The sequence below is a fragment of the uncultured Flavobacterium sp. genome, assembly GCF_963922255.1.
Classification (GTDB): domain Bacteria; phylum Bacteroidota; class Bacteroidia; order Flavobacteriales; family Flavobacteriaceae; genus Flavobacterium.
Genome location: NZ_CAWUIC010000003.1, coordinates 115,343 through 173,013 on the forward strand (window position 1 = coordinate 115,343; position 57,671 = coordinate 173,013).

56 protein-coding genes and 1 tRNA gene (1 of these 57 cut by a window edge) are annotated in these 57,671 nt (G+C 30.3%); 26 read left to right on the forward strand and 31 right to left on the reverse strand.

Going from position 1 to position 57,671, the window contains the following annotated elements:
- Window positions 1-115: 115 nt before the first annotated feature.
- Window positions 116-568, forward strand: a complete 453-nt coding sequence (locus AABJ49_RS04240; protein WP_338376301.1) for a KTSC domain-containing protein — start codon at window positions 116-118, stop codon at window positions 566-568.
- A 131-nt stretch (window positions 569-699) separates the two neighbouring features.
- Complete coding sequence (locus AABJ49_RS04245) at window positions 700-1,176, forward strand: DUF1761 domain-containing protein (RefSeq protein ID WP_338376303.1); 477 nt, start codon at window positions 700-702, stop codon at window positions 1,174-1,176.
- 63 nt (window positions 1,177-1,239) lie between these two features.
- On the opposite strand, the gene AABJ49_RS04250 is transcribed toward AABJ49_RS04245, so the two are convergent.
- The gene (locus tag AABJ49_RS04250; RefSeq protein ID WP_338376305.1) at window positions 1,240-2,127 is read right to left on the reverse strand and encodes a Two component regulator three Y domain protein; all 888 of its coding nucleotides are present in this window, start codon (window positions 2,125-2,127) and stop codon (window positions 1,240-1,242) included.
- Window positions 2,128-2,432: 305 nt separating this feature from the next.
- Between AABJ49_RS04250 and AABJ49_RS04255 the strand changes: the two genes are divergently transcribed.
- Window positions 2,433-3,512 (forward strand): 8-amino-7-oxononanoate synthase, encoded by a 1,080-nt coding sequence (locus AABJ49_RS04255; RefSeq protein ID WP_338376451.1) that lies wholly within the window; start codon window positions 2,433-2,435, stop codon window positions 3,510-3,512.
- 2 nt (window positions 3,513-3,514) lie between these two features.
- Here the strand turns inward: AABJ49_RS04255 and AABJ49_RS04260 are convergent, their stop codons facing one another.
- Complete coding sequence (locus tag AABJ49_RS04260; RefSeq protein WP_338376307.1) at window positions 3,515-4,390, reverse strand: diacylglycerol kinase family protein; 876 nt, start codon at window positions 4,388-4,390, stop codon at window positions 3,515-3,517.
- Between the two features lie 59 nt (window positions 4,391-4,449).
- On the opposite strand from AABJ49_RS04260, the gene AABJ49_RS04265 reads away from it, so the two are divergent.
- Window positions 4,450-5,418, forward strand: a complete 969-nt coding sequence (locus tag AABJ49_RS04265; RefSeq protein WP_338376308.1) for an App1 family protein — start codon at window positions 4,450-4,452, stop codon at window positions 5,416-5,418.
- Here the strand turns inward: AABJ49_RS04265 and AABJ49_RS04270 are convergent.
- Window positions 5,415-7,325 carry an ATP-binding cassette domain-containing protein gene (locus AABJ49_RS04270; protein ID WP_338376310.1) on the reverse strand — a complete coding sequence of 637 codons (1,911 nt, stop codon included), beginning with the start codon at window positions 7,323-7,325 and terminating at the stop codon, window positions 5,415-5,417. The genes AABJ49_RS04265 and AABJ49_RS04270 overlap by 4 nt on opposite strands.
- A gap of 68 nt (window positions 7,326-7,393) precedes the next feature.
- Here AABJ49_RS04270 and AABJ49_RS04275 point away from each other — a divergent pair, with 68 nt between their 5' ends.
- A complete protein-coding gene (locus AABJ49_RS04275) occupies window positions 7,394-7,789 on the forward strand; it encodes a DUF983 domain-containing protein (RefSeq protein WP_338376312.1) in 396 nt (131 codons plus the stop codon).
- On the opposite strand, the gene AABJ49_RS04280 is transcribed toward AABJ49_RS04275, so the two are convergent.
- The 7 genes from AABJ49_RS04280 to topA form a co-directional block, all read right to left on the reverse strand.
- Window positions 7,782-8,837, reverse strand: coding sequence for an FAD-dependent oxidoreductase (locus AABJ49_RS04280; protein WP_338376314.1), 1,056 nt, complete (start codon window positions 8,835-8,837; stop codon window positions 7,782-7,784). The two genes, AABJ49_RS04275 and AABJ49_RS04280, sit on opposite strands and share 8 nt — an antisense overlap.
- 68 nt (window positions 8,838-8,905) lie before the next feature.
- Complete coding sequence (gene gldN, locus AABJ49_RS04285; protein ID WP_338376317.1) at window positions 8,906-9,814, reverse strand: gliding motility protein GldN; 909 nt, start codon at window positions 9,812-9,814, stop codon at window positions 8,906-8,908.
- Between the two features lie 43 nt (window positions 9,815-9,857).
- Complete coding sequence (gldM, locus tag AABJ49_RS04290) at window positions 9,858-11,387, reverse strand: gliding motility protein GldM (protein ID WP_338376319.1); 1,530 nt, start codon at window positions 11,385-11,387, stop codon at window positions 9,858-9,860.
- A 58-nt stretch (window positions 11,388-11,445) separates the two neighbouring features.
- Window positions 11,446-12,093 carry a gliding motility protein GldL gene (gldL, locus tag AABJ49_RS04295; RefSeq protein ID WP_338376321.1) on the reverse strand — a complete coding sequence of 216 codons (648 nt, stop codon included), beginning with the start codon at window positions 12,091-12,093 and terminating at the stop codon, window positions 11,446-11,448.
- A gap of 71 nt (window positions 12,094-12,164) precedes the next feature.
- Complete coding sequence (gene gldK, locus AABJ49_RS04300; protein WP_338376323.1) at window positions 12,165-13,526, reverse strand: gliding motility lipoprotein GldK; 1,362 nt, start codon at window positions 13,524-13,526, stop codon at window positions 12,165-12,167.
- Between the two features lie 151 nt (window positions 13,527-13,677).
- The gene (locus tag AABJ49_RS04305; protein WP_338376325.1) at window positions 13,678-14,823 is read right to left on the reverse strand and encodes a formimidoylglutamase; all 1,146 of its coding nucleotides are present in this window, start codon (window positions 14,821-14,823) and stop codon (window positions 13,678-13,680) included.
- A 3-nt stretch (window positions 14,824-14,826) separates the two neighbouring features.
- On the reverse strand, window positions 14,827-17,334 hold the full coding sequence (topA, locus tag AABJ49_RS04310; RefSeq protein ID WP_338376327.1) for a type I DNA topoisomerase: 2,508 nt from the start codon (window positions 17,332-17,334) through the stop codon (window positions 14,827-14,829).
- 200 nt (window positions 17,335-17,534) lie between these two features.
- Between topA and miaB the strand changes: the two genes are divergently transcribed.
- The 7 genes from miaB to groL all read left to right on the forward strand — a co-directional run bounded on the left by miaB (window position 17,535) and on the right by groL (window position 24,070).
- Entirely contained in the window at window positions 17,535-18,986 is a 1,452-nt protein-coding gene (gene miaB, locus AABJ49_RS04315; protein WP_338376329.1) for a tRNA (N6-isopentenyl adenosine(37)-C2)-methylthiotransferase MiaB, read from the forward strand.
- Between the two features lie 4 nt (window positions 18,987-18,990).
- Window positions 18,991-20,259: a sigma-54 dependent transcriptional regulator gene (locus AABJ49_RS04320; protein WP_338376330.1), complete on the forward strand. Its 1,269-nt coding sequence runs from the start codon at window positions 18,991-18,993 to the stop codon at window positions 20,257-20,259.
- A 12-nt stretch (window positions 20,260-20,271) separates the two neighbouring features.
- Complete coding sequence (locus AABJ49_RS04325) at window positions 20,272-20,775, forward strand: LptE family protein (protein WP_338376331.1); 504 nt, start codon at window positions 20,272-20,274, stop codon at window positions 20,773-20,775.
- 11 nt (window positions 20,776-20,786) lie between these two features.
- Entirely contained in the window at window positions 20,787-21,599 is an 813-nt protein-coding gene (locus tag AABJ49_RS04330) for a tetratricopeptide repeat protein (RefSeq protein ID WP_338376332.1), read from the forward strand.
- Window positions 21,599-21,961, forward strand: coding sequence for a preprotein translocase subunit SecG (secG, locus tag AABJ49_RS04335; RefSeq protein ID WP_338376453.1), 363 nt, complete (start codon window positions 21,599-21,601; stop codon window positions 21,959-21,961). The genes AABJ49_RS04330 and secG overlap by 1 nt, the downstream gene beginning before the upstream one ends.
- Before the next feature lie 137 nt (window positions 21,962-22,098).
- The gene (locus AABJ49_RS04340; protein WP_338376333.1) at window positions 22,099-22,374 is read left to right on the forward strand and encodes a co-chaperone GroES; all 276 of its coding nucleotides are present in this window, start codon (window positions 22,099-22,101) and stop codon (window positions 22,372-22,374) included.
- A 70-nt stretch (window positions 22,375-22,444) separates the two neighbouring features.
- Window positions 22,445-24,070, forward strand: coding sequence for a chaperonin GroEL (gene groL, locus AABJ49_RS04345; protein WP_338376334.1), 1,626 nt, complete (start codon window positions 22,445-22,447; stop codon window positions 24,068-24,070).
- A gap of 80 nt (window positions 24,071-24,150) precedes the next feature.
- Here groL and AABJ49_RS04350 read toward each other — a convergent pair whose 3' ends face one another.
- Genes AABJ49_RS04350 through xrtF form a run of 7 tightly spaced genes read right to left on the reverse strand, consistent with a single transcriptional unit; the run spans window position 24,151 to window position 30,509 of the window.
- Window positions 24,151-24,501: a metal transporter gene (locus AABJ49_RS04350; RefSeq protein WP_338376335.1), complete on the reverse strand. Its 351-nt coding sequence runs from the start codon at window positions 24,499-24,501 to the stop codon at window positions 24,151-24,153.
- A gap of 58 nt (window positions 24,502-24,559) precedes the next feature.
- Complete coding sequence (locus tag AABJ49_RS04355) at window positions 24,560-26,803, reverse strand: TonB-dependent receptor (protein ID WP_338376336.1); 2,244 nt, start codon at window positions 26,801-26,803, stop codon at window positions 24,560-24,562.
- A 54-nt stretch (window positions 26,804-26,857) separates the two neighbouring features.
- On the reverse strand, window positions 26,858-27,265 hold the full coding sequence (locus AABJ49_RS04360) for a hypothetical protein (protein WP_338376337.1): 408 nt from the start codon (window positions 27,263-27,265) through the stop codon (window positions 26,858-26,860).
- 45 nt (window positions 27,266-27,310) lie between these two features.
- Window positions 27,311-28,666, reverse strand: a complete 1,356-nt coding sequence (locus tag AABJ49_RS04365) for an MBL fold metallo-hydrolase (RefSeq protein WP_338376338.1) — start codon at window positions 28,664-28,666, stop codon at window positions 27,311-27,313.
- A 3-nt stretch (window positions 28,667-28,669) separates the two neighbouring features.
- Window positions 28,670-29,506 (reverse strand): restriction endonuclease, encoded by an 837-nt coding sequence (locus tag AABJ49_RS04370; protein ID WP_338376339.1) that lies wholly within the window; start codon window positions 29,504-29,506, stop codon window positions 28,670-28,672.
- A 39-nt stretch (window positions 29,507-29,545) separates the two neighbouring features.
- Window positions 29,546-29,977: an exosortase F system-associated protein gene (locus AABJ49_RS04375; protein WP_338376340.1), complete on the reverse strand. Its 432-nt coding sequence runs from the start codon at window positions 29,975-29,977 to the stop codon at window positions 29,546-29,548.
- Complete coding sequence (gene xrtF / locus AABJ49_RS04380; protein WP_338376342.1) at window positions 29,967-30,509, reverse strand: exosortase family protein XrtF; 543 nt, start codon at window positions 30,507-30,509, stop codon at window positions 29,967-29,969. Before xrtF ends, AABJ49_RS04375 begins: the two co-directional genes overlap by 11 nt.
- Window positions 30,510-30,652: 143 nt before the next feature.
- Between xrtF and AABJ49_RS04385 the strand changes: the two genes are divergently transcribed.
- The 4 genes from AABJ49_RS04385 to AABJ49_RS04400 all read left to right on the forward strand — a co-directional run bounded on the left by AABJ49_RS04385 (window position 30,653) and on the right by AABJ49_RS04400 (window position 36,119).
- Window positions 30,653-31,111: a GAF domain-containing protein gene (locus AABJ49_RS04385; RefSeq protein WP_338376344.1), complete on the forward strand. Its 459-nt coding sequence runs from the start codon at window positions 30,653-30,655 to the stop codon at window positions 31,109-31,111.
- Between the two features lie 89 nt (window positions 31,112-31,200).
- Window positions 31,201-31,470 carry a 30S ribosomal protein S15 gene (gene rpsO / locus AABJ49_RS04390; protein ID WP_338376346.1) on the forward strand — a complete coding sequence of 90 codons (270 nt, stop codon included), beginning with the start codon at window positions 31,201-31,203 and terminating at the stop codon, window positions 31,468-31,470.
- Window positions 31,471-31,605: 135 nt separating this feature from the next.
- A complete protein-coding gene (locus tag AABJ49_RS04395) occupies window positions 31,606-33,780 on the forward strand; it encodes a polyribonucleotide nucleotidyltransferase (protein ID WP_338376348.1) in 2,175 nt (724 codons plus the stop codon).
- A gap of 107 nt (window positions 33,781-33,887) precedes the next feature.
- A complete protein-coding gene (locus AABJ49_RS04400; RefSeq protein ID WP_338376350.1) occupies window positions 33,888-36,119 on the forward strand; it encodes a hypothetical protein in 2,232 nt (743 codons plus the stop codon).
- Between the two features lie 37 nt (window positions 36,120-36,156).
- Here AABJ49_RS04400 and AABJ49_RS04405 read toward each other — a convergent pair whose 3' ends face one another.
- Window positions 36,157-36,768 (reverse strand): hypothetical protein, encoded by a 612-nt coding sequence (locus AABJ49_RS04405; protein WP_338376352.1) that lies wholly within the window; start codon window positions 36,766-36,768, stop codon window positions 36,157-36,159.
- Between the two features lie 3 nt (window positions 36,769-36,771).
- The gene (locus AABJ49_RS04410; RefSeq protein WP_338376354.1) at window positions 36,772-37,626 is read right to left on the reverse strand and encodes a hypothetical protein; all 855 of its coding nucleotides are present in this window, start codon (window positions 37,624-37,626) and stop codon (window positions 36,772-36,774) included.
- A gap of 102 nt (window positions 37,627-37,728) precedes the next feature.
- Here AABJ49_RS04410 and AABJ49_RS04415 point away from each other — a divergent pair, with 102 nt between their 5' ends.
- The 3 genes from AABJ49_RS04415 (at window position 37,729) to rpe (ending at window position 40,552) form a co-directional block, all read left to right on the forward strand.
- Window positions 37,729-38,679 (forward strand): hypothetical protein, encoded by a 951-nt coding sequence (locus AABJ49_RS04415; RefSeq protein ID WP_338376356.1) that lies wholly within the window; start codon window positions 37,729-37,731, stop codon window positions 38,677-38,679.
- An 80-nt stretch (window positions 38,680-38,759) separates the two neighbouring features.
- Entirely contained in the window at window positions 38,760-39,623 is an 864-nt protein-coding gene (locus AABJ49_RS04420) for a sigma-70 family RNA polymerase sigma factor (protein WP_008256407.1), read from the forward strand.
- A 266-nt stretch (window positions 39,624-39,889) separates the two neighbouring features.
- Window positions 39,890-40,552 carry a ribulose-phosphate 3-epimerase gene (rpe, locus tag AABJ49_RS04425; RefSeq protein WP_338376361.1) on the forward strand — a complete coding sequence of 221 codons (663 nt, stop codon included), beginning with the start codon at window positions 39,890-39,892 and terminating at the stop codon, window positions 40,550-40,552.
- Between the two features lie 57 nt (window positions 40,553-40,609).
- Here the strand turns inward: rpe and AABJ49_RS04430 are convergent, their stop codons facing one another.
- The 4 genes from AABJ49_RS04430 to AABJ49_RS04445 all read right to left on the reverse strand — a co-directional run bounded on the left by AABJ49_RS04430 (window position 40,610) and on the right by AABJ49_RS04445 (window position 44,005).
- The gene (locus AABJ49_RS04430) at window positions 40,610-41,596 is read right to left on the reverse strand and encodes a T9SS type A sorting domain-containing protein (RefSeq protein ID WP_338376363.1); all 987 of its coding nucleotides are present in this window, start codon (window positions 41,594-41,596) and stop codon (window positions 40,610-40,612) included.
- An 82-nt stretch (window positions 41,597-41,678) separates the two neighbouring features.
- Complete coding sequence (locus AABJ49_RS04435; protein WP_338376365.1) at window positions 41,679-42,101, reverse strand: CBS domain-containing protein; 423 nt, start codon at window positions 42,099-42,101, stop codon at window positions 41,679-41,681.
- 82 nt (window positions 42,102-42,183) lie between these two features.
- Window positions 42,184-42,939 carry a zinc-dependent peptidase gene (locus AABJ49_RS04440; RefSeq protein WP_338376367.1) on the reverse strand — a complete coding sequence of 252 codons (756 nt, stop codon included), beginning with the start codon at window positions 42,937-42,939 and terminating at the stop codon, window positions 42,184-42,186.
- Window positions 42,940-43,171: 232 nt separating this feature from the next.
- Window positions 43,172-44,005, reverse strand: coding sequence for a hypothetical protein (locus AABJ49_RS04445; protein ID WP_338376369.1), 834 nt, complete (start codon window positions 44,003-44,005; stop codon window positions 43,172-43,174).
- Between the two features lie 331 nt (window positions 44,006-44,336).
- Here AABJ49_RS04445 and AABJ49_RS04450 point away from each other — a divergent pair, with 331 nt between their 5' ends.
- The 7 genes from AABJ49_RS04450 (at window position 44,337) to AABJ49_RS04480 (ending at window position 49,264) form a co-directional block, all read left to right on the forward strand.
- Window positions 44,337-44,501, forward strand: a complete 165-nt coding sequence (locus AABJ49_RS04450; RefSeq protein ID WP_338376371.1) for a hypothetical protein — start codon at window positions 44,337-44,339, stop codon at window positions 44,499-44,501.
- A gap of 43 nt (window positions 44,502-44,544) precedes the next feature.
- Window positions 44,545-46,194: a hypothetical protein gene (locus tag AABJ49_RS04455; protein WP_338376373.1), complete on the forward strand. Its 1,650-nt coding sequence runs from the start codon at window positions 44,545-44,547 to the stop codon at window positions 46,192-46,194.
- A 12-nt stretch (window positions 46,195-46,206) separates the two neighbouring features.
- Window positions 46,207-46,875 (forward strand): response regulator, encoded by a 669-nt coding sequence (locus tag AABJ49_RS04460; protein ID WP_338376374.1) that lies wholly within the window; start codon window positions 46,207-46,209, stop codon window positions 46,873-46,875.
- A gap of 110 nt (window positions 46,876-46,985) precedes the next feature.
- Window positions 46,986-47,204 carry a hypothetical protein gene (locus AABJ49_RS04465; RefSeq protein ID WP_338376376.1) on the forward strand — a complete coding sequence of 73 codons (219 nt, stop codon included), beginning with the start codon at window positions 46,986-46,988 and terminating at the stop codon, window positions 47,202-47,204.
- A 491-nt stretch (window positions 47,205-47,695) separates the two neighbouring features.
- Window positions 47,696-48,136, forward strand: a complete 441-nt coding sequence (locus tag AABJ49_RS04470) for a hypothetical protein (RefSeq protein WP_338376378.1) — start codon at window positions 47,696-47,698, stop codon at window positions 48,134-48,136.
- Window positions 48,137-48,232: 96 nt separating this feature from the next.
- The gene (locus AABJ49_RS04475) at window positions 48,233-48,445 is read left to right on the forward strand and encodes a hypothetical protein (protein ID WP_338376379.1); all 213 of its coding nucleotides are present in this window, start codon (window positions 48,233-48,235) and stop codon (window positions 48,443-48,445) included.
- Window positions 48,446-48,460: 15 nt separating this feature from the next.
- Window positions 48,461-49,264: an endonuclease/exonuclease/phosphatase family protein gene (locus AABJ49_RS04480; RefSeq protein WP_338376381.1), complete on the forward strand. Its 804-nt coding sequence runs from the start codon at window positions 48,461-48,463 to the stop codon at window positions 49,262-49,264.
- A 78-nt stretch (window positions 49,265-49,342) separates the two neighbouring features.
- Here the strand turns inward: AABJ49_RS04480 and AABJ49_RS04485 are convergent.
- The 8 genes from AABJ49_RS04485 to AABJ49_RS04520 form a co-directional block, all read right to left on the reverse strand.
- Window positions 49,343-49,416, reverse strand: a tRNA-Arg gene (locus AABJ49_RS04485).
- A gap of 78 nt (window positions 49,417-49,494) precedes the next feature.
- On the reverse strand, window positions 49,495-49,941 hold the full coding sequence (locus tag AABJ49_RS04490; protein ID WP_338376383.1) for a GatB/YqeY domain-containing protein: 447 nt from the start codon (window positions 49,939-49,941) through the stop codon (window positions 49,495-49,497).
- 131 nt (window positions 49,942-50,072) lie between these two features.
- A complete protein-coding gene (gene ftsZ, locus AABJ49_RS04495) occupies window positions 50,073-52,058 on the reverse strand; it encodes a cell division protein FtsZ (protein ID WP_338376386.1) in 1,986 nt (661 codons plus the stop codon).
- A gap of 16 nt (window positions 52,059-52,074) precedes the next feature.
- Window positions 52,075-53,436, reverse strand: a complete 1,362-nt coding sequence (gene ftsA, locus AABJ49_RS04500) for a cell division protein FtsA (protein WP_338376387.1) — start codon at window positions 53,434-53,436, stop codon at window positions 52,075-52,077.
- 7 nt (window positions 53,437-53,443) lie between these two features.
- On the reverse strand, window positions 53,444-54,166 hold the full coding sequence (locus AABJ49_RS04505; RefSeq protein WP_338376390.1) for a cell division protein FtsQ: 723 nt from the start codon (window positions 54,164-54,166) through the stop codon (window positions 53,444-53,446).
- On the reverse strand, window positions 54,144-55,502 hold the full coding sequence (gene murC, locus AABJ49_RS04510) for a UDP-N-acetylmuramate--L-alanine ligase (protein WP_338376392.1): 1,359 nt from the start codon (window positions 55,500-55,502) through the stop codon (window positions 54,144-54,146). The genes AABJ49_RS04505 and murC overlap by 23 nt, the downstream gene beginning before the upstream one ends.
- 63 nt (window positions 55,503-55,565) lie before the next feature.
- Window positions 55,566-56,654, reverse strand: a complete 1,089-nt coding sequence (gene murG, locus AABJ49_RS04515) for an undecaprenyldiphospho-muramoylpentapeptide beta-N-acetylglucosaminyltransferase (protein WP_338376394.1) — start codon at window positions 56,652-56,654, stop codon at window positions 55,566-55,568.
- A gap of 2 nt (window positions 56,655-56,656) precedes the next feature.
- On the reverse strand, window positions 56,657-57,671 hold the 3' portion of the coding sequence (locus tag AABJ49_RS04520) for an FtsW/RodA/SpoVE family cell cycle protein (RefSeq protein ID WP_338376396.1). It continues 278 nt past the right edge of the window; 1,015 of the gene's 1,293 nt are visible here — the last part of the coding sequence; its start codon lies beyond the right edge, outside the window — the gene reads right to left on this strand; it ends in the stop codon at window positions 56,657-56,659.

Here is a 57,671-nt window from a genome sequence, read left to right on the forward strand (position 1 = left end):
GATTAAAAAATCATATTTATTATTTATTATAAAAATATTAAACTACATTTGCACCCAATTTGAATAAAAACCTGGAAGTCATCAAATTAAACATGACTTTTTTTATTGCTTTACTATGAATACTAAAAAAATTGCTGAGTACAGAAAATTATTAAACGTAGACAAAAACGTTACTCTTAAAGAACTAAAAACTATCTACAGAAACAACATGAAGGAAGACCATCCTGATACGATTGCAGATGCAGATGAAAGGTTAATTGCAGAAGAAAGAAGCAAAAATGTAATTGAAGCGTATCACTTTTTAGTTAGTATTGCCCCAGAAACGCAAGAAAAAGTAAAAGAATCTTATGAAGCAACAATAAAAAACTTTAATATAGAGGATTTTTACATGGACAACACTGTTTTGTATATTCAATTTCTTGATGGTTCTAAATTTGAATATTTTGGAGTTCCAAGAAACACATATATAAAAATGGTAAATGCAGAATCACCAAGTCGTTTTGCAAGAAGACATATTTACACTAATTTCTTATACAGAAGTTCAAGCAAATTGGTTGCTGAAGTATAGATATAATAAAATTATAACATGAAAAGCCATCACACATTTGATGGCTTTTTTTATGCCTAAAATTAACAATTGTTTATGGCATCATTAAATTTTCTATTTTTGATGTACTAACCAATAAACTTTAATTAATTATGGAAATGAATTACTTAGCTATTTTAGTAGCTGCTTTATCAAGTTTTATTGTCGGATTCATTTGGTACAATCCAAAAGTATTTGGAAAGATTTGGATGAACGAAATAGGAATGACAGAAGAAAAAGCCAAACAAGGAAATATGGCTAAAATTTTTGGTCTTACTTTTATCTTTGCGCTAATGTTTGCTTTTATGATGCCAACCATTACAATTCACCAAATTGGTGCTGTACAATTAGCTGGTGGAAATGATAATGACCAAGCATTAATTACCTTTTTACAAGCACATGGAGAAAAATTTAGAGACTTTAAACATGGTGCTCTTCATGGTTTTATTGCGGGCTTATTTTTAGCTTTACCAATAATTGCTACAAATTCGCTTTTTGAACAGAAATCATGGAAATACACTTTAGTAACTGCTGGTTATTGGGTTGTTGTTATGACAATAATGGGAGCTATAATTTGCGGATGGAAATAATTGAAATAAAAAAAGGGAAACATTTTGCGTGTTTCCCTTTTTTATTAAAATCAATGAAAATAACTACTCTTTAATTGACAAAGTAACCGGATTTTCTTTTATACTTTTATTTGTAACAATTAATATTTGTTCTTTTTCTCCTAATAGAACCTTTTCTTTACTATTACTTTTATACATCTGTAATTTGAATCTATCCAAACTAACAAGTGATGAATCAGCATAATCTTTGAAATTATTTAATGATAAATTTAATGCCGTTAGCTTAGTCATTTTTTCTAACGAAGGAATTGTTCCATTCAACTTGTTATCAAACAAACTAAGATTTTCTAACTTTGTTAAATTTGCTACATCTGAATTCAATTCACCATTAAATGAATTACTGTTTAACAATAGCTCCTTTAAATTATTCAACTTATATAAGCCTTGAGGTAGCTCACCTGTTAAGCTATTATTAAACAAAGACAAAAGCTCAAGATTTTTCAGTTCCCCAATAGATTCTGGTAATTGTCCTGAAAGTTGATTCATAAAAATTTCTAAACTCACTAATGATTTTGCGTTTCCAATAGTATTAGGTAATTTTCCTGAAAATGAATTGAATGATAAATTAAGATTTTTAAGATTTGTCAAATTAAAAATTTCAGAAGGCACTTCCCCATTTAATTTATTTTTGAAGACATTAAAAGTTTCCAAATACACTAAATTCTTAATTGAACTATCAATTTTTCCCTCTAAATTATTAGAAACTAAAGAAATCGAAATCACCTTATTATCTCTAATTGTAACACCATACCAAGTTTCAACAGGTTGGTTTAAATTCCATTTTGTAGTCCAATTTTGACCATTTGTTGATTGATTAAAAGCAATCAAAGCTTGTTTTTCTTTATCAGAAATTGAAGCAAAAAGCGAACTTGATACTAAAAGAAACGCTATAAGTAAGTTATTAATTTTCATGATACAATAAATTTGGGGTTATTGATACAGCTAAAGTACAAGAGAATACGTTAATAGAAATAAGAAATTCATAAAAAATTACGAAATCATCAAAAATATGCGGTTAAACCGTAAAAAATAAACAAAAAACAACTTCAATTACGGTAAAACCGTAAATAAAAATCAACCTATTACATAGAATTATTAAATTATCCTTAAAATACAATTCAAATGAAAAGGTTGTTTTATATTTGAAAAAAAGAAAAATTATCAAAACGTTTACAATTTACAACTCCATAGAACGTCTTCCTGATGAATGGGATTTAATGGCTCAAGAAAACATATTTCTTTCTAAAAATTACTTAATGGTTTTGGAAAAATCAGCACCGTTAAATATGCAATGCCATTTTATTGGAGTTTTTAAAAATGGAGTTCTTGCTGGAATAGCTTTGACACAATTTTTGAATTTAAACTTACTTCAATCATTTGGGGAAAGAGACAATTGCTTTAAAACTTCCGTTAGAAATTTTGTGTTTAAGAACTATTCTTCGCACGTTTTATTTATTGGTAATAATATGCTAACTGGTCAAAATGCGTATGTGATTTCTGATGCAATTTCCAATGCAGAAATGATTGAAGTTTTAAAATTAGCTGTTGAAGATTTAAAAATTGAATTTAAAAATCAAAAAACGAAAGTTCATTTAACCGTTTTTAAAGATTTTGACACTAAAACTTCGAATGAAATTATTCCTACTTTAAAAGAGTATTACAAATTTACTACTCAGCCAAATATGATTTTTGAGATTTCTGAAAAATGGAAAACAGAACAAGATTATATTGATGCTTTGAGTAAAAAATACCGCGATCAATTCAAACGAGCTAGAAAGAAAATTTTAGATATAACCAAAAAGAAATTGTCATGTGAAGAAATTAAAGAACATGAAGAAACAATTAATGAATTATATCATCATGTGGCACAAAATGCTCCTTTTAACACTTTCTTTTTAGCTGAAAATCATTTTTGTGAATTCAAGAGATTACTTAAAGATGACTTTTTATTTTATGGATATTTCCTTGAAGAAAAAATGATTGGATTTAATACTTTAGTAAAAAATGGAAAGGCAATGGACACCTATTTTTTAGGTTATGATGAAACTATCCAACGTGAAAAAATGTTATATTTAAACATGTTGTATGACATGATTGCTTATTCAATAAAAAAAGAATTTAAAGAAATTATCTTTGCACGAACTGCTTTAGAAATAAAAAGTTCTGTAGGTTCAAAACCAGTAGATATGTTTGGTTTTATAAGGCATTCCAACAAAATAATTGACTTTATAATTGCCAAATTGTTTGTGTTTTTAGAGCCTAAAACTGTTTGGAATCAACGTCACCCGTTTAAATAAAATCACAAAACAGCAATTTTCATCTGACTTGGTAGAATAGACACTTCTAATCGATCTTCTTCACCAAAATATTCACCGTCTATTTGAAAACTGATTTTTCTTGATGTTGTTATGGTTGCTTTATCAGTAGAATAAATATCAACTTCTTCAGATTCTTCTGTTAAATTACCAGTTACAATTTTTCCAATAGTAAACAAATCCACATTTTTTATGACAATTATTTCAAATTTCCCATCATTAATTAGCCCATAAGGATTAATTGTAACTCCAGTTCCATATTTTTGAGAGTTAGCAATTACAATCATTTGAGCCTCACAAAAAATCTTTTTTTCTTCAAATTCTATTTCAGTTTTAAAGTGCTCTTCTGATTCACTAAGTGTTGGCACAACTTTCAAAGCATAACCTAATTTTCCTCTAATTGAACCGTTTTCATAATTTTTTACAAGTAAAGCATTCAATCCTATGTCACTTAAATGCAAACTTTTTTTCTTATTGATTTCAACCATATCAATTTCGATATAATCATTTTGAAGAGCAACTCTAATATTTTCTTCTAAAATTGAAGGCAAATTTAAATCAATAGCCAAACCGTTTGCAGATCCTGCCGGAATAATTCCAAAAATCACATCTTTTTCTTCTAGTGCTTCACCAACCATTTTTACAGTACCATCGCCACCAGCAATTATAACTCTTTCTGGTTTAATTTCTTCATATAGTTTCTGAATTTCGTTCTCATCATTTGCACCAGTTGTAAGATAAACAACAATTTCAATATCTAATTCCTTCGCGAAAGCAATAGTTTTTTCAGAAATTTCAGATTTATCCAAATCTCCCGAAATTGGATTTATCACTAAAATGTATTTCTTTTTTGTTGTCATTGTACGTATTCCTAAATAATTTGTAATTTGTGAAACGAAACTCAAATGTATAAAAATAAATGAAACCTGTGCTAAAATTATATCGTGGCTACTCAAATGACCAAGAATTAATTATTATGGGTCATGTTTTCAAACCAACTACGCAAGCAGATTATGACTTTCAGAAGAAAAATTTCAAAAATGCTCAATCCATAATCAAACTTTTTCAGATAAAGACAAAAGCTAATGCAGATGTTTATTTGGAAATAAATAATGAAGTGATTCATTCCAAAACCTTAGAAGATGGGTATTTTAAATTTTGTGTTCCTTTAAAAAAAAATGCTGATTTTGGATGGATTAAATACAGCGTTTTTATAAAACATGAAAACGAAATTATCAGAGTAAATTCAAGTTATATTAGGCCAACTCAAGGAAAATTTGGTTTTATTTCAGATATTGATGACACTTTTTTAATATCACACACTAGAAATCCTTTGAAAAAGATTTATGTTTTACTTTTTAAAAATGTTTATAGCAGAAAGGTTTTTGAAGATGTTGTTGATCATTATAGAGTTTTACGTTCAGCTGGACGAATAAATAAAGAAGAAGAAAATGCTTTTTTTTATGTATCGAGTAGCGAATGGAATTTATATGGATTAATTACACAATTTGCAGACATTCACAAACTCCCAAAAGCTGTTTTGTTACTAAAAAAAATTAAAACTAGTTTAACTCAATTATTCTTTACAGGTCGCGGAAGTCACAATCATAAATTCGACAAAATAAAACATATTTTAGAATTTTATCCAGATTTAAAATATGTTTTATTAGGTGATGATTCTCAACAAGATCCTAAATTATATGAAGATATCTGTAAAATTTTTCCTCTGCACATAAAAGCTGTTTACATTAGACAAGTTGGAAGCAATAAAAAGAGTAAAACACAAAAGGTTTTAGAAAACATTTCTACTTTAGATGTGGCTACATGTTATTTCAAATCGAGTCAAGAAGCCATTCAACATTCAAAAGAAATTGGATTGATTGATTAATTTATTGAGTCAATTTCTTCTTGTACAACTTCCCAATCTTCAAGTAATTGATCTAGCTCTTTCTTTTTCTTTTCGTAAGCCGTAAAAAAAGCAGCATTTTCAATCAATTTATCATAGTTTGAAGCCAATTCTTTATCATCTTTTTGAATATTGATTTCCAAATCTTTAATTTGACTTTCAATTTTACTTAAACGATTTTGAAGAGATTTTGCTTTCTTTTGATCTTCGTAAGAAACTTTATTATTGGTCTTAGGTTCTTCTTTTTTAGCTATATCTTTTTTCTCCACTTCACGCATGTTTTCCATGTTGCGTTGTTCTAAGAAGAAATTGATATCACCCAAATATTCTTTAATTTTTTGATCTTTAAATTCATAAACAATATTTGACATACCTTGTAAAAAATCTCTATCGTGAGAAACTAAAAGTAAAGTTCCTTCAAACTTTTGCAAAGCAGCTTTTAATACGTTTTTAGATTTAATGTCCAAATGATTTGTTGGCTCATCCATTACCAAGACATTGATAGGTTGCAACAACAATTTACACAAAGCCAAACGATTTCTTTCACCACCAGAAAGCACTTTTACTTTCTTTTCCACATCATCACCACCAAACAAAAAAGAACCCAACATATCTCTAACCTTTGAACGATTCGTATCTGTTGCAGCATCTTCCATGGTTCGAAGCAATGTAATTTCACCATCTAAATATTCAGCTTGATTTTGCGCAAAATAACCTAGTTGTACATTGTGACCTAATTTGATATTTCCTTCATATTCAAATTCGTTTACAATTGCTTTAATAAAAGTCGATTTTCCTTGACCATTTTGACCAACGAAAGCAATTTTACTTCCACGTTCTACTAGTAAAGAAATGTCCTTTAAAATGGTTTTATCTCCATAAGCTTTTGTTACATTTTCAGCTTCAACAACAACTCTTCCTGGAACTTGAGAAACCGGAAACGATATATTCATAACTGAATTATCATCTTCATCAACTTCAATTCGCTCAACTTTATCAAGTTTTTTAATTAAAGATTGAGCCATTGATGCTTTAGAAGCTTTTGCTCTAAACTTTTCAATTAACTTCTCAGTTTCTTCAATCTTTTTAGCTTGATTTTTTTGGGTAGCTAATTGTTTTTCACGAATTTCATGACGCAAATCAAGATATTGTGAATAAGGTTTATTGAAATCGTATGCTTTTCCTAAGGAAATTTCGATAGTTCTATTGGTGACATTATCCAAAAACATTTTATCATGTGAAACAATTACCACAACTCCAGCAAAATTTCTTAGAAAACCTTCTAGCCAAATAATACTTTCGATATCCAAGTGATTCGTTGGTTCGTCTAAAAGTAAAATATCGTTCGTTTGAAGTAACAGTTTCGCTAATTCAATACGCATTCTCCAACCACCAGAAAAAGTAGAAGTTAAATTATCAAAATCTTCACGTTTGAAACCAAGTCCTAAAAGGATTTTCTCTGTGTTTCCAACATAATTATAACCACCTAATATTTCATAATGATGGGTTAAATCACTTAATTCTTCTATTAATTCAGAATAAGATTGACTTTCATAATCAGTTCTTGTAGCTAATTGATGGTTTATTTCATCGATTCGAAATTCCACTTTTTTTATTTCTTCAAAAGCTTGATAAGCTTCTTCCAAAACTGTTCTTCCTTCTTCAAAGTCAATATCTTGACGAAGAAAGCCCATTTTAACTTCTTTTTCGGTTGCGATTACACCAGAATCTGGTTTGAAATCTCCAGCTAAAATTTTTAGCATCGTTGATTTTCCTGCACCATTTTTTCCGACAAGTCCTACTCTATCTCCTGCACCTAATCTAAAAGTGACTTCTTCAAATAAAAATGTTCCACCAAATGAAACCGATAAATTATGTATGTTAAGCATTATAATATGTTACAATTGTTGCAAAGATAAATTGTTCTTATTGTATCTTTGTATAAAATTTTTTGCAAATGTTAAAAAAAGGATTCAAACTAAATAGTATTTTAACAGGAAGTTGTCCAAAATGCCAAGAAGAAAGCATGTATTTGGATAAAAACCCTTATAATTTAGGCAATATTTATAAAATGCATGAAAAGTGTAGCCATTGTAATTTAAAATATAGCATTGAGCCATCATTTTTTTATGGAGCAATGTATGTCAGTTATAGCTTAGGAGTTGCTTTTTCAGTTGCAGCTTTTATTATTTCTTTTGTGTTTTTTGGAAGTACATTAATGACAGCTTTTATTGCTATTGTAATTACTTTGGTAGTCTTAATGCCTGTAATAATGAGATTGGCTCGAAATATTTGGATTAATATGTTTATCTCCTATAAAAAAGACTGGAAAGAAAATAAAGAAATTATTTAAGATTTCTTTTTTTGTAAACTCTTTCAATATTTATTTCGTTTTCTAAAGGTAAATTTTCTGTTATATTTTTGAATAATTGCGTTGCTAAATATGGACCTAGCATGACACCTCTTGTGCCCAAACCATTTAAAACGTACAAATTTTTATGTTCATGATGTGAGCCCACTAAAGGTCTTCTATCTCTAACTGTAGGACGAACTCCTGCAAAATGTTTTATAACTTCAAAATCACAACTGATTAATTCTTGTAAATTTTCAATTAATTCTTTTTTACCTTCCTCAGTTGGATTGTTTGTTTTATCTTTCCAATCATAAGTCGCACCAACTTTATATAAATCATTTCCTAAAGGAAGTAAAAAAATATTAGATTTGATTACGAGTTTCAAATCCAAATTAGCCGCTTTAATGATTAACAATTCGCCTTTTGTTCCATCAAGTGGTAAATCATTAAAAAATGGATTAGAATGCAAGCCAAAGCCTTCTGCGAATATGATGTTTTTTGCTTGTATATTTTTGTATTGAATAAAATCCTCATTAAATACAATTGCATTGTATTCAAATCTATCAGAGCAATAGAGCTTATTTTTAAGTAAATAGTTAGAATAATTATCAATTAAAGATGCAACATCTAAATAACCAGTTTCCAAAACCTCACCAAAACCAAAAGAAGAGTTTATATGAGAAATATTTTCTGTAATCAATTGCGATGAAAGAAATGGTGCTAAATTGGGTTTATCTGCTGCTTGAAACCAATTGTTTTGTTCTTCCACAGAAGCTAATCTTCTATAGATTGGAATTTTAAAATCAAAATTAAAGTTCAATTTTTCTTCGATAGCTTTATATAATGGAAAAGCAATTTCAAGTTGTTCTTTTGCTTTCCAAACTTCACTGAATCTTTTTAAAACTACAGGATTATACAATCCACCTGCGATTTTTGAAGAAGGCTGTGAATTATCATCAAATACCAAAATAGATTTATTATTTTGAATTGCAATTTCAGCAAAGCAAATTCCCGCTAATCCATTTCCAACTATAATAAAATCAATCATGGTGTAAAAGTAAAAAACTCTTATCAAATTAATGATAAGAGTTTTGTATTATTTAAATTTAAGATCTTTTAGTAACTCCACATATCTTGTTCGAAGTTTCTAATTTTCTCTTTAATTCTATCTGATTCCAACAATTGCATTTGAGCATTTTCCTTCATGTACTCACTGATTTTTCTATCACCTTGTACGTTTTCTTCTTGATAAATTGTAGCATTAAATCTACGAGCATTTAACAAGTGATCAAATGAAATTGGAGCTGATGAGTTTTTATCATTGAAAGCATAGTTTTCATGTAAAACATCTCTAACTGATGGGAAAAATACCCAAAACAAATCAACATAATCTTTCTCTTCTTGATCCATTGTATATACATCAGGAATAACAGGACAAATACCAAGCATTCTATACTTTAATTCACCTTGTCTTTTATCAAAGTACCAACGACCTACAATTTTGTAAGCATCTACGTCAATAGCTTTTAATTCAGTAACGTTAATATATTGTTCGTCAATTTTTTTTGCACCAGATTTATATGCTTCGTAATCTTCGTTCATTTGATCATAACCACCAATAGTAGTATCAATCTTCACAAAAGAAGCTTCAATTTCTTTAAGCTCTTTTTTTGCTGTAAAATAACTAGAATTATAAACTTCTGTAATATTACCTGAACGAATATTATCAACTAATACAGAATATAATGCTTTTCTGTTTGTCCCTAAAGATTCATCGATAGGATAATACATTGGAAAATTTACTCTTTCGTCAAGATCAATTATTTCCCATACTGTTTTTCCAAACAACACATCTCTATCATCTACATATCCATAAGGTAGTGGTTTATCATTATCAGAATTTAACTGTGCTTCTGATTTTTTACCAATTTGATCTGGAGTTTTAGCATTCAATAAGTTAGATTGAGCAGAAACTGACATCGAACCTAAGAATAAAATCGCTAAAAATAAATTTTTGTAATTCATTATATAAAATATTAGTTTTTAATAAAACTCAAATAATGTAAAATTATTGTATTTCGAAAGTACAAGCTGAAGCAGGTTTAACTGCTTGTTGAATTCCAGAGAAAGATGCTTTAATGTTATTAATAACAATTACATCACCTCTTTTTGCAGTTTTAATAGCTGCTCTTGCTCTACCATCCATTCTGTTTCCATTAACCACAATTGTTGGTTGACCTGGAACTTTAATTGTAAATTGTGTAACGTTAACAGATACTGGGAAATCAAAATCCTCTAAATCTGCAGAGACAGAAACTGATTCAAGATTTGATGCTGATCCTTTAGCTGCAACTTCACCTCTTACTTTACCAGTTGGAGCTGGTAAGTTTTTAATTCTAAAAGGTTTTTTATCAGATACTGTAGTACCATCAGGTAACGTTGCAGATGCAGTAATTACAACTTCTGTTCCAGAACCTGGTTTTAAGTTATATTTACCATTAGAACCACCAGACATTCCTGGAGCACTAGCTCTAACTTTATCATTAGCAACACCAGGGAAAGATACTGTTATAGGGTTATCAACACCTCTATAAACTACATTCATCTTATCAGCAGAAATTGTAGCTGAATTTGGACGTGGAACTACTACATAAGTACCATTAAATTTTAAAGGAATAGTTTTCCCATCTTCAATAAATGTAAACTCTCCACCAATTTTTTGTTCTCCTACAGCACCAGCAGTTAAATCAATTATAGCTTGTCCTGTTGCTGGATCTAATTTAGCACCAGTTACATTTTCTGGTTTAGTGTTTTCGTCATAACGACCTAAAACCACTTTTCCTGTAACTTTTTCACCTGAGAAATAAGCATTTTTATCTAAAACTACAATTGCTTGATATTTACTGTAAGATGCTGTTTCAACTGCTGCTTTTCCTAATGCAACACTTATTACATCAGATTCTGCTTTTTTAGCATCATTTTGCCAAGCTGACAATTTCGCTAAAGAAGCAATTGCTGGAAAACCTTTAAAATGGTAATCTAAAAATTTAATTTTAATACCTTCTTTATTAGCAACGTCTGATAATTCAAATTTTGAATTAATCTCGTTTAAAATTGGAGCATATTTTTTATCAGATAAAGCTGCTTTCATTTCAGTTTTATAAGTTTCAATAGCTGAAATAACTTCATTACCTCTTTTAGTGTAACCTTCACCTGTGAACCAACTGTTATTTAAATTATCAGCTTTATCCATTGACTCATAAGGTAATTTACCATCTTCAGGCTCCACACCTTTTAAAACTTCAGCTTTTAAAGTTCCAACAAAATCGTAAAACTTTTTTGTTGCAGCCTCAACTTGGTGAGCTGTTTTTGCTGCTTTTTCAAACTCACCTTTTGCTTCAACAGCTTTTGCATCAAGAGCACCTAACATTTGCTGATTATTTGAAACTGCAGATTTATTAGATTCTTCAAATCTTTCATTCATCAAACCAAATGCTGAAAGCACTTCTTTTGACATATTCATTGCTAACATTGCGATGAAAACCAGATACATTAGGTTAATCATCTTCTGTCTAGGGGTTAATTTTCCTCCTGCCATTTTGTTTTGTGTTAATTAGTTTTTTAATTAATAAATTTTATTTAATAGATAAAACCAATTATCCTCTGTTACTCATAGCTGTTAACATACCACCGTAAACTGAGTTTAAAGATGCGATGTTAGAAGTCATACTTTGCATTTGCTCTTTTAATTTAGCAGCGTTATCTGCAATTTCTTTATTAGCTTCTGCATTTCTGTTTGCGCTTTCTAATTGTAATTTATATAAACTATTTAAAGATTCTAATTGAGAAGCTGCCATTGACATTTCTTCGCTATATTTCTTTTGAGAAGCAATTGAGTCAACTGTAGGAGCTATATTTTTAGCTGCACCTTCAAAGTTTTTAATACTGTTAGATAAACTAGACATCAAATCACCATCGATTTTAGCTTCTTTTAACATTGTATCTAGTTTTTGAGACAATAAACCTTGAGCTTCTGCAGGGTTTTCTTGTTTAGCTTTTTTAGAAGAAACCTGGCCTCCTGCTAATTCAGGATATACTAATGACCAATCAAGTTCTTGAGGTGGAGCTTCAAAAGCTGATAATGCAAAAATTGCCGCTTCTGTTACTAGACCTATTGTTAACATTACTGTTCCAGTAAGAGGACCTATTTCGAAGTGAGCAATTTTAAACAATGCTCCTATAATTACAATTGCAGCACCCATACCGTAGGCGAAATTCATGATTTTTGGTGATAATAAAGCCATAATAATTTAATTTAGTTAAGTTTTTTAATTTAGTTAAGTTTAATATAATATAGTTTGATTAATATTCTTGATTATTGACCAGTAGTTTGAGTACCCATATAATCTTGTACTGTTCTGAAACCGATATAACTTCTAGCAGAATCTGCATATTCGAAATCACGAGTTGCATTTTGTAAATTATAAGCAACATCTTTCCAAGAACCTCCTCGTATAACTTTACGTTGGTTTTTTCTATCTGGAACGTTTGGATTCATTGTTGAAACAAACTCATATGCTCCTGGATCATAAGAAGTTTCAGTCCATTCAGAAACATTTCCTGCCATATTGTATAGGTTAAAGTTGTTTGCCTCATAAGACTTAGCTTCAACAGTATATAAAGCACCGTCAGCTGCATAATCACCTCTGTTTGGCTTGAAGTTTGCCAAGAAACATCCTCTATCACTATGAGCATAAGGACCTCCCCAAGGGAAAGTTGCAGATTCAATACCTCCACGAGCGGCATATTCCCACTCAGCTTCAATTGGCAATCTAAATTGGTTAATTAAATCTCTACCTTTTTTAGTTTTAATGTAAGCGTTTTTCTTTAAAGTTCTCCATGCACAAAATGCTTTAGCTTGTTTCCAAGAAACCCCAACCACAGGATAATCTCCATAAGCTTGGTGCCAAAAATAATCATTATGCATAGGCTCGTTATAAGAATAAGCAAAATCTTTAATCCAAACTGTAGTATCTGGATATATTTCAACAGGCTCAGTTTTCTTTAAGAAGCCTTTTCTACCTTTTTGCTTAACTGCTTCATTCAGGTCAACTTCAGTATATCTAAATTTCAACTTTGCCACATCAATTGTTCTTAAACCATTATATGATTCAGCAGCTGGCAAATACATTGAATCCATTACCTCTACATAATACTCATCTGGGTATTTTTGAGGATCTTGAATTAACTTTACTTTTCTATTTAATTTTCTACCCGCATATGGATCATCATCTGAACCAATACTGTAATAGTTCTCATACATATATTTGTCGTACGGAGACATGTTTGCTGGATCAGCATCATTAAATGCAAATTCACCAATACCTTCACCAGTACCAGGCTTTTGACCCATCTCATCAGCCAAAATTGCCAACCTTGTTCTAATTGTTGAGTCTTTAACCCATTCTACAAATGAGCGATATTCAGCATTGGTAATTTCTGTTTCATCCATATAAAACGAACGTACAGTTACTGTTTTAGTTGGTGCATCTTGCATATTAGCAGGATCATCATCTGATTTTCCCATTATAAAAGCTCCACCAGGAACTAATGTCATACCGTATGGCTTTTCAGGATGCCATTTTCTACCTTTAACTCCTACAAGCTCTCCTTTATCTCCACCACCACAACTTGCGAGGATTGAAACAAATAATGAAAATACTATGAACTTCTTCATATTAAATTTGGGTTAAATATTTATTTTATTTTAAGGGCGTAAACCTATTTATTTTATTTGACAAAAACAATACTTTACTAAAAAAATCACAAAATTTCTTTAAAACACACCATTTATTGTCAATTAACGCTTTTATTATTTATTTATTGTATTAAATACAATTTTTTCTTTGTGCTTTCCACCATCTATTTGGAATTTCTTGTTGTGTTGCAAGAATATAATCCTCATTCGAACATGGTAATAACGTATTTCTTTTTAATTTATTGCTTGAATTGGTGTGTGGAATTTCAATCCACCATCTTTCAGAATAATTGCTTTTATAAAAAACCAACTCTTCATTTTCAATTGGAACAATATATTTAATAAAATTTTCTCTTGTTCCAATAGGATATTCTCTAGATCTATAATGGTATCCTTCGATGAAATACCAAATTACTTGAGAAATAAGCACTGCTTCTTCTTTTGTATTATTATGATTAAATATTCCAAACGAAGAAATTTTATCACTAATTCCAGAATACCGTGCTAATATACATATTTCTTTTCCATTAAAACCATTTGGAACAAAAGGATTTTTATTTCCAGAAGCACTTGATTTAACCGATCTCATATCTATACTAACAATATCAGCATCTCTAAACACTGGTTCTGCGATAGTTGTATTATATGAAACTTCTCCTAACCTATAAGCTTCGAAATATAATTTTTCTATTAAATCTATTTCTTCTTGTGAATTATAATAAGTTTGATACCCAATATTACTATAGTTAAACAAATTATTAGGCTCTTCAACAATCATTTTTGACAAGTAAGAATCTGCAATGTTTGTATTTTGTCCGTTTTCGAAATCAAATTTAGAATCAACAGCAACGAGATTAACCATTTGATCAAGATTATCATAAGCCCTATACATGGCATATGTTAAATCTTGACTTCCTCCTATTACTATAGGTATAATTCTTTTTTTAATTAATTCAGCACAAATCGTTTTTACCACATAATATGTATCTTCAATTGAACTTCCTGCAATAACATCTCCTAAATCATAAATAGAAGTATTCCAATTTCCTGGAAACATATTGTAAAACTGCAATCTGATTTCGTCTAAATATTCTAAAGTATTATGTGTATTCAAACCTCTATTATCTAAAACTCCAATAATTGCAATTGTTTCTCCCTCTAAAACTGGAGTTTCTTGATTGGTATGAAATATAACTTTCTTTCCCAATGCTTGATTAGACACTCTATGAATATCTATAAGTAAATCATCAGATAATGGTTGTAAAAAATCAAACATATACTATTTCTTTTTTGCAGTAGTTTTCTTTTTTGTAGGCAATTTCTTCTTTGCAGCTGTTTTCTTTGCAGGGGCTTTCTTTTCAATTAAATCTTTTACTTCATCTAATGTCATTGCAGTAGCATCAATATCTTTGCTTAATTCAATTTTAACCTTACCTTTCAAGATAACACTTCTACCCCATCTAGCTTTTTCGACACGAATTCCTTCTTCTTTCCAATCATGAATTACTTTGTCTATTTCTTTTTGAATTTTATCTTTAATCAACTCATTCATATCTGCTTGAGTTAATTTATCAAAATTGTATTTCTTATTTACATTGATAAACATTCCGTTCCACTTGATAAAAGGACCGAAACGACCAACCCCTTTTTGAATTGGCAATGAATCATATGTTCCAACTGGAGCATCGGCTTCTTCTTTTTCGGCAATTAATTCTTTAGCTCTGTCAAATGTTACATCTAAAGGGTCTTCTCCTTTTGGCAATGATATAAAAACTTTTCCAAATCGAACATAAGGACCAAAACGTCCATTATTAACCTCAACTTCTTCTCCTTTATATATACCTAAGTTTTTTGGCAATAAAAACAAGTTTAAAGCTTCTTCTAAGGTGATAGTTCCAATATTCTGATCTGGACTTAAACTTGCGAATTGTTTTTCCTCATCCTCTGCGTCTCCAATTTGAGCCATTGGTCCAAACTTCCCTAATCTAACCGAAATAGGCTTTCCTGATTTAGGATCTGTTCCTAAAATTCGCTCTCCACTTTCTCTATCAGCATTTTCTTCAACATCTACAACATTTGGATGAAATTTAGAATAAAATTCATTCATCATATTTGTCCAATCAATATTTCCTTCAGCTATTTCGTCAAAGTCTTGTTCAACTTTTGCGGTGAAATTATAATCTAAAATAGCCGAGAAATTTTTAACCAAAAAGTCATTTACAATTGTTCCTATATCTGTTGGAACCAATTTTCCTTTATCTGAACCTGTATTTTCTGTGAGAACTTTAGATTTAATTTCGCTACCTAATAAAGTAAATTGCGTATATTTTCTTTCTACACCTTCTGAACTTCCTTTTTCAACATAATTTCTATTGATGATTGTTGAGATTGTTGGAGCATATGTAGAAGGACGTCCAATTCCTAATTCTTCTAACTTTTTCACTAGAGACGCTTCTGTATATCTTGATGGTGGTCGAGAAAAGCGTTCTGTAGCTTGGATAAATGTATTTGTTACCTTTTCATTAACTTTCATTGCTGGAAGTAAACCATCTTGTTCTTCCTCGTCATCATCATGACCTTCTAAGTACACTTTTAAAAAACCTTCAAATTTGATAACTTCTCCGCTTGCTGTAAAAGTTTCGTTATGATTATTGGCTTCAATCTTTACGTTTGTACGTTCTAATTGAGCATCGCTCATTTGAGAAGCTAGAGTTCTTTTCCAAATCAAATCATACAATCTAGCTTGATCTTTATCTATATTTACAGTATGTTGAGTCATATCCGTTGGACGAATCGCTTCGTGGGCTTCTTGAGCACCTTTACTTTTAGTATTAAAATTTCTTGGCTTACTGAATTCTTTACCATAAGAACGAATAATTTCCTCTTCTGCAGCTTTCATTGCATCTTGAGAAAGATTAACACTATCGGTTCTCATATAAGTGATCAAACCCGCTTCGTATAAACGTTGAGCAATTTGCATAGTAATTCCAACTGGTAAATATAATTTTCGAGCTGCTTCTTGCTGCAAAGTTGAAGTTGTAAATGGTGCCGCAGGAGTCTTCTTGGTAGGCTTAGTTTCTAAATCCGCTACTTTGAAATTTGAACCAACATTCTTTTTTAAGAAATATTCCGCTTCTTTTTTTGTTGCAAAGTTCTTTGGTAATTTTGCTTTAAAGCTTTTTCCTGCTTCTGTTGTAAATTCTGCAGTAATACTATAAGTTCCAACGGCATTAAAATCTTGAATTTCTCTCTCACGTTCTACAATTAGTCGAACAGAAACCGATTGCACACGTCCAGCAGATAAACCACCTTTTACTTTTTTCCAAAGTACTGGTGATAATTCATAACCCACTAATCTATCTAAAACTCTACGAGCTTGTTGTGCATTTACCAAGTCATAATTAATATCTCTTGGGTTTTCAATTGCTTTTAGAATCGCTGATTTTGTAATTTCGTGAAAAACTATACGTTTTGTTTTCTTTTTGTCTAATTTTAATTCTTCTGCTAAATGCCAAGAAATCGCTTCTCCTTCTCGGTCTTCATCGGAAGCCAACCAGACCATATCGGCATTTTTAGAAAGCGTTTTTAATTTACTTACAAGTGCTTTTTTATCGGAAGAAACTTCATACTTTGGCTTAAAACCATTTTCTACATCTACCCCTATTTCTTTCGAAGGCAAGTCGGCAATATGTCCATAACTTGACTCTACTTGAAAATCTTTCCCTAGAAATCTCTCGATTGTTTTTGCCTTTGCAGGTGACTCAACGATTACTAAATTCTTTGCCATTCTGATTTTTTATTTGTCGCAAAAGTATGGGTTTTTTTTAAATTTTGATGTTTTGAAGCTTTTTTTATGTTTTTTTACAACATTTTTTAAAATAAGAGAACCTTTAAAACTTGTAAAAATTAGTTAAACTAACTCTGACAACTTGTCATATTTTGTATTTTAGTATTATATTTGCCATCCGAAATATAGGAATTTTGAATATGGAAAAGGTAATTGACGAAAACAAACAAGGAGAAACTTTAGTCCTTGAACAAAAAAACACCAACACAAAGAAACTTTTTATCGAAAGTTACGGATGCGCTATGAATTTTTCTGATAGTGAAATTGTTGCTTCAATATTAAACGATCAAGGCTACAACACTACACAAGTACTTGAAGAAGCAGATTTAGTTTTAGTGAATACTTGTTCAATTAGAGACAAAGCAGAGCAAACCATTCGTAAAAGATTAGAAAAATATAATGCTGTTAAACGTGATGTAAACCCAAAAATGAAAGTTGGAGTTCTAGGTTGTATGGCAGAACGCTTAAAAGAGCAGTTTTTAGAACAAGAAAAAATTGTTGACTTAGTGGTTGGTCCTGATGCTTATAAAGACTTACCTAATTTATTAAGTGAAGTTGAAGATGGTCGTGATGCAATTAATGTAATTCTTTCCAAAGAAGAAACTTATGGAGACATTTCTCCTGTTCGATTAAACAGTAATGGAGTAACTGCTTTCGTTTCCATAACAAGAGGCTGTGATAATATGTGCACATTTTGTGTTGTTCCCTTCACAAGAGGAAGAGAACGTAGTAGAGAGCCACAAAGTATTATCCAAGAAATTCAAGATTTATGGAATAGAGGTTTTAAAGAAGTTTGTCTATTAGGTCAAAATGTAGACAGTTATTTATGGTATGGTGGTGGATTGAAGAAAGATTTTGACAAAGCTTCTGAAATACAAAAAGCAACATCAGTTGAATTTGCTCAATTACTTGAAATGTGTGCTATTCAATTTCCAAAAATGCGTTTTCGTTTTTCAACATCAAATCCACAAGATATGCATGAGGAAGTGTTGCATGTAATTGCAAAGTATCATAATGTATGTAATTATATTCATTTACCCGTTCAAAGTGGAAGCACTAGGATTTTAAAAGAAATGAATCGTCAACATACACGTGAAGAATATATGGCTTTGGTGGATAAAATTAAAACTATAATTCCTGATTGTACCATTTCTCAAGATTTGATTGCAGGTTTCCCAACAGAAACTGAAGAAGATCATAAAGAAACTTTAAGTTTAATGGAATATGTTCAATATGATTTTGGATATATGTTCTCTTACTCTGAAAGACCAGGGACTTTAGCAGCCCGAAAAATGGAAGACGATGTTCCAGAAGAAACTAAAAAAAGAAGATTACAAGAAATAGTTGATTTACAACAAAAAATTAGCGAAACTAGGACCAAAAGATTTGTTGGACAAATAGTTGAAGTTCTAATTGAAAAAGAATCTAAAAAATCTAAAGAAGAATGGAGTGGAAAAAACTCTGAAAATGTGGTAACTGTTTTCCCAAAAGAAAATTACAAAGTAGGTGAATTTGTTCTTGTAAAAATTAATGATTGTACTGGTGCAACTTTAAAAGGAGAAGCAGTTGGTTATAGTGAATTAATGAATTAATAAAATGGAAAGCATACAAAATATAAAACAGCGGTTTGAAATTATTGGAAATGATCCAAAACTCAATCGTGCTATTGAGAAAGCAATCCAAGTTGCTCCAACAGATATTTCTGTATTAGTTACTGGAGAAAGTGGTGTTGGTAAAGAAAGTATGCCCAAAATAATTCATTCGCTCTCTCACAGAAAGCATGGAAAATATATTGCTGTAAACTGTGGAGCAATTCCAGAAGGAACTATTGACAGTGAATTATTTGGTCATGAAAAAGGATCTTTCACAGGTGCAACAGGTGCTCGTGATGGATACTTTGAAGTAGCTGATGGTGGTACAATATTTTTAGATGAAGTTGGAGAATTGCCTTTAACAACTCAAGTTCGTTTGCTTCGAGTTTTGGAAAATGGAGAATTTATTAAAGTAGGATCATCAAAAGTTCAAAAAACAAATGTTCGTATTGTTGCAGCAACAAATGTCAACATGTTTGAAGCTATTGAAAAAGGAAAGTTTAGAGAAGATTTATATTATAGGTTAAGTACCGTTGAAATTTTATTACCTCCTTTAAGAGAACGAAAAGATGATATTCATCTATTGTTTCGCAAATTTGCTTCAGATTTTGCACATAAATACAATATGCCTCCCATAAAATTGGATGAAAATGCCGCACAATATTTAATAAAATATAGGTGGAACGGTAACATTCGTCAATTAAGAAATATAGCTGAACAAATTTCTGTTTTAGAAACCAATCGAGAAGTATCTTTACAAACGCTTCACTCCTATTTACCAAGCGAAGGCTCAAATTTGCCGGCTTTAATTAAAGATAAAAAGGCAACAAATGACTTTAGCAATGAAAGAGAGATTTTGTATAAAGTTCTTTTTGATATGAAAAGTGATTTGTCTGATTTAAAGAAGTTAACTTTAGACATTATTAAAAACGGAAGTTCAAACGTTCAAGAAGCCAATAAAGGTTTGATTCAGAAAATTTATGGAAAACCTGAAGAAAATAACGCTACTTTTGAGGAAGAACCTCGATTAGAAATGATTCCTACAAAAACCCATCAAATTCAAGAAGAGTTTGAAGATGTAGAAGATGACGAAGAAAACTACCTTTTTGCAGAAGCTATTGAAGAAGAAGAAACCTTGAGTTTAGAAGCAAAAGAAATTGAATTAATCAAGAAGTCTTTAGAACGTAATAAAGGAAAAAGAAAAGCTGCTGCTGATGAATTAGGGATTTCTGAAAGAACATTATATAGGAAAATAAAACAATACGACCTTTAAATCAAATTGAAAATGAAAAAAACACAATATATTGCATTAGTTCTTATTTCAATTTTATTAACAGGGTGTGGAGTTTATAACTTTACAGGTGCAAAACCAATTGATGCTAAAACTTTTCAAGTTAATTACTTTCAAAACAATGCGGATTTAATTGAACCGGGAATTGAAAGAACATTTACACGTAAATTACAAGATTACATTGTAAATCAAACTAATTTAAACTTAACCAATGCTGGTGGAGAATTATTGTTTGAAGGAGAAATTACCGAATACAGAATTACTCCTATGACTGCAACAGCTGACCAAAGAGCTGCTCAGAACAGATTAACTATCTCTGTAAATGTTAGATTTACAAACAGAAACAACGAAGAAGATGATTTTGAGAAACGTTTTTCTTTTTATGACGATTTTGATGGAAATGCTCAATTAACAGGTGCTCAACTTACAAAATCTTTAGATGTAATATTTGATAGAATTACTCAAGATATTTTCAATGAAGCTTTGGCTAAATGGTAAAAAAATTTAAATTGAATTTAAACAAAATAACATATCTACTTAATAATCCAGATGCAGTTGATGAAAATCAAACTATGGCATTAGAATCAATTTTGCAACAATATCCTTATTTTCAAGGCATACGTGCTTTGTATCTAAAAGGCTTATATAATTTAGATAGTTATCGTTATAATTTTGAATTAAAAAAAACAGCTGCACATACTACAGATAGAACTATATTGTTTGATTTTATCACTTCAGATAATTTTAAAACTGTTAATACAGAGCTAATTGAAAAACAACAAAATGAAATCAATGAAATATTTGTAGAAAGTTTTGAAATTTTAAACCCAAAGCCATTAAAAAACAATATTGAAATTGAACAATTTAAAGCTTCTAATGAAAAAAGCATTGAGCCTTTGTCTGAAATTGAAGAAAAATTAGATATTAATAAGCCTTTACATTTTGACATTCAAGAGAAACATTCTTTTTCAGAATGGTTACAATTAGCAAAATTTGCACCTATAGAAAGAGAAAATGAAGAAAATAAGGAAGTTTTTCCAGAAGAAAAAAAGAAAAAAATACAGCTTATAGACAAGTTCATTGAATCCAATCCAAAAATTGGACCTATAAAGGAAACCACTATAAATACTGACATTATTGAAAAAGTTTCAGAAGAACCAACTCATTTAATGACAGAAACTTTAGCTAGAATTTACTTGGAACAAAAAAAATATAAGAAAGCAATTCAAGCTTATGAAATATTAATTTTGAAATATCCAGAAAAAAGTATTTTCTTTGCAAACCGAATAAAAGATATAAAGGATTTACAACAAAATAATTAATTATGGGATTTACAGGTTTTTTAATAGCAATCACAATAGTATGTTTTCTATTAATTTTAGCAATTATGGTACAAAACCCAAAAGGTGGAGGATTATCTTCTTCTTTTGGTGGTACACAACAAATAGGTGGTGTTCAAAAAACTACAGACTTTTTAGATAAAAGTACTTGGTATTTAGGAATAGCATTAATCGTTTTAATTTTCTTATCTACTTTAAGTTTTGATAATGGAGGTGTTAATGGTTCTAAAATCGTAAACGAAAGCGAACTAAACGTTGCACCTGTTGTTCCAACTGCACCAGCTGCAAACACACAACCAACTGAAGAAACTGCTGCAACTCAAGCAAACGATACAGCTAAATAATTTTTAGCATCAACATAAAAAATGCCAGCCTGTCAGTGCTGGCTTTTTTTTTGAAGTAAAAATGTCATAAATAACCTTTGGCACAATTTCTGAAATTTAGAAACCAACAATTTAAAATTATAAAAAAACATAAAACTATGTCATTAAACATTAAACCACTTTCAGATCGAGTAGTAATTGAGCCAATGGCTGCAGAAACTACAACCGCTTCAGGATTAATCATACCTGACACTGCTAAAGAAAAACCACAAAAAGGAACAGTTGTAGCAGTAGGAAACGGTAAAAAAGATCATACAATGACTGTAAAAGTTGGCGACACAGTATTGTATGGTAAATATGCAGGTACAGAATTAAAATATGAAGGTATTGATTACCTTATCATGAAAGAAGAAGAAATTTACGCAATTATTTAATTAAAGTATTAAGACAATTAAATTGCCGTTAGGCTTTAGCCAACGGATTAATAATAAAAAATAAATTAAAATGGCAAAAGATATTAAATTCGATATAGAAGCAAGAGATGGCTTAAAAAGAGGTGTTGATGCATTAGCAAATGCAGTTAAAGTAACTCTTGGACCAAAAGGAAGAAATGTTATCATTAGTAAATCTTTTGGTGGACCATCAGTAACTAAAGATGGTGTTTCTGTGGCTAAAGAAATAGAATTAGCAGATCCTTTAGAAAATATGGGAGCTCAAATGGTTAAGGAAGTAGCTTCAAAAACCAATGATTTAGCTGGTGATGGAACAACAACTGCAACAGTTTTAGCACAAGCAATTGTAAAAGAGGGTTTAAAAAACGTTGCAGCTGGAGCAAATCCAATGGATTTAAAAAGAGGAATCGACAAAGCTGTTGAAGCAATCGTTGAAGATTTAGCTAAACAATCGCAAACTGTTGGAAATTCTTCTGAAAAAATAAAGCAAATCGCTTCAATTTCTGCCAACAATGATGATACTATTGGTGAACTAATTGCTCAAGCATTTGACAAAGTAGGAAAAGAAGGTGTAATCACTGTGGAAGAAGCAAAAGGAACTGATACATATGTTGATGTTGTTGAAGGAATGCAGTTTGATAGAGGATATTTATCACCTTACTTCGTAACAGATGCTGATAAAATGATTGCTGAGTTGAATAATCCATATATCTTATTATTCGACAAAAAAATATCAAACTTACAAGAGTTACTCCCAATTCTTGAACCAGTTGCTCAGTCTGGAAAACCATTAGTAATCATTGCAGAAGATGTTGACGGACAAGCATTAGCTACACTAGTAGTTAACAAATTAAGAGGTGGTTTAAAAATTGCAGCTGTAAAAGCTCCAGGTTTTGGGGACAGAAGAAAAGCGATGTTGGAAGACATTGCAATTTTAACTGGTGGAACTGTAATTGCTGAAGAAAGCGGATATTCATTAGAGAATGCTACTTTAGAAATGTTAGGTACTGCAGAAAACGTAACCATCGACAAAGACAATACTACAATTGTAAACGGTGCTGGTTCTCCAGACAATATCAAAGCAAGAGTAAATCAAATCAAAGCGCAAGTTGAAACTACAACTTCTGATTATGATAGAGAAAAACTACAAGAACGTTTAGCTAAATTAGCTGGTGGAGTTGCTGTTCTATATGTTGGTGCTGCTTCTGAAGTAGAAATGAAAGAGAAAAAAGACAGAGTTGATGATGCTTTACATGCAACAAGAGCTGCTGTTGAAGAAGGAATAGTTGCTGGTGGTGGAGTTGCATTAGTTAGAGCAAAAGCTGCTTTAACTAAATTAAAAGCTGAAAATGCTGATGAAGCAACTGGAATTCAAATTGTAAACAGAGCCGTTGAATCTCCATTAAGAACTATTGTTGAAAATGCTGGTGGTGAAGGATCGGTAGTAATTGCAAAAATTTTAGATGGAAAAGCTGATTTTGGTTTCAATGCTAAAACCGGTGAATATGTTCAAATGCTGAAAGCAGGAATTATTGACCCTAAAAAAGTAACTCGTGTAGCATTAGAAAATGCTGCCTCAGTTTCTGGAATGATACTTACTACAGAATGTGCATTAATCGACATCAAAGAAGATACTCCAGCAATGCCAATGGGTGGAGGAATGCCTGGAATGATGTAACTTTAAAGTACGAAGTTAGTTAATAAAATAAAATCCCGATGAGAATTAATCTTATCGGGATTTTTTATTGCCTTTAAATATTACAATCTTTCATATTGACAACAGCTATGCATATCCTCATAAACATCATCTGAAGCTTTAATTAAATCTGTATCATGACCAACAGCCGCAATTGCTTTGGCAACATCTTCTTTACTACATTTATTTTCATCAATAATTACGTGAATATCTTGACAATCCACATGCCATTCAGCACTCTTTACACCTCTTACTGAAAAAGCGGCTTTTTCTATGCGTTTTTCACACATTTCACAGTTTCCTGAAGCTTTTATAATTACTTCTTTGTTTTTGCTTTTCTTAACGGCTTTGTCTTGAGCATTCATTGACAACCCAGCAAAAGAAAGCAATAGAACTAAAATTAATTTTTTCATCTTATTATTATTTATTGTTATTATTATGTTTCTGAAAATCCTAAAATCAAAAAAAACGCTATTTTATTTTAAATCGTAAACCTGCATAATACATTTGACCAAAAACTGGCCCATATATCATACTACTATCAAAATACGAACCAAAGGGATCATTTGCCCCAACAATTGCATTATTCTGCTTGTAGTTACCAATATTTTCTCCACCAACATACATTTCAAATGTACTAGAAAATGTTCTTGTAATTTGAGCATTTACAACTCCAAATGCTTCTCCAAATTCATTTAAACGGTATTCTGGCAAATTACTTGCTGTAATTGGCAAACGTTGTTTTCCTAACCAATTGTATGTTGCATCAAATTTCCATTGTTGACCTTTCTCTAAAATATGCGTTTCAAAGGCTAAATTTGCGAAAAATCTGTTTTTAGCTTGTAGTGCTTTTTGAAGATTTCCAACAATATAATCGGTGTTTACATCATAATATTTGTAAGCTGTTTTTAAATTCAAATGCTTTTTTAATTCAATATTGAATTCAGCTTGAAAGGAATTGGCCACACTTTTTCCTTCCAAATTATAGAAAACAACTTGCTGAGGACTAAAATCTACATCTACAACAGCTTGATTTTGAAAATCTGTTCTATAATAATCCAAAACTATATCAGCATCTTTTCCAAACAATTTGAAATTTTGAATAAAACTCAAACCATAATTCCATGCAATTTCTGGATTTAAACCATATAATTTTCCATCTGAATTTAAAATGGAGAAATTTCTGCTTGAGGCAAATAATTGTTGGTTTTCTGCAAATATGTTAGCAGCTCGTTTTCCTCTTCCAATTGAAGTTCTTAAAACAGCGTCTTTCCAAGGATTATATCTAATATGTAATCTTGGAGTTACAAATGTTTCTAAACGGTTATGGTTATCTACTCTAATTCCAGCTACAACTTGAAAATTTTCTAAATTATCATAGTCATATTCAAAAAAAGCTCCAACTGAATTATCAATTCTAGAAAAATCTTGAGCAAAATTTACTGCCACAAACTCTTTATATTTATCATACGTAAAGTTAACACCTGTTGTAAATTTATTTTTTGTATTGGTAATTATTGAACTAAAAAGCAAATTAGAATAATAACTTTTTTGATCTATGTCATATTGGTTTAAACCAAAATAAGACTCTTGATTGTGCGATTGAAAAGAATTTTGAAAACCAATACTTTGATAAGGCATATCTGGAAAAACATAACCTGTTTTATTAGAAATTTCAAATTTTTCAGTGTTGATTTCGCTTCCCCATGCGTTAGTCGTTAATTTATCTACATCTGGATTAAAAACCACTTGACCAGCTTGTTTTTCGTCATTCATATAACGAAGATTTAAGAAACTCACTATTCCTTTTTCAGCATCATTATATTGCCAACGGTTTAAAATATTGACTTGTTTTCCAATAGGATTATCTAAAAAACCATCATCATTCATATCGTTTTTAGACAACCTTGTATTTCCATGAAGAAATAAGGTAGAACTTAATTTGTCAGAATATTTCTGATTGAAATGCGAATTCAGTTCAAAACGACTATCTGTAGATCCATAAGCATTTAAGAAAAATGGAATATCGTCAGAAGGCTTTAATATTTCATAATTTATTTGACCTGAAATACTTTCATAACCATTAATTACACTTCCAGCACCTTTAGTAATTTGAATGCTTTCAACCCAAGTTCCTGGCACAAAAGACAAACCATAAGCTTGAGATGCTCCACGAACCGAAGGAATATTTTCTTCAGCAATTAAAATGTATGGACTGGTTAAACCCAACATTTTGATTTGTTTGTTTCCAGTAACTGCATCAGAATAATTGACATCAATGGATGGATTTGTAGAAAAGCTTTCAGAAATATTACAACAAGCTGCTTTTAGCAACTCTTTTTGTCCCATTGTTTGTACATTGGTAGCTTTGTAAAGTGAATGTTCTGTGCTTTTTAAAGTTTTTGAAACGGTAACTGCTGTTAGTTCTTCAACCGCTTTTAATTGTATAGTTAAGAAAGAATTGTCAACTACTTCAATTTTTTTGGTATTGTAACCAATATAACTAACAACCAAACTTGTTGTTTCATCTGATTTTTTAATGGCAAATTCACCATTTTCATTGGTAACCACACCAATATTTGTGTTGAGCCAATAGACATTTGCTCCTAATAAAGTTTCATTATTTTCATCTACTATTTTCCCTTTGACTACGTCATTTTGAGCTTGCGTTATCGAAGTAAACAATAATAATAGATATATTATTTTTCTATACATAATTATTTATTTAACGTTATTTAATCAATTTTAATTTGATAAAAACATTAAATATTAAGCGTATAAGACTAATTGGCAATTTAATTTATAAATGGGTGGTGCATTGGAATCGCAATAAAAAGCAACAGTTTCTTTTTTGGTATAAAAAACCTGTCTTTTTAAAAATTCGAATGATGTGTTTGATTGAAAAACAATAGATTCAAATCCTGTTTTAATGTGTTTAGCAACAAAATTATCGGTTTTCTTTTCAACCTTAATTACTTTATCAGAACAGCATTTATCATGATTATTTTCTAAAGCACAACAAGAAGCGATTTCTTCAATACAAGGCTCTTCAAAATCAGATTTCAATGAAATAGACGCAATAGTATCATTACAATAATGTACTGTAAAACTATAGCCTATGTTAGCCATAAAAACCACAAATGCCAAAAGTATACTAATGTGTTTTTTAAATTTCATCAAGGCAAAAATAAGAATTTCAAATCAATTTGACGTTAAAACTTTCTAAATTTCAATGATTTGTTCTAAAAGTGGCACTACACAATCAAAACCGTAAGTTTCATTAATCTTTATTCGAAGTTCATCTGCAGCTGAATTTTCACCATGAATTAAAAATACTTTTTGAGGCTTATTTTCCAATTCACTTAACCAATTAATCAAGTCTTTTTGATCACCATGAGCAGATAATCCTTCCACTAACAACACATTGGCATTTACTGGATAATATTTTCCATAGAATTTAATTTCTTTTGAACCTTCTAGCAATTTTCTTCCTCGAGTTCCTTCTGCTTGATAACCAACCATAAGAACCGTATTTTTTTCGTCTACAATATATCTTTCTAAATAGGAAAGCACTCTTCCACCAGTTATCATTCCGCTTGCTGCAATAATTACTTTTGGCTTTTCATTATAAATCATATCAATTGTGTCTTTATAAGAAGAAATCATGGTAAACATTTTACACATTTCTTCGCACTGATGTGGATTTAATTTATGCCATTTTGTATTTTCCAAAAAAACATCGAGAACACTTATTCCCATTGGTGTATCAATAACATAAGGCATATTTGGAATTCGATTTTGCTCTTTTAATTGCCAAAGCAAATACATAACAGATTGAACTCGCTCAACAGCAAAACTTGGAATCACAACATTTCCTCCTTTTCGAAAAGTGTTGTTAATAATTTGTTCCAACTCAAACATCACATCATTCTCAGGATGTAACCTATTTCCATACGTACTTTCCATGAAAACAAAATCTGCTTTTTTAGGCTTAACAGGTGGATAAAGCAAAACGTCATCATCTTGACCAATATCGCCAGAAAAAACCAAAACCTTATCCTCAATATGCAATTCTATGGAACAAGCTCCAATAATATGACTGGCGTAAAAGAATTTGAAATAAATATCATCTGTCAATTTAACTTCTAAATCTTTATCGACAACTCTAAAAAACGGAATTACTTTTTCTGCATCTTTAACAGTGTATAAAGGTTTGGCTGGATTGTGTTTAGAATAATTTTCTTTATTAGCTCTTTCTGCTTCTTCTTCCTGAATTTTTGCACTGTCTAAAAGAATTAATTGAGAAATTTGTTTGGTAGGACTAGTACAAAATATCTTTCCTAGAAAACCATCATTTACTAATTTTGGTAACCAACCACAATGATCTAAATGTCCGTGAGAAAGCAAAACAAAATCAATTGTTGAAGGCAAAATCGATAAAGGTTGCCAATTTAACTCTCGCAAAGCTTTTAACCCTTGAAACAAGCCACAATCAATTAAAATTCTGGTTTCGTTGTGTTCAACTACAAATTTTGAACCTGTCACTGTTCCGGCAGCACCTAAAAAGTAAATTTTCATTTTTTATTGTTTTAGAATATTACACAATTGATTGGTTTCTTTTAATACATTTTTAATTCGGGTTTGACTTAAACCAATTTTATTCAACCAATCTTTATTAGCTAACAATTCTCTTGCAGTAATAATATTTTGAGTTAATAATTTGTCTTTTTCAGAAAGTGTTAAAGTCGTTAGAGCAGTAACTGGATATATATGATGGAAATCAATTTTGTTTTTCAAACTATTTCCTGAAGGATAATTCCAACTTAATAATTCTAGTTTAGAACATCTTGCAAATTGAATAGCATCTTCTGTAAAGCGATTATTGGTAACAATCCAACATTTTTCAATATTAGCAGTTTCATTAAAAAAAGTAAATTCTTGACTAGCCAAATCATTATATCTTGATAAAATATACATGGGGACTTTTACATCTGTTTTGGCATCTTGACTTCCATGAAACTTGCATTCAACCATGCTGACAATTTCATTTTTCTTTAGTAAGACATCAACTTCATGTGAAACGCACTTTCCATTTAAAGATAAATTTGTTTGTGTTTCATATCCTTCAATTTCAAAAACTTTTGCAATGAATTTTTCAAAATAAAATCCAGCTGGACCAAGAGCCATAATTGCCGTTCTTAAATTATATTTTGCTGCATGAACATTGGAAACTTTTTTTAACAGCTGAAAAGCCATTTTATAAATTTTTTTCGTAGGAATTCCATCATACAATTCTTTTTCAATTGTATTAAGAACACGAAAAACGTCTTCTTCATTTGCTCCAGATTTGAATAAGGATTTCTTGAGCTTGTCTTTATCAAATATAACAACTTCACCAGAAAATTTAGTAACTTTCATAATACTAACTTTAATACTTAAAGATAGTGAAAAAAAATGTTATTCAGTTTTTTTTTGAAAGTAAAATGCTGGAATTAAAAGTATTAATAAGATAGGCTGAATTAAAAATCGTCGTACATAAAACAACAGCAAATAATCAGGCTTATCTAATCCAAACACTAAAAATGAAAACACTATTATTAACACAACAAACAATATCAAATACAAAAACAACGCAATTTTGACATGCATTTTGTTTTGAAAAAGTAAATAAATGATACTTATGGAAAGTAATGTATTGGCTAAATATCTTAAAAAAAGATTCAATAGTAATTTAAAACCTTCAAAATCCGGTAACGATTTATTATGATAATCAGATTTGAAAAAATGTAAAAAAGGGTCATAAAACAATTTGCTTTCAAAAAATCTTATGCTTACAATCAAAATGAAAGCAATGAAAATCCCAAAATATCTAATCGTTTTATTTTGCATATTTAGAGAATTTTGTAACCCAAATTACCCACAAAATAAAAACTACTCCATATATAAAAAGTGGAAAAACTGTTCCGTGTAAAAATTCTTCATAAGCTGGGTAGTAATAAATAGCCCAAACTAATAAACCAATTCTAACAACATTCAAAATATAAACTAAAACAGCTCCAACGATTATATATAAAAAGGTTTTTTTCCAATTTGACGCAAAAGCAAAAATAAAAGCCGCGAATAAAATAATGACACTAATTGCGTTACAACCTTCGATAATTCTAGCAACATACTTTCCATTATATATTACTTTCATAGAAGCCTCATTGTTGTTTGGAATTATACTATAATTTTCACCAAACAAATGCATCAAATAAGAAGTATGACTTGAAACCATTTTTGTTATTGAATCCAACTCAAATTTTGAAACATCAAACTGATCTAAAAATTGGTTATAGATATATGCAAAAACAAAATAGAATAAAACAAATTTTATTAAAAAGGTAAAAAAGGGTTTGTATTGAATAAAAATTTCCTTCAAGTTTAATTTTTTTCAAAAATATACATTTTAAGTGAAACAATATTGGTTTTTACTTTTCAACATAACCAAAAACATAAGTTAAAATAAAATCAATTCGTTTTTTGATATGAATTGTATTAAATACTTTTGTAAAAAAATAGAAAATGAACTTTGAATCTTTAAAACCATCAATTATTGAATTTGTAGAAAACAATTCATCAACAAGAGATGAAAAACTAAAAAATATTTGTCAATACTTACAAGACAATATTTCATATTACAATTGGGTTGGATTTTATTTTGCCAATCACGAAACTAAAACTTTACACCTAGGACCTTATGTTGGAGCAGAAACAGACCATACTGTTATCCCTTTTGGAAAAGGAATTTGTGGTCAAGTGGCAGAGTCTAACGCAAATTTTGTAGTACCAGACGTATCAGCTCAAGATAATTATATTGCTTGTAGTTTCACTGTTAAGTCAGAAATTGTTGTTCCATTATTTGTAAATGGGAAAAACATAGGTCAGATAGACATTGATTCACATGTAATTGATCCATTTACTGAAGCAGACGAACGCTTTTTAGAGTTTGTAAATGAGCAAGTTGCATTATTATTTAAATAGTACTTGTTTTGTTTTGAAATAAGATTATCTTTGCACCCGAATTGCTACCATACAATTCATACATAATAATCATTAAAAATAATATTGGCATGTACTTAACTAAAGAAGTAAAAGCAGAAATCTTCGCTAAACATGGAGGAAAAGCAGAAAACACAGGATCTGCAGAAGGACAAATCGCGTTATTCACTCACAGAATTTCACACTTAACGGAGCACTTAAAGAAAAATCGTCATGATTATAACACTGAGCGTTCGTTAGTACTTTTAGTAGGAAAAAGAAGAAGTCTTCTTGATTACTTAATTAAGAAAGACATTTTGAGATATCGTGCGATTATCAAAGAATTAAACATCAGAAAATAATAAATACGAGGGGCTTTGTGCCCCTTTTATTTTACGTTTTATATTAGAAAAAGTTCGGTTTTTCATTGGGTTTCAAACAACTACACAACAACTACAACACAACTAACCCTTTGTTTAATTAAGAATTAAAAAATTATGATTCCAAAAGTATTTCAAGAAGTTATCGATTTGGGAGATGGAAGAAGCATCTCAATCGAAACTGGAAAATTAGCAAAACAAGCTGATGGATCTGTGGTTGTTAGAATGGGAGATTGTATGTTGCTTGCAACTGCAGTATCAGCAAGAACAGCAAACCCAGGTGTAGATTTTCTACCTTTAACAGTAGATTACCGTGAAAAATTTGCAGCAGCAGGGCGTTTTCCTGGTGGATTTTTCAAAAGAGAAGCACGTCCTAGTGACAGTGAAGTTTTAACCATGAGATTAGTTGACCGTGTATTGCGTCCACTTTTCCCAGATGACTATCACGCTGAAACTCAAGTAATGATTCAATTAATGTCTCATGATGATAATGTTATGCCAGATGCATTAGCAGGTTTAGCAGCATCAGCAGCATTAGCAGTATCAGATATTCCTTTTTACAATTTAATTTCAGAAGTTCGTGTTGCACGTGTGGATGGTAAATTTGTAATCAACCCAAGCAGAGAACAATTAGCACAATCAGATTTAGATATGATGATTGGTGCTTCAATGGATTCTGTTGCCATGGTTGAAGGAGAAATGCATGAAATTTCTGAAGCAGAAATGGTTGAAGCTATTAAATTTGCTCATGAAGCTATTAAAGTTCAAGTAGCCGCTCAACAAAAATTGCGTGCAGCAGTTGGATCACCAGAATATAGAACATACGATGGAGAACCAGAAAACGAAGAAGTGTATGCAAAAATTAAAGCCTTCTCTTACGATAAATATTATGCAATAGCTCAAGAAGCTTCTGCAAAAAGCGAAAGAGGCGAAAAATTTGCTGAAATTAAAGAAGAAATTAAAGCTTTATTTACTGAAGAAGATCATGCTGAAAATGCTGATTTATCTGAATTAATTGGTAAATACATATATAAAACCCAAAAAGAAGCTGTTCGAAATGTAATTCTTGAAAAAGGAACACGTTTAGACGGAAGAAAAACTACAGAAATCAGACCTATCTGGTGTGAAACTGATTATTTACCTTCTGTACACGGTTCTTCTTTATTTACTCGTGGAGAAACTCAAGCATTAGCAACAGTAACTTTAGGAACATCAAGAGAAGCAAATCAAATAGATTCACCTTCTGAACAAGGAGAAGAAAAATTCTATTTACATTATAACTTCCCTCCTTTTTCAACTGGAGAAGCAAGACCTTTAAGAGGTACATCTAGAAGAGAAGTTGGACATGGGAATTTAGCACAACGTGCTTTAAAAAACATGATTCCTGCTGATTGTCCTTATACAATTCGTGTGGTTTCTGAAGTTTTAGAATCTAATGGTTCTTCTTCAATGGCAACTGTTTGTGCAGGAACAATGGCTTTAATGGATGCTGGTGTTCAAATGACAAAACCAGTTTCTGGAATTGCCATGGGATTAATTACTGACGGAACGAATTTTGCCGTTTTATCTGATATCTTAGGAGACGAAGATCACTTAGGTGATATGGATTTTAAAGTAACAGGAACAGCTGATGGTATCACTGCTTGTCAGATGGACATTAAAATTGACGGATTACGCTATGATATTATGGAACAGGCTTTAGCACAGGCTAGAGACGGTCGTTTACATATTTTAGGAAAATTAACTGAAACAATTGCTCAACCAAGGGTAGATGTAAAAGCTCATTCTCCAAAAATCATTACAAGAAGAATTCCAAATGCATTTATTGGAGCACTAATTGGACCTGGAGGAAAAGTAATTCAAGAATTACAAAAAGCTACCGGAACAACTATAGTTATCAATGAAGATCCAATTACAGAAGAAGGAATTGTTGAAATTTTAGGAACTGATCCAGCAGGAATTGCAACGGTTATGGCTAAAATTGATTCAATCATTTTCAAACCTGAAGTTGGGGAAGCTTATGAAGTAAAAGTAATCAAAATGTTAGATTTTGGAGCAGTTGTAGAATACACACAAGCACCAGGAAATGAAGTTTTATTACACGTTTCTGAATTAGCTTGGGAAAGAACCGAAAACGTTACTGATGTTGTAAAGATGGGTGATGTATTCATGGTAAAATATTTTGGAGTTGATCCAAAAACAAGAAAAGAAAAAGTTTCAAGAAAAGCATTATTACCTAGACCTCCTAGAGAAGAAAAGCCTATCGAGAAAAAAGATAAACCACAAGGTTAATTCGATTATTTAATTCATATAAAATCCTGTTGCATTCATTTGCAACAGGATTTTTTTTAGGTATCTTTTTAGCTTATCTTGTGTGAAATTTAGAATCTAATCATAGAATGGAAAAAAATCTACAAAACTTAAAAGCCAATTTTGGAACATTACCTGTTTTTTTAACAGCCATTTCAACCATTCTTGGAGCAGTTATGTTCTTACGTTTTGGTTACGCTGTTGGAGAAGTAGGTTTTATTGGAACATTACTAATAATTATAGTTGGACACTTAGTAACAATTCCTACAGCTATGGCTTTAGCTGAAATAGCAACCAATCAGAAAGTAGAAGGTGGTGGAGAATATTTTATCATTTCACGTTCATTTGGTGTAAATGTTGGTGCTTCCATTGGAATTGCATTATATCTTTCTCAAGCTATTAGCGTTGCATTTTATGTAATTGCATTTGCAGAATCTTTTGAAGCCTTAAAACCAATAATCGAAATTGAATTTGGATATACTATTTATGACAATAGAATATTTAGCATTCCTGCTTTATTGATTTTAATTGGATTAATGGTAACAAAAGGTGCTGATTTAGGCATGAAAGCGTTATATGTTGTTGTTGGCATATTATTTATTTCGTTGGTCATGTTTTTTGCTGGAACAACTGATTATGCAGCTACATATGATAGTTCTTTATTGTTTAAAAATGTAGATTCAAAAGTGGGTATATTTGCTGTTTTTGCCATTATTTTTCCAGCTTTTACAGGAATGACAGCTGGTGTAGGTTTATCAGGAGATTTAAAAGACCCAAAAAAATCTATTCCAATGGGAACATTAGCTGCAACAATAATTGGGATGGTAATTTATGTCTTTATTGCATTAAAACTTTCTTATTCTGCTTCTCCAGATGATTTAGTAAACGACCAATTGGTGATGAGTAGAATTGCGTATTGGGGACCAATTATTCCCATAGGTTTAGCAGCTGCAACTATTTCTTCTGCTTTAGGTTCGTTTATGGTTGCTCCAAGAACATTGCAAGCTATAGGTAGTGATAATGTATTTCCAAGAGACAAAGTGAATAAATGGGTTGCAAAAGGAACTCCAAAGAAAAACGAACCTAGAAACGCAACCATTTTGACTAGTGTCATTGCTTTAGTTTTTGTTTTAATGGGAGATGTTAATGCTGTAGCTGAAGTAATTTCGATGTTTTTCATGGTGACTTATGGTTCCTTATGTTTAATCTCATTTATGCAACATTTTGCAGCTGATCCGGCCTACCGACCTTCGTTTAAATCAAAATGGTATTTATCTTTACTTGGTGCAATTTTGTGTGTCTATTTGATGTTTAAAATCAATACAGTTTATGCTGTTGCTTCCATTTTATTGATGGTTGGAATTTACTTTTACATCACACATAAGAATGAATCTAAAAAAGGAATGGCCAACATTTTTCAAGGTGTAATTCATCAGTTTAGTCGAAATTTACAAGTCTTTCTTCAAAAAACAGACAAGGAAAAATCAGATGATTATTGGAGACCAGGTGTTTTATGTTTATCAAAAGATTCTTTTGACAGATTAACTGCTTTTGAAATGATGAAGTGGATTTCAAATCGCTACGGCTTTGGAACATACATTCATTATGAAAAAGATTATTTCTCCAAACAATCTAAAGAAATTGCTGATGAGAAATTAGAAAAGCTAATTAAAATAGCCAATAATACAAAATCAAATGTGTTTTTAGAAACCATAATTTCACCTTCAAACACAAATGCTATTGTTCAAGCCATACAGCAACCTGGAATTTCAGGCCATTCTAATAATATGATGTTGTTTGAGTTTAAAAAAGGAACAACAGAATGGTTAACTGATGTAGTGGATAATTACAAGCTTATTCAAAGTGCCAATTATGATTTATGCGTGTTAGCTAGTTCAGACAAAGGATTTGGATATAGAAATGAAATTCATGTTTGGGTTAAGAAAGAAGATTATGAAAATGCTAATTTAATGATCTTATTATCTTACATTATTTTAGGTCATAGAGATTGGAAAGGTGCCGAAATTAAAATATTTGCAGCCGTTAACAAAGTTAATATCGAACAAGAAAAAGCGTACTTGACTGAGTTAACCACAACTGGAAGATTACCTATTTCACCAAAAAACATAATAGTTATTCCAATTGACGAGTCTGATGACAAAATTGAATTAATCAACGAAACGTCAAAATTTGCTGATTTAACTATTTTAGGTTTTCACGAAAGTTCTATTAAAACAAAAGGAATTAAAATTTTTAATCTTTATGATAAATTAGGTACAATCTTATTTGTAAACACTTTAAAAGGAAAGCAAATTAAGTAAAACAATAAAGCCTCATTCTTATCAAATGAGGCTTTTGTTACTGTCTATAAACTAATCCGAATAGTAAACTGTGTGAGCCATATTTTTCATTTACATATTCATTAAACAAGTTATAAGGTGAAAAATTATAATGACATTGTAAACCAATATTTTTATAATTTAGTTTGATTCCTTGTGACAAATATAAAGAACATAAAATTTCATGATTAGATTTATTTTCACCAAAATCTAATTCATCTGGTGCTTCATAAAAATTAAATATAAATCCAATTCCTGAATTCCACTCCAAATTAAAATCTTTTATTTGATTTGACATGGAAATCCCTTTAGAAAACCTTGTTCCAGCTGAAATACCAAAATGATTAGATTTATAACTCACAATAGAATCTCTATATTTAAAATCAATATCTCTAGCTTTAATTGGCATGAAAATATTAAATCCTAGATCAACATAATCTTCTCTAACAATTTTAGTTCTATACCAAAAACCAACACTTGGAGAGGTTTCAAACTTATCTACCATTTTTCCTAATGGTTTTATCACACCAACTTCAATATAAACTCTTTCGTATTCACTTTTAGAAATTGAATCATTTTGAGAAAATCCTAAATAACTAACAAACATCATAAAACAATGTATCTTTTTCATAGCTTACCAATTTATAAAAGGTAATGACCTCTTGTTATTTACATTCCAAATTCCAACTTGTAATCCTTTTGAATACGAACGATTAAAAACTCCTATTTGAAAACCTTTATTTATTTTAACGTAATTGACAACACCAATATGTAGCCCTTTTAATTCATAAGTAAGATTAAAAACTCCTACATTCATCCCTTTTAGATTATTATTTGCATTAAGCAAACCAATAGCAATTCCGTTATGATTATCACTAATATTCCCTATTGCAGTAATTGAAACACCATTAAAATCATTGTATTTATTAGCTAATGAAACATTTAAACCATTCATTGAAGTTCTTGTAAAAAAACAACCCGTTGAAATATTAATTCCATTGATTTTTAAATAGGGTGTAATCTTCCAATTTTCAATTTTCTCAAAATCATTTTCTCCCGTTATAGGCACGTTGTTGTTTTTTATGACTTCAGGCAAATACATAATTGCTATAAATCCTATAAATGCACCTGCAATTGGAGCACCATTAATTTCAAGATTTAATCCGTTTATAGTTTGATTTTCAATATTTCTATTTTCAAAATGACCAGCACCAAATACTAAACCATTTACTTTATCTACTTTTTTGGAAATTGGTGACAAACTGAAAATCTGAGTGTGCATTTCATAAGAAATACTGTCATTTTGAGCATAACTACACACTGAAATAAACATGAAAAAAACTAAATAGCTTTTGGCATACATTTTTCGCATTAATCTATTTATTATAGACGAATAGGATTTGAGTTCTTTTGATATAAAAATCGATAAATCTTCACTACAACACATAATTTTGTTGATGCTATCTTTCAATAAATTTGATTCTTTCATGACTTGTACGTTTAAAAATTCAAAACAAATTTATTTGGTTTATCGCAAATAAATTTGTGACATTTAATTATAAATAATTATATATTTGTGAAAATCGCAAAAATGAACACACAAAACTTGCTTTTAAACGCTATTAGAAAAAAACTTGGTGACGGAGTTTCTATAATTGAAGAAATCGCTAGTGTTTTAAATATTAGTTATGATGCATCACACAGAAGAGTTTCAAATAAAAGTAAATTCTCTATAGAAGAAGCCGTTTTACTTTGCACTCATTATGATATAGCAATGGATTCTCTATTTAAGAATGAAGAAAAACACATTCTAGAAAAAACAAAAACAATAAAAACAGTTGCTGATTTTAAAATATATTTAGAAAAATCAGCCTTATTGTTAAGCAAATTTAAGTCAAATGATTCTACTGTTTATTATTCAGCCAAAGATATTCCATTGCACTATACTATTGGAGGAAGTTTGTTATCAAAATTTAAAATCTATGTTTGGCTTAACATATTAACCTCTGAACAAAATATAAGTTTTGAAAATTTTAAAATTGAAGAATCTATGCTTCAAGAATCATCTAATCTAATTTCTATTTTTGAAAACGCTAACAGAATTGAAATATGGAACGATACTACTATTAATAGTTCGCTGCAACAACTATATTACTTTTATGAAGCTGGATTACTAAATTACAATAACGCTTTACAGATAATTGCTGATATAAAAAAAATAATTACTACAATAGAAAACAAAGTACAAGTAAGTAATTCAAATTTTGAATTATTTTACAATGAATTATTAGTTTTAAACAATACTGTTTTGTGTATCAATAATAATAATTCATCTTTTTTTATTCCTCATAATATGTTAAGCTATTATGTAACAAATGATAAAAATATTTGCGAAGAAGAAAAAACATTTATTACAAACCAATTAAAAAATTCGAAATCTATTTCAAAAGCAGGAAAAAAAGATCAAAAAATCTTCTTTAATAGAATGTTTCAAAAGATAGATTTCTTTACAAACAAAATAGAAAATTACTTACTTGAATAATTTATTTTAAAACTTTTGTAACTTTTTTGAAACCTTTACGTATAACAATTGTACACAACTAAAAAAGTGTTAGAAAAAGAATGAGACAACTTAAAATTACTAAGCAGGTAACGAATCGTGAAACTGCATCCCTTGACAAGTATTTACAAGAGATTGGAAAAGTTGACCTAATTACTGCAGATGAAGAAGTAGAATTAGCGCAACGAATTAAAGCTGGTGATCAACGAGCTTTAGAAAAACTAACCAAAGCAAATTTACGTTTCGTAGTTTCTGTTGCCAAACAATATCAAAATCAAGGGCTTACACTTCCTGATTTAATTAATGAAGGAAACTTAGGTTTAATCAAAGCAGCTCAACGTTTTGATGAAACGCGTGGTTTCAAATTTATATCTTACGCTGTTTGGTGGATTCGTCAATCTATCTTGCAAGCTTTAGCTGAGCAATCTCGTATTGTGCGTTTGCCATTAAACAAAATTGGTTCTATCAATAAAATCAACAAAATGTATGCTTTATTAGAGCAATCTAATGAAAGACCACCTTCTGCTGAAGAAATTGCAAAAGAATTAGACATGACAGTAAATGATGTAAAAGAGTCAATGAAAAACTCTGGTCGTCATTTATCAATGGATGCACCTCTTGTGGAAGGAGAAGATTCAAACCTTTATGACGTTTTACGTTCAGGTGAATCTCCAAATCCAGATAGAGAATTAATTCATGAGTCATTACAAACTGAAATTGAAAGAGCATTAGAAACATTAACTCCAAGAGAAGCTGATGTGGTTCGTTTGTATTTTGGCTTAGGAGACCAACACCCAATGACTTTAGAAGAAATTGGAGAAACTTTTGACTTAACTCGTGAGCGTGTTCGTCAAATTAAAGAAAAAGCTATTAGAAGATTGAAGCATACTTCTAGAAGTAAAATATTAAAAACATATTTAGGGTAAAACCTAATAAACGTGAACAATAGTCTAAGACTATTCGTTTTTTGATTGATGATTGAAACTCCGGCTGATTACCGGAGTTTTGCTTTTTGGGGATCAAAACTCCAGTCTGTTCACTTCGTTCGAGTTTCCGGAATTTTGCTTTTTAGTACATTAATTATAAACCATTAAGCTTTATTTGATTAAAACATAAAACAAATAAAACTCGAAACAATTTTTAAACATTTAAACTAAAAACTATCTTTGCACAAACAACAACACAACTAAAAATGAATAAAAACACTTTAATTGCACCTTCTGTATTAGCTGCCGATTTTGCTAACTTACAACGAGACATCGAAATGATTAACAACAGTGAAGCCGATTGGTTTCATATTGACATTATGGATGGTGTTTTTGTACCTAACATTTCTTTTGGAATGCCCGTTTTACAGGCCATATCAAAACATGCTAAAAAAACCATTGATGTGCATTTAATGATTGTTGACCCTGATAGATACATCTCAACTTTTAAAAAATTAGGTGCAGATGTTTTGACTGTTCATTATGAAGCTTGTACTCATTTACACAGAACACTACAAGCGATTAAAGCAGAAGGAATGCAAGCAGGTGTTGCGTTAAATCCGCACACAAATGTATCTTTATTAGAAGATGTGATTAATGACATTGATTTAGTTTGTATCATGAGTGTTAATCCTGGATTTGGAGGACAATCTTTTATTGAAAATACCTATAAAAAAGTAAAACAATTAAAAGAAATAATTACTAGAAATAACGCTTCTACTAAAATTGAGATTGATGGTGGTGTTACCAATAAAAATGCAAAACAATTAGTAGATGCTGGAGCTGATGTATTAGTTGCCGGAAGTTATGTGTTTGGAGCAGATGACCCTATTGCAACAATAGTAGATTTGAAGAAAATTACAAAATAAGTATCAAAAAAGCCATATACTATAGCATATGGCTTTTAAAATATAACTTTTTTCAAATTATAATTTTACAAACTTTTTAACTGCAATTCCGTTTTCTGATTGTAATTTTAATATATAATTTCCAGAATTTAAACCTGAAACATCTAAAATAACATCTGTACTAAAAGAAGATTTTAATGATTCAACAAGTCTTCCAGTAACATCAAAAACCTCAATTAACCCATCAGAGCTATTTGAACCGTCTGAAATAGTAATATTATTCTCTACTGGATTTGGATAAATTAAAACATTAGATTCAAATTGATTTTTTTCAGCTGATAAAACCATCGCTCCGTTTATATTAAAAGGAAAAGCCAAAGTATTTCCAGAACCACCATCCATTAAATTTGCCCATGCTGTTGCAGTTCTTTGTTTAGCATTCCATGAAGTATTACTTAAAGTATTTAGAATGGTTACAGGAGGAAAAAAAATACTTCCATCATTAATAGCATGAACTTGCATTTCAACCCAATATGTACCTGCAGGCAATGAGGCAGTTACATTAGCATTAAATTTCCATATTTTCCTTGTTGTACCTACAGTTGCAGAAGTCCTATACATAAATGCTTCTCCGCTATTTGCAGTATTAAGTAGATTTGTTGTCATATTTCCAAAAACAATAGTTGATGTAGAAAGTGCAGGATCTCCACTCCATATTCTAACTCTTAATACATCAATTGGAATTGTTGTTCCTGTATAACTTGTTTGGTATCCAAAAAAATCAACACTGGTTAAATTCCAAATTTGACCAACTGGAACAACAAATTCATCAGCTAAAGCAAAATCTGAAGTTAGAGCATTATTGTAAATCGCTCCACTTCCAAGAGATGTGTTTGGCGTCTGTAGTTCTGACCATGTATAACCCGTTGGAGCAACTGATCCTCCAGTCGTAGTAGTTCCTGTTGAGATAGGACCATTACTAAATATTTGTTGAGCACTAATTTTTTGACCAATGGATACAACAAATAAAAAAGAAAACATCAATAATGTAATTTTTTTGTTCATAATTTATGTTTTTATGTTTAACACAATATTAAGAATAAAATCAACACAAAATTAATTATTTAACATTTTTAATGAAAATAAATTACTCATACTGACTGATTAAGTATTTTATCAAGTCTGTTGTCGTGACAATTCCAACCAACAAATCTCCTTCTACAACCGGCAATGCATGAAACTCTTTACTAGATAAAATTTCTGCAGTTTCTTTTATAGTTGTGTATGGATTAATGGTTACTAAATTTTTAGCCATTACTTGTTCCACAGTAAACAAATTATAAACTGTTGCGTCTACTACTTCATCTTCATCATCAACAGCATCTACAAATGAAATTCGTAATAAATCGGTGTAACTCAACATTCCTATAATTCTATTGCCATTAACCACAGGAATGTGTCTGATTTTATTTTTCTTAAATAAAGATTCAGCTTTGGTTAAATCATCTTTAAGATTTAATTTAATTACGTTTTGTGTCATAATGGTTGACACTGGAACTTTTTGCTTCATAACTATCTATTTTTGAGATTAATAAAATAAAGTTATGCTTAAATTTACAAAAAAAATATGATAAATATTAGGTAATAATAAATTATTCCGAAAAATTAATCATTGATCTTACTTTTTCATATAATTCTGGAAATTCTTTTTTAAATTGAATTGGTGATTCGAAAAAATGCCCTAAAACTACTGCAATAAATTCAAACTGATTGGTGTAGGCATAAACCCTAAAATAATTAGAATTAACCAATCGTTTAAAATTTGCTGGTCTTTTAACTTGTTCTAAAATTTCATCATGAGTAACCGAAAAAATCGTAGCAGAAATATCTTTATTTATTTTTCCTTGAAAATGCAGTACATGTGAAAACTCATGTAGTCCCAAATTTAAATTATCATTACTTATCTCATAACCTTCCAAAAAATGTTTCCATGAAAAAACTATAGTTTTCATTCTTGGATTAAATTCACCTTTGTGATAATCCTTATTTATTGTGGAATAATAAACATCTGGATAAATGATGATTTTATCAATTAAAGTAAACAGGTATTTTCTCATTCCAAAAGTTAACATTACAGCTGTTGAAGCAACTAGAACTTTCATTTGATCTGTGATTATCAAACCATCTTTACCATAAAAGGGATATTTTTCAATAAATGATGCTACTCTATGCTCAAAATATCTTTTTGCTTTAGAATTTAATTTTTTATAAAATTCAAATTCATTGGTAAGAATATAAAGCTGAGTTAATGTTAATCTTTTGGGTTTAAGATAAAAATGCACGTAAAAAGGCTTACCAAATAAATAGGCATAAAAAGGTTCTATAATAGAATTATAGAGTCTTATCATTAAAATAAAAACTATAAAAAGTAAAAAATATAACAAAAAACAAAGATTTAAAAGAGGCAAATGAATTTAGCTAAAATAAAAAAATCCTGAACATAAATGCCCAGGATTTAAAATAAAAAAATCTGAATCAAAAGCCTGTAGACTAATTCCATTTATGTTTGTTTTATATCATTTTTTGAATCTATCAATTTTAAGAGGGGTTAATTAAATGTTAAAAAAGTTTTAGAGAAAATTAATCTTCAATATTCTTAATGTATTTATCAATAATATAATGAGATATAGGCTTTAAAGCTTTTCCAGTTTCTGGATGCATCCCCAATTGATTGAAATATTCTGGTTCACCATTTACCTTACAATAAAAAACGAGTGGTTTATCTCCTTTAAAAAAAACTGTTGTCGAATCCACTTCAATCTTTTCTAAAGAAAATTGATTTGTATTAATAGGCACAACATCATTAATGTTTGCAAAATTTTTTACTTCACATTCTACTTCGACATAATGATTGTTTTGCCATTGCATACACTTTTTTTTATTGTTAAAAAGATACATAAAAAAAAACCCAACTATAAAAATCATTAGAGCTATTATTATATATTTTATTTTATTAAAACCCTTCGAAGGTTTCTTTACAAAATCATCTGATTTTTTTTCTTCAGAATTAGCATTAACAACATTAATAATAACAGGTGGCTTTTCTACTTCATTACTTTTTAAATATTTAGTTAAAGGTCTTGGCTCCAAACCCACTAAAAGAGCCATAATATCAATTAAATCATGTTTAGGTGTTTCTGTCTTCCCTTTAAAAAAATTACAAATTGGTTTTAACTTATCAATATCAAAATTTTCAATATTTTTTTTATCCTTATCATCTTCTTTTAAATCAAAAAAATGCTTCAAAATCTTATAATCATTTTTTGTTGCTGTACATTTTAAAATCTCTACACACAAATTACGAATCGACGCAGGAGTTGGATTGTTTAAAAAGGTAGAATGATTGCCATTTTTCTCATCATTATATTTCTTTTTTATCTCAATCAAATAAGTCTCAAGAGTATTTTTATTCATAAGCTATACTAAATTTTATAAGAATTATTCAGAATTCATCGGAATCATCGGAACAACCGGAATTCCGTATAAAAACCATAACAAAAACCTCATTTCTTTGCCTCAGAATTAGTTCTTGTTCTATTTCGCGATAAGAACAAATGTACAAAACTACTTCTAAAAAAAGTGATGCTAAACAGATTAGAATTTTTATTCGGGAAGTATAATCTGACTTCTCTGATTTAGCCACTTCACTTCCCAAAACATTTTTTAACAGCATGACTGTCTTAACAACCCTTTTGAGAAAACCTCAAACAGTCATGCCTATGTATAATTTTTAATTTTTAAAATCATGAAAAAAATATATGTTTTAATGGCAATTATTTTTATGTCAATAGCAAGTACATCTTGTACAACCGATAGTGTAATTGAAGAAACACCAACACAGTACGCAACAGGCGAAGGTGATACAGGTGGACAAAATGGAACATTACCTCCACCTCCTCCAACACCTTAATTTTTTTAGGTTAAATATTATTATTTTTTACTAATTTCGGGAAATGACAAATCACATAAAACATTTCCCGATTTTATTGTTATTGATACTATGTTTTTCTTGCAATAAAGAAAAAATAAATAATTCTGAATCCGATGAATTTCAAGAATTAAAACTAAAAGGACATACTTCATACACAAATGGAAATTATGACAGTTCTTATGTATATTTCAACAAAGCCCAAACAATTGGACAATCAAAACCAGTTGAAGAACAAATCTATGTATCCTTATTTTTATCTTATATCTACAACATACAATCAGATTTTAATGGTTTAGAAGAAGAAGTTACAAATGCATTAGCTTTAAGTAATGAAACTAAGTATAATTCACATTTATACAATTTCCTTGGCATTGCTTATGAAGAAAAGCATGACTATAAAGCTGCCATTGAAAATTATAATTTAGCCTCAAAATATAGTTCTTCAGAATTAGAAATATTAATAATCCAAAACAATATTGCTGTAATTCAATTAGAACAAAAAGAATACAACAAAGCTATTGAAACACTTACTCCAGTATTAAAATCAGATACGTTAGTTCATGCAAAAAAAGAATATGCAAAAATAATTGACAACTTGGGTTATGCTTATTTTAAAAATGGAAATCTAGAAAAAGCCAAACCATTGTTATATGAATCTCTTAAAATCAGAGATAGTTTAGGGGATAATTATGAAAAGATTGCTTCCCAAATGCATTTATCAAATTTCCATTTAAAAGACAATCCAACATTATCACAAGAATTTGCCAAGAAGGCTTTACTAGCAGCCACAGCAGTTAATAGTGCTGATGACAAATTAGAAGCGTTGGATTTAATGATAAAAAACCCTACCAACAAAGAAGCTTTCAAAGATTTTGAACGTTATTTAAACATAAACGATAGCGTAACCAAAGCCAGACAAACAGCCAAAAACGAATTCTCAAAAATAAAATACGATTCTAAAATCGCTTTAGAGAAAAACGAAAAATTGGAAGTAGAAAAAGAATTCATAACATATTTATTTCTAGCATTTGGAGCCATCACCATTCTAATTTTCTTTCTAATCCGTTCCAAAAACAAAAGAAGGTTACAAAAATCGACTTACGAAACAGAAACTCGCATTTCAAAACAACTTCATGATGAATTAGCAAATGATGTATACAACACCATGACCTATGCCGAAACCCAAGATTTATCAGATGAAAACAAAAAAGAAAACTTCTTAAATCAAATTGAAACCATTTATAACCGAACAAGAAACATTTCTTTAGAAAATAGCGAAATCGATACCGGTAAAAATTTTAAAGAAAACTTATCTAATCTCATTTCTAGTTATGATACAGACCAAACAAACATCATTCTTAAAAATTTTGATGCCATTGATTGGAATACAATCAAAAAAAACACTAAAATAACCATACACCGTATCCTTCAAGAACTTTTGATTAACATGAAAAAACACAGCCAAAGCAGCCTTGTTGTGCTTGGTTTTGAATCAAAAAATAAAACTTATGAAATTAATTATTCAGACAACGGAATTGGAAGTTCTGACAAAATCCATTTTAAAAACGGATTACTAAATGTGGAAAACCGTATTAAAACTATAAAAGGAACCTTTACTTTTGAAACAGAATCCCAAAAAGGATTTAAAGCAAAAATTGTTTTTCCTAAATAAAACCGTTTAACTATGTTTACAAAAGTACTATTGGCAGAAGATTTAGACAGTATCAACATAGCTGTTGCTACAACTTTAGATGAAGTAAACATCGAAGAAGTAGAGTATGTAAAATATTGCGATGATGCGTTGTTAAAAATAAAAAAAGGCATACAAGACAATGCTCCATATCAATTATTGATAACTGATTTATCTTTTAAAGAAGATTTTAGACCCAATCAATTAAACTCAGGTGAGGCGTTAATTGCAGCCGTACAAGAGATTCAACCCAATATAAAAATAATTGTTTTTTCAGTTGACGAAAAACCTACTCGCATCAAATCTCTTTTTGAAAACCTACATATCAATGCTTTTGTTTTAAAAGGAAGAAACAGTTTGCCTGAACTCAAAAAAGCCATAAAAAAAGTTTTTGAAAGCAACCAAAACTATATTGCACCTAATTTATCTTATATTCTTCAAGACAAAATATTATACAAAATTGACAATTATGATATTCAATTGATACAGCAATTAGCCAATGGAGTGGCACAAGATAAAATGGACGCAAAATTCAAAGAACTAGGAATTGAGCCCAATAGTAAATCTACCATTGAAAAAAGAATAAGCAAACTAAAAGACTATTTCAAAGCCAACAATACAGTTCACCTAATAGCCATAGTAAAAGACCTAGGCTTAATATAGCACATCTCCAATTATCCATTACCAAAAAATATCCTTTTTTACGGTTTCCCGTAAAATCAATCTTTCTAGTCTTCTTAAATTTGAAAAATAATACCAAACACATCAAGTTTATGAAACGCTATTACATTGATATTGTCCAAAAAAGAAACGGAGACAACGTACTGCATAATGAATTTTGTTTATATGTGCCTGTTATTATAAATGCCAAATATATTGGAGAATTTCAAAACGAAATAGCTGCTTTGAAAGAAGCAATAAAGGACTTTCCTAATGCCAATGGATGCAAATATTGTTGCGCAGCATCATATACTCATTACGAAGTTGAATAATTTTTTAATTAATTGTTTGTTAGTTAAAAATGGATTGCAAAAAAACTCTAAAGTGACAGGAAGCTTTGGAGTTTTGCTTTCCTTCTTTAACAAATTGTAGCTAATAAAAAATTAAGAAAAATAGACTCTATTTAAGTAATTTATATAATTATTTTTTTTTAGTTATGACTAAAATAATTAGGTTTATAATCATCTGTTTTTATCACAGATTCAGAGTTATTAAAAGTTGCGAAGAGGCAAAAAAAATGGGCTTAATGTTTAGTCATAATAATGATATGAATTCTAAAAGAAGCAAAAACCATATAAGTTATTGGTATGATGAATATGATATACTTTATAAAGTTAACGAATATTACACATCTAAACTCAGAAAAAATAATTAAGTTCCAAAAAGAAATATTCACAAAATTATTTTAGTCTTTTACGGTTTTCCGTAAGGATTTGATTTGTAATGTTAATATGTTTGAGAAATAATTTAAAAACACAATAAAATGAAACTAAAAATTTACACTTTAGCATTGTTATCATTAACAGTTTTTTCTTGTCAAACGGTAAAAACAGGAACCGCAAAAACAATTGACATTTCTGGAGTTGGAGTTATCCACAAACCCGTAATTGCAGATTTAGATGTACAAGAGCAAAAAATAACAAAAACTATTACTTTGAAAAGTATGGAAAGTTTAGAAGCAGCTAAAAACGAAATAGTACGAAATTTGCTAAACGAAAACAATGCTGATTTATTAGTGGAGCCAAAATTTGAATCAAAAACCAAAAACGGGAAAACCGACTTAACAGTAACAGGTTGGTTAGCTTTCTATAAAAACTTCAGAACTATAGAAGAAAAAGACATTAAATTACTAGAAGTCAGACCTGCTGTAATTAATCGAGTAGAGACCAATCAGTCTACAATTCTTGAAAAAGTTAAGAAATAAACAATAACTGTTTTAAAACTCTAAAGCAATAAGTAGCTTTAGAGTTTTTTTTATATGCTTCTAATTGAAACTAATTAAAATTATTATTTTTAACAGATGAAAGCACTAATAACCCTACTATTCCTATTTACTATAAACTTTCAAACTTATGTTGTTAGTGAAGTTTACATATGTGATTCAAAAAATGCCAAAAAATACCATTACTCCAAAACCTGTAGAGGATTAAATGCTTGTAAACATCAAATCGTAAAGAAATCAAAATCTGATGCTCAAAATCTTGGCCTTACGCTTTGTGGTTGGGAAGATTGATAGTATTTTAGCATCATGAAGAAGTTATTATGTTTCCTTTTCTTAGTTATTTATGTTGCCGCATTTTCCCAACTAAAAATCATTTCTTGGAATGTAGAAAACTTAGGCAAATCTAAATCAGATTCTACGATTACTTACATTGCAAAAACTTTAAAAAACTATGATGTTGTGGCTTTGCAAGAAATAGTTGCAGGTTATGGTGGCACACAAGCAGTAGCAAAACTAGCAGAAGAACTCAGCAGAAAAGGCTCAAAATGGGATTATGTTGTAAGTGAACCCACAACCGGAAGCAGTTACAAAACAGAACGCTACGCATTTTTATGGAAAACAAGTTCGGTAAAAAAAACAGGGGAAGCTTGGTTGGAAAAAAAGTACAATCTAGAAATAGACAGAGAACCTTATTATTGCACATTCAGTTATAATGATAAATCAGTAACTCTTGTAAATTTTCATGCTATAACCAAGAGCAAACAACCCGAAACAGAAATCAAATATTTCAAGTTTTTGCCTTTAGAATATCCGTTGTTGAACCTAATGTTTATTGGGGATTTTAATTGCCCACAATCTCACACTGTTTTTAATCCTTTAAAGAAAATGGGCTATGCTTCTGTATTTAAAAATCAAAAAACTACCCTGAAAAAAGAATGTAAAAAAAACGTCTGCTTAGCCTCCGAATTTGATAATATTTGGTACAATACTTTTAAAATAAAAGTCAAAAATTGTGACGTAATTCATTTTTACAAAGATTTCAAAGACTTAAAATCAGCAGAAGAAATATCTGATCATATACCTATCTGGGTAGAAATAGAATTGAATTAATTTTGGCTAAAGCCGATTTAATTTCATAAAAAAACCGCTGGCTAAAGACAACGGCAATTGTTAAATTTTAACCAATTGTGACTTCGGCAGGGTTCGAACCTGCAACCAACGGAGCCGAAATCCGTCATTCTATCCAGTTGAACTACGAAGCCAAAATAAGTACGAGGTACGAAGTAAAAAGTACGAAGTTGAATTCATTTAGTTTTTACTTCGTAATTCGTACTTTTAAATTAAACTAATAATTTCTTAACTATAGTAGAAATTGTTTTTCCATCTGAGTTTCCACCCAATTGTTTTGAAGCAATTCCCATTACTTGACCCATTGAAGCCATTCCAGAGAAACCACCATCTGCAATGATTTTAGCTACTGCTGCTTCAACTTCAGTCTCAGTCATTTGTGCAGGTAAAAACTTTTCAATTACAGCTACTTGAGTCAATTCTGGTTCCGCTAAATCATTTCTTCCTTGTTCCGCAAAAATATTAGCACTATCCTTACGTTGTTTTACTAATTTTTGTAAAATTTTGATTTCATCTTCTTCAGTAAGTTCATCAGCAGAACCTGATGTTTGAGCTAACAAAAGTTCTGATTTTACTGCTCTTAAAGCTTCTAAGGCAACAGTATCTTTAGCTTTCATAGCTTCTTTCATACTGTCCATAATTTTAGTAGATAAACTCATTTTTTTATGATTATTTGTTAATTTTAAAATTGAAATAGTTTCACTAAAAACCGATGCAAATATAATTAAAAAAACCCGTAACGTTAAAATGAAACGATACGAGTTTTTTTGGAGGTTAAGTTTACGGAGCGTTAGTCTACATTGTCGTGTAAGAAAGAATTGTTAGAACGCAATTGGGGATCGTCGTTGCTATCAGTTCCTAGAGACATTCTAGACTTATTATTGTTTAATTCTGGTGACTCTAAATCCACTCCCATTCTTTTGTAAGCTGGTTGTCTTTCTATTTCGTCTATACGAGAATTTGTATTGAATTTATAATTGAATTCTTTCATTTTACGCTTGCGTTCTTCTGTACGTAGACGTAATGTTTCTTCAATTGTTAATTCTGTTAAATCTCTGCTTTCCAAATTAGAAATTGGCTCAGAAGTTTCACTTGCTTCAACAGTATTTACCTTGATATCTAGTTCAGGATTGATTGGTTCAGAAACTTGTGATGGTTTGGCTGCCAATAATTCATTTTCTTTTTCTAAATATTCTTCTAAAGAATGCTTAATGATTCCGTTTTTCTCTACTTCAGTAACTGGAATAAATTCAACGTGCTCATTCACTACTATATCTTTTGTTTCATCTGTAAGATTGAAAACAATTTGATTTTCTTTTTTCTCTTCTGATTTTGTTTCAAACATATCTAAAGAGAATAATAAATCATCTTCTTTTGCTACTACAAATTCAGGCTCAACCACTTCGATTTCTCTAATTGGTTTTGGAGAAGAAGTAATTTCAAAAACTGGTTCTTCTTTAGCTTGAGGTGCAATAATTTCAAAAGTAACATTGATGTTTTTCAATGCTTCAGTTGTTTCAATTAGCTCATTCTCTTGTGCAACAATTGTATTGAATTCTTCTGTTGCTTCTTCTAATGAAAAAACGATTTTTTCTTCTTTTTCTTCAGAAACTATAGTTTCTTCTTGTACCGTAAATGATGAAGTTGACTCAGCTTGTATAGGATTCACCTCTTCTGCTTCAACTTCAATATTAAAATTTGCCTTATCAATTAGATCTTTAACAATTTTTTGTTCGTCTTCTAATGAATGAATAATTTTATTTGGCTCTGTATTTACGATTTCATGTTGCTGTTCAGCATTGAAACCTGTTGCGATAATAGTTACAGAAACTGACTCTTCTAACGACTCATCTTCACCAACTCCCATAATAATATTCGCGTTGAAACCTGCTTCTGTTTGAATGAAATCATTGATTTCTCCAATTTCATCTATAGTAATTTCTTGCGAACCAGAAACAATTAACAACAATACATTTTTAGCACCTGTTATTTTGTTATCATTTAACAAAGGTGAATCCAATGCGCTTTTGATAGCAATTTTTGCTCTATCATCTCCAGAAGCTACTGCAGAACCCATAATAGCTGTACCACTATTAGAAAGAACTGTTTTAGCATCTTTAAGGTCAATATTTTGAGTATAGTGATGCGTAATTACTTCAGCAATACCTCTAGAAGCGGTTGCTAAAACTTCATCAGCTTTTGAGAAACCTGCTTTGAAACCTAAATTACCGTAAACTTCTCTTAATTTATTATTATTGATTACGATAAGAGAATCTACTTGTTTACGTAGTCTTTCTACTCCTTGTAATGCTTGTTCCTGACGCACTTTCCCTTCAAATTGGAAAGGAATTGTAACGATACCAACAGTAAGAATATCTCTTTCTTTAGCCAATTGAGCAATAACTGGTGCAGCACCTGTTCCTGTTCCTCCACCCATACCAGCCGTGATGAAAATCATTTTTGTGTTAGTATCTAACATTTTTTCGATTTCATCTACACTTTCAATAGCAGATTGTTGTCCAACTTCTGGATTTGCTCCAGCACCAAGACCTTCTGTTAGGTTCACACCTAATTGTATTTTATTTGGCACAGGACTATTAGCAAGCGCTTGAGAATCTGTATTACAGATTATAAAATCCACACCTTTAATTCCTTGTTTGAACATGTGATTGATTGCGTTGCTTCCACCACCACCAACACCTATTACTTTAATTACGTTCGATTGATTTTTAGGTAAATCAAAAGAAATGTTTCCAAATTCTGAGTCGTTCATCATATTTTTGGGGTTTTAATTATTCTGCATTGTCTAAAAATTCTTTGATTTTTTCAATATACTTATCAAAGAATGATCGTTTTACTTTTCCTTCTGTACTCTCTGTGTCATTGTTTGAAGTCACCATTTCATTGTCAATTATTTCATCTTCAACAATGATTTCTGGTTGTTTTACAACTTCTTCTTTTTTCATTTCTACTAATGGTGTAGCACTTTTTGTATTATTTCTAATACTATTCATTACTAAACCAACAGCAGTTGCATATAATGGACTTGAAATTTCTTCATCAGAATCTCCTGCTAAATGCTCATTAGGATATCCAATTCTGGTGTCCATTCCAGTTATATATTCTACCAATTGCTTGATGTGTTTCAATTGAGAACCTCCTCCAGTTAACACAATTCCTGCAATTAATTTTTTCTTATTGTCTTCGTGACCATATTCTTTGATTTCAGCATAAACTTGTTCAATAATTTCCACAACTCTAGCGTGAATGATTTTTGATAAATTTTTAAGTGAAATTTCTTTTGGTTCACGACCTCTTAATCCAGGAATAGAAACAATTTCGTTGTCTTTATTTTCTCCTGGCCAAGCAGAACCAAATTTTACTTTTAATAATTCGGCTTGTTTTTCGATGATTGAGCAACCTTCTTTAATATCTTCTGTAATCACATTTCCTCCGAAAGGAATTACAGCTGTGTGACGAATGATTCCATCTTTGAAAATCGCTAAATCTGTTGTTCCACCACCTATATCTATCAAAGCAACACCTGCTTCTTTTTCTTCTTGACTTAAAACAGCATCAGCTGAAGCCAATGGTTCTAAGGTTAATCCCGACAAGTCTAAACCTGCACTTTTGATGCATCTGCCAACATTTCTTATTGAAGCGGCTTGACCCACTACCACATGAAAACTAGACTCCACTCTTGAACCGTACATTCCTACAGGTTCTTTTATTTCGGCTTGACCATCAATTCTGAATTCTTGTGGCAAAACGTGGATAATTTCTTCTCCAGGTAACATTGCCAATTTATGTACTTGACCAATTAACTGATCAATATCTGCATCACCAATTACTTCTTCTGCATTAGGCCTACTAATGTAATCGCTATGTTGAATACTACGAATATGTTGACCTGCAATTCCGACCACAACATCGTTGATTTTATAATCTGAGTTTGCTTCTGCTTCTTGAACCGCTTGTTGGATAGACTGAATAGTTTGTGTGATATTATTTACCACACCACGATGTACCCCTAAACTTTTTGACTTTCCTATTCCTAGAATTTCAAGTTTACCGTATTCGTTTTGACGACCAATCATGGCAACAATTTTTGTTGTTCCGATGTCTAATCCTACTGCTATGTTATCTTTTCCCATACCCAAATTATTTAGCACAAATTACCTGTTCTGTAAAAATCAAATTGACTGACTTATAATTCTTAATCAATGTATCTTTTGTTGCGTGTTGTAAAAACGCTTTGTAATTCTTGAATTTGGTTTCCATATTGGCTTCTGTTCCAAAAATCACTTTGTAATTATAATCTCTAACAGAAAAAATTATATTTCCTTTTTGAGATTTTTTTATATCGACAATGTTTTGTTTTAACATTTCGTCTTTATCAATAAAATCAAAAATGCTAACAAGCCCTTTCAATTCATTTTCATTTACTATTCCAAAATAAACAGGAACTCTTGGTGTAAAGTTTTCCGACAAAGGAACTTTATCTCCCTTACTATCTAAATAATAAGAGCCATTCTCATTTATAACCCTAACAATTGGTTTTTTTTGTTTGATCTTAGCATTTAGAATCCCATCAATTGAACAAAAAACTTCAGAATTATCTACGTATTTATTGGCATTCAATAAATTTTCTAGCTTCTTCAAATCTACCCTTTCTTTTTTTACTTTGGAAGTGCCTTGAAAATTTTGTATTAACAAGTTATTAACCATTGTTTCGTTCAAAAACGGAAAATCATCATCAGCAAAAGCTACACTTATCTTCTGTATTTTTCGCTCTTGGTTTTTGATTCCAGAGAAAGAATACAAGAAAATCATTAGCACTACAATAAGTACTAAGCGTATATTATTCCAATTCAATTTTTTCACTTAACGTCTTTTTTATTTGAGGAACCATTTCCCCTAAATCACCAGCTCCAATTGTTACGAAAACTGTTGCATCAGATGCTTTAATTTCGACAAATAATTCATCTTTACTTATTAATTTTTTATTTTTATTTTCTACTTTATTCAACAACCAAGTCGATGTAATTCCTTCCATTGGTAATTCTCGAGCTGGATAAATTTCCATTAATAGAATTTCATCAAACTTTGATAAACTTTTGGCAAAATCATCAGCAAAATCTTTTGTTCTACTGAATAAATGAGGTTGAAAAACAGCACACACTTTTTTATTAGGAAATAATTCAGTAACCGCTTGATGTACTGCATTTATTTCTGTGGGATGATGTGCATAATCATCAATATAAGTCAGTTTTTCTTCTCTAATTTGAAAAGAAAATCTTCTTCTAATCCCTTTGAAAGAAGCTAATGCTTTTTTGATTTTAGCTGTTTCTACACCATAAGTTTTTGCCATAGACAAAGCCATAAGTGCATTTGATAAATTATGGTGACCTGGTAATCCAAATTGGATATTCTCAATTAATTCATCACCAAATTTTACATCAAAAACATAATAACCGTTTTCAATTTTAATATTTTGAGCACTGATTTTTGCATTATCATTAACACCTACAGAAACACCATCAAGAACCAAACCATTTGCATAAAACAGTTTAGATTTATCTTCAACTTTATCTGCAAATTCTCTAAAACTTTCCTCAATAGCATTTGCATCACCATAAATATCTAAATGATCAGCATCCATTGAAGTGATGCAAGCAATATTTGGATGAAGATGTAAAAAAGAACGATCAAATTCGTCAGCTTCGACTACAGTAATGGTTTTTCCGTTGCCTACTAAATTTGAATTGTAATTTTCTACAATTCCACCTAAAAAAGAGGTTACATCCAAACCACTATCCAATAAAATATGAGCTAGAATGCTTGATGTTGTGGTTTTTCCGTGAGTTCCTGCAACAGCGAAACAAAAAGTATCTTCGGTAATTAACCCAAGAACTTCTGCACGTTTTTTAATTATGAATTTTCTTTCGATAAAATAATTCCATTCAGCCAATAAAACAGGAACAGCTGGTGTGATTACAACTAACGTATTTTCCATATAAAAATCCTTAGGAATCAAATCTATATTGTCTTCAAAATGAACTTCAACACCTTCTTGTTGCAATTCTTTTGTTAATTGCGTTTCTGTTTTATCATAACCGCTAACATTTTTCCCAATATTTTTAAAATATCGAGCAAGAGCACTCATTCCGATTCCTCCGATGCCTATAAAATAAATGTTATGTATTTGGTTTAGGTTCATTTTAATGTTTAATCGTTTATTTGTTTAACTGTTGAATTGAGTATTTAATAGTTAAACGATTTATCAGTTCAACAGTTTCACAATTTCTTCTATTATATCTTTTGTAGCATTTGGTTTTGCTAACTTTTTTATATTTTGACTTAAAGATTTTTGCTTTTCTTCATTGGAAATCAAATCTTTAAAAACTGTTTCAAAATCAGTATCTAATTCAGATTCTTTTATTAAAATTGCTCCACTTTTATCGCAAATGGCTTTTGCATTTTTCGTTTGATGATCTTCTGCAACATTTGGAGAAGGAATAAAAATCGTTGGTTTTCCAACAATACATAATTCTGAAACTGACGAAGCACCAGAACGAGAAATTATAAAATCTGCTGCTGCATAAACCAAATCCATTCTGTCAATAAAAGAAACAACTTGAACGTTATTGACATTGTGTTTTTTATATTGTTCTTGATATAATTTTCCACATTGCCAGATTATTTGAATGTTATTTTCTAAAAGGAAATCAATTTCTTTAGCTAACAATTGATTTATTCTTCTAGCTCCTAAACTTCCTCCTAAAACTAAAAGTGTTTTTTTTGTCTTATCTAAATTGAAATAATCAAAAGCTTCATCTCTTTTACTTTCAACTCCAATCAAATCTTGACGAACTGGATTTCCTGTTAATTTGATTTTATTTTTTGGAAAGAAACGTTCTAAATTTTCATAAGCCACACAAATTGAACTTGCTTTTTTAGCTAATAATTTATTGGTTATACCAGGATAAGAATTTTGCTCTTGAACTACTGTTGGAACATTCAAAATGTTTGCCATTTTAAGTACTGCACCAGAAGCAAAACCCCCAGTTCCAATAACTACATTTGGTTTGAATTTTTTTAGAATCAAATAAGAATTCCACAAACTAGAAGTTAACTTAAATGGAAACATTGCGTTTCTTAATGTTAATTTTCTTTGTAAACCCGCAATCCAAAGTCCCTTAATATTATATCCTGCTTGTGGTACTTTTTGCATTTCCATCTTGTCTTTTGCTCCTACGAAAAGGAACTCAGCATCTGGAAATTTATTTTTTAATTCATTAGCAATAGCAATTGCAGGATAAATGTGTCCTCCTGTTCCTCCACCACTGATTATGAATTTTTTGGTACTCATTGTTATTGATTTAATATGGGTTCTAATGGATTTTTATTAGATTCTTCTTTTAATTCTTTATCTTCTTGTTCTTCTCTTTCTTCTTCGAGTTGAATTTCTTTATCAATTATTCTCTGTAGAGCTTCATTTCGTTTTTCAGCTTCTTGCATATCAGCGGCTACTTCTTCGTCTTTTTTACTCACACTTAGTATAACCCCTATTGCAGCACAGGTCATCCAAATGGAAGTTCCACCACTACTTATTAAAGGTAAAGTTTGTCCAGTTACAGGTAAAAGTTCGACCGCAACTCCCATATTAATTAAGGCTTGAAATATTATTGGAAAACCTAATCCTATTATTAATAACTTTCCATAAAAGGAAGAAGCTTTGTGTGCACAGACTATAAATCTGAAGAATAATAACATATAGACGAACAATATGCCAAGTCCTCCTATAAGTCCGTATTCTTCTACAATAATGGCATAAATAAAATCAGAAGAAGATTGTGGCAAAAAGTTTTTTTGTACACTTTTTCCTGGACCAAGTCCGTAAATTCTTCCTGAAGCAATTGCTATTTTTGCTTTATCAATTTGGTAATTATCTTCATCTGATTTATCACTAGTAAATCTTTCAATTCGACTTTCCCAAGTTTTTACACGATTAGGCATTGCATCTGGAAATGCTTTTGCCATTAAAATGAACAACGTTAGCATTACAATTCCTGCACCAATGACTGTTGCCAAATACTTAATTGGATATTGGCCAATAAAAACCAACATACAAACCATTGCAAATATTAATGCTGTGGTTGAAAAATTAGCTGGTAAAATTAATAATAATACTAAAAAAACAGGCATCCATAATTCAATCAATGACGATTTGAAAGTGAATTCTTTCTCCTTAATTTTGGCTAAATATTTTGCTACATAAACCATTAATACAATAAAAGCCAATGAAGACGTTTGAAAACTTACACCTATAAAAGGAATACTTATCCAACGACTTGCATTTGCTCCTCCAATTGTTGTGCCTTGAAAC

Excerpts from the sequence above, each read along its gene's own strand:
- AABJ49_RS04240 (WP_338376301.1), top strand. The coding sequence starts at position 116 with ATGAATACTAAAAAAATTGCTGAGTACAGAAAATTATTAAACGTAGAC.
- AABJ49_RS04245 (WP_338376303.1), top strand. The coding sequence starts at position 700 with ATGGAAATGAATTACTTAGCTATTTTAGTAGCTGCTTTATCAAGTTTT.
- AABJ49_RS04250 (WP_338376305.1), bottom strand. The coding sequence starts at position 2,127 with ATGAAAATTAATAACTTACTTATAGCGTTTCTTTTAGTATCAAGTTCG.
- AABJ49_RS04255 (WP_338376451.1), top strand. The coding sequence starts at position 2,433 with ATGGCTCAAGAAAACATATTTCTTTCTAAAAATTACTTAATGGTTTTG.
- AABJ49_RS04260 (WP_338376307.1), bottom strand. The coding sequence starts at position 4,390 with ATGACAACAAAAAAGAAATACATTTTAGTGATAAATCCAATTTCGGGA.
- AABJ49_RS04265 (WP_338376308.1), top strand. The coding sequence starts at position 4,450 with ATGAAACCTGTGCTAAAATTATATCGTGGCTACTCAAATGACCAAGAA.
- AABJ49_RS04270 (WP_338376310.1), bottom strand. The coding sequence starts at position 7,325 with ATGCTTAACATACATAATTTATCGGTTTCATTTGGTGGAACATTTTTA.
- AABJ49_RS04275 (WP_338376312.1), top strand. The coding sequence starts at position 7,394 with ATGTTAAAAAAAGGATTCAAACTAAATAGTATTTTAACAGGAAGTTGT.
- AABJ49_RS04280 (WP_338376314.1), bottom strand. The coding sequence starts at position 8,837 with ATGATTGATTTTATTATAGTTGGAAATGGATTAGCGGGAATTTGCTTT.
- gldN (WP_338376317.1), bottom strand. The coding sequence starts at position 9,814 with ATGAATTACAAAAATTTATTTTTAGCGATTTTATTCTTAGGTTCGATG.
- gldM (WP_338376319.1), bottom strand. The coding sequence starts at position 11,387 with ATGGCAGGAGGAAAATTAACCCCTAGACAGAAGATGATTAACCTAATG.
- gldL (WP_338376321.1), bottom strand. The coding sequence starts at position 12,093 with ATGGCTTTATTATCACCAAAAATCATGAATTTCGCCTACGGTATGGGT.
- gldK (WP_338376323.1), bottom strand. The coding sequence starts at position 13,526 with ATGAAGAAGTTCATAGTATTTTCATTATTTGTTTCAATCCTCGCAAGT.
- AABJ49_RS04305 (WP_338376325.1), bottom strand. The coding sequence starts at position 14,823 with ATGTTTGATTTTTTACAACCATTATCTGATGATTTACTTATAGATATT.
- topA (WP_338376327.1), bottom strand. The coding sequence starts at position 17,334 with ATGGCAAAGAATTTAGTAATCGTTGAGTCACCTGCAAAGGCAAAAACA.
- miaB (WP_338376329.1), top strand. The coding sequence starts at position 17,535 with ATGGAAAAGGTAATTGACGAAAACAAACAAGGAGAAACTTTAGTCCTT.
- AABJ49_RS04320 (WP_338376330.1), top strand. The coding sequence starts at position 18,991 with ATGGAAAGCATACAAAATATAAAACAGCGGTTTGAAATTATTGGAAAT.
- AABJ49_RS04325 (WP_338376331.1), top strand. The coding sequence starts at position 20,272 with ATGAAAAAAACACAATATATTGCATTAGTTCTTATTTCAATTTTATTA.
- AABJ49_RS04340 (WP_338376333.1), top strand. The coding sequence starts at position 22,099 with ATGTCATTAAACATTAAACCACTTTCAGATCGAGTAGTAATTGAGCCA.
- groL (WP_338376334.1), top strand. The coding sequence starts at position 22,445 with ATGGCAAAAGATATTAAATTCGATATAGAAGCAAGAGATGGCTTAAAA.
- AABJ49_RS04350 (WP_338376335.1), bottom strand. The coding sequence starts at position 24,501 with ATGAAAAAATTAATTTTAGTTCTATTGCTTTCTTTTGCTGGGTTGTCA.
- AABJ49_RS04355 (WP_338376336.1), bottom strand. The coding sequence starts at position 26,803 with ATGTATAGAAAAATAATATATCTATTATTATTGTTTACTTCGATAACG.
- AABJ49_RS04360 (WP_338376337.1), bottom strand. The coding sequence starts at position 27,265 with ATGAAATTTAAAAAACACATTAGTATACTTTTGGCATTTGTGGTTTTT.
- AABJ49_RS04365 (WP_338376338.1), bottom strand. The coding sequence starts at position 28,666 with ATGAAAATTTACTTTTTAGGTGCTGCCGGAACAGTGACAGGTTCAAAA.
- AABJ49_RS04370 (WP_338376339.1), bottom strand. The coding sequence starts at position 29,506 with ATGAAAGTTACTAAATTTTCTGGTGAAGTTGTTATATTTGATAAAGAC.
- AABJ49_RS04375 (WP_338376340.1), bottom strand. The coding sequence starts at position 29,977 with ATGCAAAATAAAACGATTAGATATTTTGGGATTTTCATTGCTTTCATT.
- AABJ49_RS04385 (WP_338376344.1), top strand. The coding sequence starts at position 30,653 with ATGAACTTTGAATCTTTAAAACCATCAATTATTGAATTTGTAGAAAAC.
- rpsO (WP_338376346.1), top strand. The coding sequence starts at position 31,201 with ATGTACTTAACTAAAGAAGTAAAAGCAGAAATCTTCGCTAAACATGGA.
- AABJ49_RS04395 (WP_338376348.1), top strand. The coding sequence starts at position 31,606 with ATGATTCCAAAAGTATTTCAAGAAGTTATCGATTTGGGAGATGGAAGA.
- AABJ49_RS04400 (WP_338376350.1), top strand. The coding sequence starts at position 33,888 with ATGGAAAAAAATCTACAAAACTTAAAAGCCAATTTTGGAACATTACCT.
- AABJ49_RS04405 (WP_338376352.1), bottom strand. The coding sequence starts at position 36,768 with ATGAAAAAGATACATTGTTTTATGATGTTTGTTAGTTATTTAGGATTT.
- AABJ49_RS04410 (WP_338376354.1), bottom strand. The coding sequence starts at position 37,626 with ATGAAAGAATCAAATTTATTGAAAGATAGCATCAACAAAATTATGTGT.
- AABJ49_RS04415 (WP_338376356.1), top strand. The coding sequence starts at position 37,729 with ATGAACACACAAAACTTGCTTTTAAACGCTATTAGAAAAAAACTTGGT.
- AABJ49_RS04420 (WP_008256407.1), top strand. The coding sequence starts at position 38,760 with ATGAGACAACTTAAAATTACTAAGCAGGTAACGAATCGTGAAACTGCA.
- rpe (WP_338376361.1), top strand. The coding sequence starts at position 39,890 with ATGAATAAAAACACTTTAATTGCACCTTCTGTATTAGCTGCCGATTTT.
- AABJ49_RS04430 (WP_338376363.1), bottom strand. The coding sequence starts at position 41,596 with ATGAACAAAAAAATTACATTATTGATGTTTTCTTTTTTATTTGTTGTA.
- AABJ49_RS04435 (WP_338376365.1), bottom strand. The coding sequence starts at position 42,101 with ATGAAGCAAAAAGTTCCAGTGTCAACCATTATGACACAAAACGTAATT.
- AABJ49_RS04440 (WP_338376367.1), bottom strand. The coding sequence starts at position 42,939 with ATGATAAGACTCTATAATTCTATTATAGAACCTTTTTATGCCTATTTA.
- AABJ49_RS04445 (WP_338376369.1), bottom strand. The coding sequence starts at position 44,005 with ATGAATAAAAATACTCTTGAGACTTATTTGATTGAGATAAAAAAGAAA.
- AABJ49_RS04450 (WP_338376371.1), top strand. The coding sequence starts at position 44,337 with ATGAAAAAAATATATGTTTTAATGGCAATTATTTTTATGTCAATAGCA.
- AABJ49_RS04455 (WP_338376373.1), top strand. The coding sequence starts at position 44,545 with ATGACAAATCACATAAAACATTTCCCGATTTTATTGTTATTGATACTA.
- AABJ49_RS04460 (WP_338376374.1), top strand. The coding sequence starts at position 46,207 with ATGTTTACAAAAGTACTATTGGCAGAAGATTTAGACAGTATCAACATA.
- AABJ49_RS04465 (WP_338376376.1), top strand. The coding sequence starts at position 46,986 with ATGAAACGCTATTACATTGATATTGTCCAAAAAAGAAACGGAGACAAC.
- AABJ49_RS04470 (WP_338376378.1), top strand. The coding sequence starts at position 47,696 with ATGAAACTAAAAATTTACACTTTAGCATTGTTATCATTAACAGTTTTT.
- AABJ49_RS04475 (WP_338376379.1), top strand. The coding sequence starts at position 48,233 with ATGAAAGCACTAATAACCCTACTATTCCTATTTACTATAAACTTTCAA.
- AABJ49_RS04480 (WP_338376381.1), top strand. The coding sequence starts at position 48,461 with ATGAAGAAGTTATTATGTTTCCTTTTCTTAGTTATTTATGTTGCCGCA.
- AABJ49_RS04490 (WP_338376383.1), bottom strand. The coding sequence starts at position 49,941 with ATGAGTTTATCTACTAAAATTATGGACAGTATGAAAGAAGCTATGAAA.
- ftsZ (WP_338376386.1), bottom strand. The coding sequence starts at position 52,058 with ATGATGAACGACTCAGAATTTGGAAACATTTCTTTTGATTTACCTAAA.
- ftsA (WP_338376387.1), bottom strand. The coding sequence starts at position 53,436 with ATGGGAAAAGATAACATAGCAGTAGGATTAGACATCGGAACAACAAAA.
- murC (WP_338376392.1), bottom strand. The coding sequence starts at position 55,502 with ATGAACCTAAACCAAATACATAACATTTATTTTATAGGCATCGGAGGA.
- murG (WP_338376394.1), bottom strand. The coding sequence starts at position 56,654 with ATGAGTACCAAAAAATTCATAATCAGTGGTGGAGGAACAGGAGGACAC.